This window comes from Streptomyces sp. TBY4 (assembly GCF_024213195.1).
Lineage (GTDB): Bacteria > Actinomycetota > Actinomycetes > Streptomycetales > Streptomycetaceae > Streptomyces.
In genome coordinates this window covers 512,948-570,174 of sequence record NZ_JANAVF010000004.1, presented here as the reverse complement: position 1 = coordinate 570,174, position 57,227 = coordinate 512,948, and the positions used below count along the sequence as shown (strand labels likewise).

At 71.9% G+C, this 57,227-nt stretch carries 50 protein-coding genes (2 of these 50 running past the window's edge); 15 read left to right on the top strand and 35 right to left on the bottom strand.

Features of this window, described 5'->3' with window-relative positions; translation table 11 throughout:
• Both NLX94_RS13360 and NLX94_RS13355 read right to left on the bottom strand, forming a co-directional pair.
• Positions 1-157, bottom strand: partial view of a hypothetical protein gene (locus NLX94_RS13360; protein WP_254382888.1) — the 5' end (the start) only. It extends 461 nt beyond the left edge of the window; only the first 157 of its 618 coding nucleotides appear in the window; it begins with the start codon at positions 155-157; its stop codon lies off the left edge, out of view.
• Between the two features lie 146 nt (positions 158-303).
• Positions 304-471: a DUF3117 domain-containing protein gene (locus tag NLX94_RS13355; RefSeq protein ID WP_003966491.1), complete on the bottom strand. Its 168-nt coding sequence runs from the start codon at positions 469-471 to the stop codon at positions 304-306.
• Between the two features lie 331 nt (positions 472-802).
• On the opposite strand from NLX94_RS13355, the gene NLX94_RS13350 reads away from it, so the two are divergent.
• Complete coding sequence (locus NLX94_RS13350) at positions 803-1,606, top strand: enoyl-CoA hydratase/isomerase family protein (RefSeq protein WP_254382887.1); 804 nt, start codon at positions 803-805, stop codon at positions 1,604-1,606.
• 201 nt (positions 1,607-1,807) lie between these two features.
• Here the strand turns inward: NLX94_RS13350 and NLX94_RS13345 are convergent, their stop codons facing one another.
• The gene (locus tag NLX94_RS13345) at positions 1,808-2,383 is read right to left on the bottom strand and encodes a DNA-3-methyladenine glycosylase I (RefSeq protein WP_308402423.1); all 576 of its coding nucleotides are present in this window, start codon (positions 2,381-2,383) and stop codon (positions 1,808-1,810) included.
• Positions 2,380-2,727 (bottom strand): DivIVA domain-containing protein, encoded by a 348-nt coding sequence (locus NLX94_RS13340; protein WP_254382927.1) that lies wholly within the window; start codon positions 2,725-2,727, stop codon positions 2,380-2,382. Before NLX94_RS13340 ends, NLX94_RS13345 begins: the two co-directional genes overlap by 4 nt.
• A 77-nt stretch (positions 2,728-2,804) precedes the next feature.
• On the opposite strand from NLX94_RS13340, the gene folP reads away from it, so the two are divergent.
• Entirely contained in the window at positions 2,805-3,665 is an 861-nt protein-coding gene (gene folP, locus NLX94_RS13335) for a dihydropteroate synthase (RefSeq protein WP_254382886.1), read from the top strand.
• 13 nt (positions 3,666-3,678) lie between these two features.
• Here the strand turns inward: folP and NLX94_RS13330 are convergent, their stop codons facing one another.
• Positions 3,679-4,437 (bottom strand): TIGR00730 family Rossman fold protein, encoded by a 759-nt coding sequence (locus tag NLX94_RS13330; RefSeq protein ID WP_254382885.1) that lies wholly within the window; start codon positions 4,435-4,437, stop codon positions 3,679-3,681.
• Between the two features lie 64 nt (positions 4,438-4,501).
• A complete protein-coding gene (dapE, locus tag NLX94_RS13325; RefSeq protein ID WP_254382884.1) occupies positions 4,502-5,581 on the bottom strand; it encodes a succinyl-diaminopimelate desuccinylase in 1,080 nt (359 codons plus the stop codon).
• Positions 5,582-5,668: 87 nt separating this feature from the next.
• Between dapE and NLX94_RS13320 the strand changes: the two genes are divergently transcribed.
• Together NLX94_RS13320 and NLX94_RS13315 are read left to right on the top strand one after the other, a co-directional pair.
• Entirely contained in the window at positions 5,669-6,661 is a 993-nt protein-coding gene (locus NLX94_RS13320; RefSeq protein ID WP_254382883.1) for a hypothetical protein, read from the top strand.
• 227 nt (positions 6,662-6,888) lie between these two features.
• Complete coding sequence (locus NLX94_RS13315; RefSeq protein WP_254382882.1) at positions 6,889-7,212, top strand: ATP-binding protein; 324 nt, start codon at positions 6,889-6,891, stop codon at positions 7,210-7,212.
• Positions 7,213-7,301: 89 nt separating this feature from the next.
• Here the strand turns inward: NLX94_RS13315 and dapC are convergent, their stop codons facing one another.
• A complete protein-coding gene (gene dapC / locus NLX94_RS13310; RefSeq protein ID WP_254382881.1) occupies positions 7,302-8,399 on the bottom strand; it encodes a succinyldiaminopimelate transaminase in 1,098 nt (365 codons plus the stop codon).
• A 129-nt stretch (positions 8,400-8,528) separates the two neighbouring features.
• On the bottom strand, positions 8,529-8,858 hold the full coding sequence (gene fdxA / locus NLX94_RS13305; RefSeq protein ID WP_030868357.1) for a ferredoxin: 330 nt from the start codon (positions 8,856-8,858) through the stop codon (positions 8,529-8,531).
• A gap of 117 nt (positions 8,859-8,975) precedes the next feature.
• On the opposite strand from fdxA, the gene NLX94_RS13300 reads away from it, so the two are divergent.
• Together NLX94_RS13300 and NLX94_RS13295 are read left to right on the top strand one after the other, a co-directional pair.
• Complete coding sequence (locus NLX94_RS13300) at positions 8,976-9,968, top strand: GNAT family N-acetyltransferase (RefSeq protein ID WP_254382880.1); 993 nt, start codon at positions 8,976-8,978, stop codon at positions 9,966-9,968.
• Positions 9,965-10,756, top strand: coding sequence for a transglutaminase-like domain-containing protein (locus NLX94_RS13295; RefSeq protein WP_254382879.1), 792 nt, complete (start codon positions 9,965-9,967; stop codon positions 10,754-10,756). Before NLX94_RS13300 ends, NLX94_RS13295 begins: the two co-directional genes overlap by 4 nt.
• A gap of 317 nt (positions 10,757-11,073) precedes the next feature.
• Here NLX94_RS13295 and NLX94_RS13290 read toward each other — a convergent pair whose 3' ends face one another.
• From NLX94_RS13290 to NLX94_RS13210, 17 genes are all read right to left on the bottom strand, one after another.
• Positions 11,074-13,176, bottom strand: a complete 2,103-nt coding sequence (locus NLX94_RS13290; RefSeq protein WP_308402422.1) for a hypothetical protein — start codon at positions 13,174-13,176, stop codon at positions 11,074-11,076.
• A gap of 390 nt (positions 13,177-13,566) precedes the next feature.
• Positions 13,567-13,959 (bottom strand): DUF6113 family protein, encoded by a 393-nt coding sequence (locus NLX94_RS13285; RefSeq protein ID WP_254382877.1) that lies wholly within the window; start codon positions 13,957-13,959, stop codon positions 13,567-13,569.
• A complete protein-coding gene (mshB, locus tag NLX94_RS13280; RefSeq protein WP_254382876.1) occupies positions 13,956-14,864 on the bottom strand; it encodes an N-acetyl-1-D-myo-inositol-2-amino-2-deoxy-alpha-D-glucopyranoside deacetylase in 909 nt (302 codons plus the stop codon). Before mshB ends, NLX94_RS13285 begins: the two co-directional genes overlap by 4 nt.
• A 90-nt stretch (positions 14,865-14,954) precedes the next feature.
• A complete protein-coding gene (locus NLX94_RS13275; protein WP_250741735.1) occupies positions 14,955-15,149 on the bottom strand; it encodes a hypothetical protein in 195 nt (64 codons plus the stop codon).
• A 356-nt stretch (positions 15,150-15,505) separates the two neighbouring features.
• Positions 15,506-16,567, bottom strand: a complete 1,062-nt coding sequence (locus NLX94_RS13270; RefSeq protein ID WP_254382875.1) for a dipeptide ABC transporter ATP-binding protein — start codon at positions 16,565-16,567, stop codon at positions 15,506-15,508.
• Entirely contained in the window at positions 16,560-17,534 is a 975-nt protein-coding gene (locus tag NLX94_RS13265) for an ABC transporter ATP-binding protein (RefSeq protein WP_254382874.1), read from the bottom strand. The genes NLX94_RS13270 and NLX94_RS13265 overlap by 8 nt, the downstream gene beginning before the upstream one ends.
• Before the next feature lie 12 nt (positions 17,535-17,546).
• Positions 17,547-18,554, bottom strand: a complete 1,008-nt coding sequence (locus NLX94_RS13260; protein WP_254382873.1) for an ABC transporter permease — start codon at positions 18,552-18,554, stop codon at positions 17,547-17,549.
• A complete protein-coding gene (locus NLX94_RS13255; RefSeq protein ID WP_254382872.1) occupies positions 18,547-19,470 on the bottom strand; it encodes an ABC transporter permease in 924 nt (307 codons plus the stop codon). Before NLX94_RS13255 ends, NLX94_RS13260 begins: the two co-directional genes overlap by 8 nt.
• A 31-nt stretch (positions 19,471-19,501) precedes the next feature.
• Complete coding sequence (locus NLX94_RS13250; RefSeq protein WP_254382871.1) at positions 19,502-21,130, bottom strand: ABC transporter substrate-binding protein; 1,629 nt, start codon at positions 21,128-21,130, stop codon at positions 19,502-19,504.
• A 149-nt stretch (positions 21,131-21,279) separates the two neighbouring features.
• Positions 21,280-22,194, bottom strand: a complete 915-nt coding sequence (locus tag NLX94_RS13245) for an N-acetyltransferase (protein ID WP_254382870.1) — start codon at positions 22,192-22,194, stop codon at positions 21,280-21,282.
• Between the two features lie 137 nt (positions 22,195-22,331).
• On the bottom strand, positions 22,332-23,381 hold the full coding sequence (locus NLX94_RS13240; RefSeq protein ID WP_254382869.1) for an ABC transporter ATP-binding protein: 1,050 nt from the start codon (positions 23,379-23,381) through the stop codon (positions 22,332-22,334).
• On the bottom strand, positions 23,374-24,420 hold the full coding sequence (locus NLX94_RS13235; protein WP_302169364.1) for an ABC transporter ATP-binding protein: 1,047 nt from the start codon (positions 24,418-24,420) through the stop codon (positions 23,374-23,376). Before NLX94_RS13235 ends, NLX94_RS13240 begins: the two co-directional genes overlap by 8 nt.
• Before the next feature lie 20 nt (positions 24,421-24,440).
• Positions 24,441-25,388, bottom strand: coding sequence for an ABC transporter permease (locus NLX94_RS13230; RefSeq protein WP_254382867.1), 948 nt, complete (start codon positions 25,386-25,388; stop codon positions 24,441-24,443).
• On the bottom strand, positions 25,381-26,313 hold the full coding sequence (locus NLX94_RS13225) for an ABC transporter permease (protein WP_254382926.1): 933 nt from the start codon (positions 26,311-26,313) through the stop codon (positions 25,381-25,383). Before NLX94_RS13225 ends, NLX94_RS13230 begins: the two co-directional genes overlap by 8 nt.
• A 174-nt stretch (positions 26,314-26,487) precedes the next feature.
• Positions 26,488-28,122 (bottom strand): ABC transporter substrate-binding protein, encoded by a 1,635-nt coding sequence (locus NLX94_RS13220; protein WP_254382866.1) that lies wholly within the window; start codon positions 28,120-28,122, stop codon positions 26,488-26,490.
• A 452-nt stretch (positions 28,123-28,574) separates the two neighbouring features.
• Positions 28,575-30,479, bottom strand: coding sequence for a translational GTPase TypA (gene typA / locus NLX94_RS13215; protein WP_254382865.1), 1,905 nt, complete (start codon positions 30,477-30,479; stop codon positions 28,575-28,577).
• 318 nt (positions 30,480-30,797) lie between these two features.
• Positions 30,798-33,161 carry an ABC transporter family substrate-binding protein gene (locus tag NLX94_RS13210; RefSeq protein ID WP_254382864.1) on the bottom strand — a complete coding sequence of 788 codons (2,364 nt, stop codon included), beginning with the start codon at positions 33,159-33,161 and terminating at the stop codon, positions 30,798-30,800.
• 382 nt (positions 33,162-33,543) lie between these two features.
• On the opposite strand from NLX94_RS13210, the gene NLX94_RS13205 reads away from it, so the two are divergent.
• From NLX94_RS13205 to NLX94_RS13175, 7 genes are all read left to right on the top strand, one after another.
• Positions 33,544-33,774 (top strand): hypothetical protein, encoded by a 231-nt coding sequence (locus NLX94_RS13205; RefSeq protein WP_254382863.1) that lies wholly within the window; start codon positions 33,544-33,546, stop codon positions 33,772-33,774.
• A 96-nt stretch (positions 33,775-33,870) separates the two neighbouring features.
• A complete protein-coding gene (locus tag NLX94_RS13200) occupies positions 33,871-34,695 on the top strand; it encodes a hypothetical protein (RefSeq protein WP_254382862.1) in 825 nt (274 codons plus the stop codon).
• On the top strand, positions 34,695-36,608 hold the full coding sequence (locus tag NLX94_RS13195; protein WP_254382861.1) for a fumarate reductase/succinate dehydrogenase flavoprotein subunit: 1,914 nt from the start codon (positions 34,695-34,697) through the stop codon (positions 36,606-36,608). The genes NLX94_RS13200 and NLX94_RS13195 overlap by 1 nt, the downstream gene beginning before the upstream one ends.
• A complete protein-coding gene (locus NLX94_RS13190) occupies positions 36,605-37,378 on the top strand; it encodes a succinate dehydrogenase/fumarate reductase iron-sulfur subunit (protein ID WP_254382860.1) in 774 nt (257 codons plus the stop codon). Before NLX94_RS13195 ends, NLX94_RS13190 begins: the two co-directional genes overlap by 4 nt.
• 79 nt (positions 37,379-37,457) lie before the next feature.
• A complete protein-coding gene (locus tag NLX94_RS13185) occupies positions 37,458-40,718 on the top strand; it encodes a serine/threonine-protein kinase (RefSeq protein WP_254382859.1) in 3,261 nt (1,086 codons plus the stop codon).
• Between the two features lie 189 nt (positions 40,719-40,907).
• Complete coding sequence (locus tag NLX94_RS13180; protein WP_254382925.1) at positions 40,908-42,965, top strand: TPM domain-containing protein; 2,058 nt, start codon at positions 40,908-40,910, stop codon at positions 42,963-42,965.
• Positions 42,966-43,025: 60 nt separating this feature from the next.
• A complete protein-coding gene (locus NLX94_RS13175) occupies positions 43,026-43,745 on the top strand; it encodes a PspA/IM30 family protein (RefSeq protein WP_254382858.1) in 720 nt (239 codons plus the stop codon).
• Positions 43,746-43,797: 52 nt separating this feature from the next.
• On the opposite strand, the gene NLX94_RS13170 is transcribed toward NLX94_RS13175, so the two are convergent.
• The 9 genes from NLX94_RS13170 to NLX94_RS13130 form a co-directional block, all read right to left on the bottom strand.
• Entirely contained in the window at positions 43,798-44,457 is a 660-nt protein-coding gene (locus tag NLX94_RS13170) for a hypothetical protein (protein ID WP_254382857.1), read from the bottom strand.
• Complete coding sequence (locus tag NLX94_RS13165) at positions 44,454-47,051, bottom strand: SpoIIE family protein phosphatase (protein WP_254382924.1); 2,598 nt, start codon at positions 47,049-47,051, stop codon at positions 44,454-44,456. Before NLX94_RS13165 ends, NLX94_RS13170 begins: the two co-directional genes overlap by 4 nt.
• Positions 47,052-47,236: 185 nt before the next feature.
• On the bottom strand, positions 47,237-47,665 hold the full coding sequence (locus tag NLX94_RS13160; RefSeq protein WP_254382856.1) for an ATP-binding protein: 429 nt from the start codon (positions 47,663-47,665) through the stop codon (positions 47,237-47,239).
• A gap of 165 nt (positions 47,666-47,830) precedes the next feature.
• On the bottom strand, positions 47,831-48,229 hold the full coding sequence (locus tag NLX94_RS13155; RefSeq protein WP_254382855.1) for a (deoxy)nucleoside triphosphate pyrophosphohydrolase: 399 nt from the start codon (positions 48,227-48,229) through the stop codon (positions 47,831-47,833).
• A gap of 51 nt (positions 48,230-48,280) precedes the next feature.
• Positions 48,281-48,484, bottom strand: a complete 204-nt coding sequence (locus tag NLX94_RS13150) for an SPOR domain-containing protein (RefSeq protein WP_254382854.1) — start codon at positions 48,482-48,484, stop codon at positions 48,281-48,283.
• Between the two features lie 160 nt (positions 48,485-48,644).
• Positions 48,645-50,330: a cytosine permease gene (locus NLX94_RS13145; RefSeq protein ID WP_254382853.1), complete on the bottom strand. Its 1,686-nt coding sequence runs from the start codon at positions 50,328-50,330 to the stop codon at positions 48,645-48,647.
• A gap of 417 nt (positions 50,331-50,747) precedes the next feature.
• Positions 50,748-51,500: a GntR family transcriptional regulator gene (locus NLX94_RS13140; protein WP_254382852.1), complete on the bottom strand. Its 753-nt coding sequence runs from the start codon at positions 51,498-51,500 to the stop codon at positions 50,748-50,750.
• A 126-nt stretch (positions 51,501-51,626) separates the two neighbouring features.
• Positions 51,627-52,643: a septum formation family protein gene (locus NLX94_RS13135; protein WP_254382851.1), complete on the bottom strand. Its 1,017-nt coding sequence runs from the start codon at positions 52,641-52,643 to the stop codon at positions 51,627-51,629.
• A 113-nt stretch (positions 52,644-52,756) separates the two neighbouring features.
• Positions 52,757-54,331, bottom strand: coding sequence for a S8 family peptidase (locus tag NLX94_RS13130; protein WP_254382850.1), 1,575 nt, complete (start codon positions 54,329-54,331; stop codon positions 52,757-52,759).
• A 220-nt stretch (positions 54,332-54,551) separates the two neighbouring features.
• On the opposite strand from NLX94_RS13130, the gene NLX94_RS13125 reads away from it, so the two are divergent.
• Both NLX94_RS13125 and NLX94_RS13120 read left to right on the top strand, forming a co-directional pair.
• Positions 54,552-55,673, top strand: coding sequence for a threonine synthase (locus NLX94_RS13125; protein WP_254382849.1), 1,122 nt, complete (start codon positions 54,552-54,554; stop codon positions 55,671-55,673).
• A 101-nt stretch (positions 55,674-55,774) separates the two neighbouring features.
• A complete protein-coding gene (locus tag NLX94_RS13120; protein ID WP_254382848.1) occupies positions 55,775-56,665 on the top strand; it encodes an EamA family transporter in 891 nt (296 codons plus the stop codon).
• A 34-nt stretch (positions 56,666-56,699) separates the two neighbouring features.
• Here the strand turns inward: NLX94_RS13120 and NLX94_RS13115 are convergent, their stop codons facing one another.
• On the bottom strand, positions 56,700-57,227 hold the 3' portion of the coding sequence (locus NLX94_RS13115; RefSeq protein WP_254382847.1) for a serine protease. 360 nt of this gene lie beyond the right edge of the window; the window shows 528 of its 888 coding nt (coding positions 361-888); the start codon falls outside the window, past its right edge; it ends in the stop codon at positions 56,700-56,702.

Sequence of the window (57,227 nt, the reverse complement as noted above, 5' to 3'; positions counted from 1 at the left end):
CGAGACCGGACCACGACCCGGTGCTGTGCCAGCCGACCAGCAGGAGCTGGGCCACCACCAGGTTCGCCGGAGCCAGGGCCTCCGTGAGGACCCTGGCCGCCTTCTGGCGGGGCGTGCAGTCGGCGAAGGCCGGTGGAGCGGGCGGGGAGAAGGTCACGGCGGGGCTCCGGCGGTCACGGCCACGGCCACGGTTTCGGCGGGGGCCGCGGCGCCGCCCCCGGGACACAACACTGCCCCGGCCGCTTGGCGCGGCCGGGGCAGTGCAGAGAATGCAGCGAAAGTACGGTCAGCATCCCCGGGGGGTCAGCCGACGACCTTCTTCAGGGCGTCACCCAGGGCGTCCGCCTCGTCCGGAGTCAGCTCGACGACGAGCCGACCGCCGCCCTCGAGCGGTACGCGCATGACGATGCCCCGCCCCTCCTTGGTGACCTCGAGCGGGCCGTCGCCCGTCCGCGGCTTCATGGCCGCCATGCTCGTTCCCCTTCCTGAAACCAGTTCATCGTCAGCCGACGGCCCCATTCAGGCGCCTAGTACCCGGCATCGAACACATTGCTTCCAGGCCATTATCCCGCATGTCAGGACCCGATGACCAACATCGGCCGGGAACGCTTGTGCAACGCGCTTGACCAAAACCACTCATTTCGGGGACTCGCCTGCGATACTTCGCCGCCGCGCCACGAGTCCGCCCTTCCGTTTATTTGACGCACATCACATGTGCGTCCCCGGTCCGGTCCGCCATGCTGACCTTTGCACCGGCCGGTACCGGCCGGTAGCCAGCCCGCGACGAAGGGGGACCCCCGCCATGGCCGACAGCGTGCTCTACGAAGTGACCGACGGACTCGCCACCATCACCATCAACCGTCCCGAGGCCATGAACGCCATGAACACCGAGGCCAAGATCGCCCTGCGCGACGCGGCCCGGGCGGCGGCCGCGGACCCGGCGGTACGGGCGGTCCTGCTCACCGCCGCCGGCAACCGGGCGTTCTGCGTGGGCCAGGACCTCAAGGAGCACGTCGGGTTCCTCGCGGCCGACCGCGAGCACGGCTCCTCGCTGACCATGAACACCGTCGCGGAGCACTACAACCCGATCGTCCGGGCGCTGACGGAGATGCCGAAGCCGGTGGTCGCGGGCGTGAACGGGGTCGCGGCGGGCGCGGGCTTCGGCTTCGCCCTGGCGGCCGACTTCCGCGTGGTCGCGGACACCGCCTCCTTCAACACCTCCTTCGCGGGGGTCGCCCTGACGGCCGACTCCGGCGTTTCCTGGACGCTGCCCCGCCTGATCGGTGGCTCGCGCGCCTCCGACCTGCTGCTCTTCCCCCGGTCCGTGAAGGCCCAGGAGGCGCTGGAACTCGGCATCGCGAACCGTGTGGTCCCCTCGGAGGAGCTGGCGGCGCAGGCCCTGGCCGTGGCCCGGCGGCTGGCGGAGGGCCCGACGGTCGCCTACGCGGCGCTGAAGGAGTCCCTGGCGTACGGGGCCTCCCGCTCCCTCTCCGACGCCCTGGACCGCGAGGACGTCCTCCAGGCCCGCGCCGGAGCCTCCGAGGACCACGGCATCGCCGTCGAAGCCTTCCTCGCGAAGCAGGCTCCGCGGTACCTGGGCCGCTAACGGCTCCGCCGGGGGGGCGGGCACCGCTGCGCGGTCGCGGGCAGCCGCTGCGCGGGGCGGAGTCCCCTACCCGCCCTTCGCCCGTTCCCCGGGCTGCGCCCGGACCCCTCCTGGGGCTCCGCCCCAGACCCCGCGCCTCAAACGCCGGCGGGGCTGGAATTGCCCTGCGGGCCGGGACCGGCCGGACCCGGCCGGGTCAGGTCAGGTCAGGTCGCGGGCCACGCAGTGCGACAGGTGGTCGTTGACCAGGCCGCAGGCTTGCATCAGGGCGTAGGCCGTCGTCGGGCCCACGAAGCGGATCCCCGCCTTCTTCAGGGCCTTGGCCAGGGCCGTGGACTCCGGGGTCACCGCCGGGATCTCGGTGGTGCTCTTCGGGGCCCGCCCCGGCGCCGGCGCGTGGGACCAGATCAGGGCGTCCAGTTCGCCCGGCTCCCACCCGGCCAGGGTCTTCGCGTTGGCGAGGGTCGCCTCGATCTTGGCCCGGTTGCGGATGATCCCCTCGTCGGCGAGGAGCCGTTCCGCGTCCGCCGCCCCGAACTCCGCCACCTCGGCGATCCGGAAACCCGCGAAGGCCGTACGGAACCCCTCCCGCCGGCGCAGGATCGTCAGCCAGGACAGCCCGGACTGGAAGGCCTCCAGGCACAGCCGCTCGTAGAGCGCGTCGTCGCCGTGGACCGGGCGGCCCCACTCCGTGTCGTGGTACGCGATGTAGTCCTCGGTGGCCAGCCCCCAGGGGCACCGCAGCCCCCCGTCGGGGCCGGCGACCACCCCGCTCACTGCTCGGCGGCCTTGGTGAGGTCCACGGCGGCATCGGCGGGCGCGGCCGCACCGGCAGCCGCCGCCGTCAGCTCGGCGATCCGCGCGTCGCGCTCCGCCAGCTCCGCCGCCAGCCGCTCCAGTACGTCGTCCACGTCGGACATCCGGTAGCCGCGCGGGGCCACGGGCAGCCGCAGCTCGTCGATGTCCGCCCGTACGACGGGCCGGTTCTCCGGCAGGGCGTCGGACAGCCGGTCGGGCTCGGCCTCCGGCAGCACGGCCTCGGACCCCCCGCCGGCCACCGCGAGGGTGACTCCCGCGACGACCACGACCAGCGCGATGAGCAAGAACGCGAACACGATCAACTCCCCTGAGAAGACTCCGGCCACCAGGTTAAGGTCGCAGGCGAGGCGCGAGGGTCGCCGAAGGAGGAAAGAGCGGGATGCTGCGACTGGGCGGGCGCGAGTTCGACGACCACGAGCCGGTGATCATGGCCATCGTGAACCGGACCCCTGACTCCTTCTACGACCAGGGAGCGACCTTCCGCGACGAGCCGGCCCTGGACCGGGTCGAGCAGGCGGTGGCCGAGGGCGCCGCGATCATCGACATCGGCGGGGTGAAGGCCGGTCCCGGCGAGCACGTGGACGCGGCGGAGGAGGCCCGGCGCACGGTGGGCTTCGTCGCCGAGGTCCGCCGCCGCCATCCCGACGTGGTGATCAGCGTCGACACCTGGCGGCACGAGGTCGGCGAGGCGGTCTGCGAGGCCGGGGCCGATCTGCTGAACGACGCGTGGGGCGGGGTGGACCCGAAGCTCGCGGAGGTCGCCGCGCGCTACGGCGCGGGCATCGTCTGCACCCACGCCGGCGGGGCCGAGCCGCGGACCCGGCCGCACCGGACGGCGTACGAGGACGTGATGGAGGACATCCTGCGCGTCACGGTCGGCCTGGCCGAGCGCGCGGCGGCGCTGGGCGTCCCCCGCGAGTCGATCATGATCGACCCGGGCCACGATTTCGGGAAGAACACCCGCCACTCCCTGGAGGCCACCCGCCGCCTCGCGGAGATGACGGAGACGGGCTGGCCGGTCCTGGTCTCCCTGTCCAACAAGGACTTCGTCGGCGAGACCCTCGACAAGCCGGTCAAGGAACGCCTCTTGGGCACCCTGGCCACGACGGCCGTCTCGGCCTGGCTCGGCGCCCAGGTCTACCGCGTCCACGAGGTGGCGGAGACCAGGCAGATCCTGGACATGGTCCGCTCCATCCAGGGCCACCGGCCCCCGGCGGTCGCCCGCCGGGGGCTGGCATAGCGGTCAGAGGCTCCTACCTAGCGACTTCCTTCGTCACGAGGGCGATCGCCTCGTCCACGTCGTCGGTGACGTGGAAGAGGTAGAGGTCCTTCTCCGAGGCCTTGCCCTGGGCGATGACCGTGTTCTTCAGCCAGTCGATGAGCCCGCTCCAGTACGCCGTGCCGAACAGCACGATCGGGAAGCGGGTGATCTTCTGCGTCTGGACCAGGGTCAGGGCCTCGAAGAGCTCGTCGAGGGTGCCGAGTCCGCCCGGCAGGACCACGAAGCCCTGGCTGTACTTCACGAACATCGTCTTGCGGACGAAGAAGTAGCGGAAGTTCAGCCCGAGGTCGACGTGCTGGTTGAGCCCCTGCTCGAAGGGGAGCTCGATGCCCAGGCCCACCGAGATGCCGTTGGCCTCCCGCGCGCCCTTGTTGGCCGCCTCCATCGCGCCCGGGCCACCGCCCGTGATCACCGCGAACCCGGCCTCCACGAGCGCGCCGCCGATCCGCACGCCCGCCTCGTACTCCGGCGAGCCCGCCGGAGTCCGGGCGGAGCCGAACACGCTGATCGCCGGCGGCAGCTCCGCCAGCGTGCCGAAGCCCTCGATGAACTCCGACTGGATGCGCAGGACCCGCCACGGATCGGTGTGCACCCACTCGGAGGGCCCGGCCGAATCCAGCAGCCGCTGGTCCGTCGTACTGCCGGCCTGCACCTGGCCCCGCCTCCTCAGCACCGGCCCGAGCTGCTGCTCCTCGGGCCGACGACGAGCGGACCCTTCAGGGTTGCCCATGATGTGCTCCCTCCTGCTGATCGTTGGATCAGGTTAGGCGCACAAAGGTGACGAGAAGGGGAATTCAGGAGGTCAGCCAAGCTCGGAGTCGTTCCTCGCAGTGGAGGATGGCCTTCGTTTCCACGCGTTCGTCGGCCTTGTGGGCCAGGAGGGCGTCGCCCGGGCCGTAGTTGACCGCCGGGACGCCGAGGGCGCTGAAGCGGGAGACGTCCGTCCAGCCGAACTTCGGCATGGCGTGTCCGCCGACGGCCTCCATGAAGGCCGCGGCGGCCGGGTGGGAGAGGCCGGGGAGGGCGCCGGGCGAGAGGTCGTCGATGACGAACTCGTCGATGTCGCAGTCGGCGAAGACCTCGCGGACGTGGGCGATCGCCTCGTCGGTGGTCCGGTCGGGGGCGAAGCGGAAGTTGACCGTGACCGTGCAGGCGTGCGGGATGACGTTGTTGGCGACGCCGCCGTCGATGCGGACCGCGTTGAGGCCCTCGCGGTACTCCAGGCCGTCGATCACGGGCTTGCGGGGCTCGTACGCCGCCAGCTTGGCCAGGATCGGGCTCGCCGCGTGGATGGCGTTGGAGCCCATCCAGCTGCGCGCGGAGTGGGCGCGCTCGCCGGCGGTGCGGAGCAGGACGCGCAGGGTGCCCTGGCAGCCGCCCTCGACCTCGGCGTTGGAGGGTTCGAGGAGGACGGCGAAGTCGCCGGTCAGCCAGTCGGGGTGGGCTTCGGCGACCTTGCCGAGGCCGTTGAGGTCGGCCGCGACCTCTTCCTGGTCGTAGAAGACGAAGGTGAGGTCCCGGTTGGGTTCGGGGACCGTGGCGGCGATGCGCAGCTGTACGGCGACGCCCGACTTCATGTCGGTGGTGCCGCAGCCCCACAGGACGTCGTTCTCGTCGAGGCGGGAGGGCACGTTGTCGGCGATCGGCACGGTGTCGAGGTGCCCGGCGAGTACGACGCGTTCGGCGCGGCCCAGGTGCGTGCGCGCGACCACGTTGTTGCCGAAGCGGTCCACGGTCAGGTGCGGCAGGGCGCGCAAGGCGTGTTCCACGAGGTCGGCGAGTACCTTCTCGTCGCCGCTCACGGAGGGGATGTCGACGAGCCGGGCGGTCAGCTCGGCGGCGTCCAGGGTGAGGTCCAGCTCGGATTCGGACATGGAGCTGACCCTAACGCCCCGGGCTGCGGCGAAGCCTTGTCCGTCCGGCCGATGGACGCGTCATGTGGCTCAAGTACGGTGGGCGGCGTGCCGCAGACCGATCCCCCCCGCCCCCGCCGCCGCCGTCGCCCGCTCCGCTGGGCCGCGGGCTTCCTGGTGCTGGTGGCGGTCGCCGGGTACTTCGTCGTGCAGCGCGCGTCGAACGACAACGGCGGCGTGCCCTACTGCACGGCTTCGGCCGACGGGAAGAGCGGCCCGAAGGGCTCCGGCCAGTTCGACGAGATCTCCCCCGAGCAGGCCTCGAACGCGGCGACGATAGCCGCCGTGGGGGTCGCCAAGGGGATGCCCGACCGGGCCGTGACCATCGCGCTGGCGACCGCCATGCAGGAGTCGGCCCTGCGCAACCTCGACCACGGCGACCGCGATTCGCTGGGCCTGTTCCAGCAGCGGCCCTCGCAGGGCTGGGGCACCCCGGAGCAGATCATGGACCCGGTGTACTCGGCCGGGATCTTCTACGACCGGCTGGCCGAGATCAAGGGGTACTCGCGGCTCCCGCTGACGGTGGCGGCGCAGAAGGTGCAGCTGAGCGGTTTCCCCCAGGCCTACGCGAAGCACGAGCCGGAGGCCACCGTGCTGACCGGGGCCTTCACCGGCACCGGCCACCTGACCTGCACCGGGCCGGCGCCCGCCCGGGCCGGCGATCCGGCGAAGGTCCGGGCGGAGCTGACCCGGCTGCTCGGCAAGAACCCCCTCTACACGCTGCCCGCCGCCGCGGGCGCCCCGGCCTCCGGGAAGGGCTCCGGGAGCGCCCCCGAGTCCGAGGTGACCCTGGTGGCGAAGCCCGGCGGCGGGGATCCGGCGGCGCGGACCGGCCAGGTGCTCGCGCAGTGGGCGGTGGCCGGCTCCCGTGAGCTGGGGATCACGCGGGTCTCGTACGACGGCCGGTCCTGGGTCGCGGGCAAGGACGGCGACCGGTGGCAGGAGCGGGGCGCGGCGGGTGCGGGTGCCGGTGCCGGGAACTCCGCGGGGGATCCCGGGGCCGCCGGTCCGGGCCAGGTACGGATCTTCGTGCGCGGCTGAGTCCCGCTGGACGGGCGTGCGAGGCGTCCCCCGTCCGGGGGTGACCCGTACGGCGGACACGGGGCTCCGGGCGGGCGTACAACCGCAGGTGGGGGCGGGTTCCGGGCGCTCTTCCCGGAAGCCGATTAAACGATCCGTTACTGATCCTTTACCCACCGGCTCCGCAACTCGCGCCCCCCTCCGGGCGGTTGTCACGGCGTACTCAGCCGCTACCGCTTAGGAGCAACATGTCCCTCCCCCTGACCCGCCGGATCGCCCGTGCCGCGCTGCTCCTGGCAGCCGGGGCAGCGCCCGTGGTCGGTGCGGCCGGCGCGGCCAGCGCCGCGGGCCTGGAGTCCGTGCCGAAGCTGGACGCGGTCACCGCGCCGGACGCGACGGTCGACGCCGCGGGTGACACCGTGACCGGTGCCGTCCCCGCCTCCACCCTGCCGGCGCCTGCCCCCACCGACGAGGTGACCGGCGCGGCCGGCAGCCTGCTGGCGGGGCTCCCGCTCGCGGGTGGCGGCCTGCCCGGCGGTGGCCTGCCCGGCGGGCTGCCCGGCCTCGGCTAGGCGCTGCCGCGCACAGAAGACGCCGAGGGGCCCGGGAGCACGAACTCCCGGGCCCCTCGGGCCGTCTGCACGTTCACGTGGAGGCTGGATTACCCCAGCCGCTTGACCGCCGCCGCGACGCGTTCGTCCGTGGCCGTGAAGGCGACGCGGACGAAGTGCGCGCCCGCCACTCCGTAGAAGTCGCCCGGTGCGACCAGGATGCCCAGGTCGGCCAGGTGGGCGACCGTGTCCCAGCAGGGCTCGTCCCGGGTCACCCACAGGTACAGGCTGGCCTCGCTGTGCTCGACGCGGAAGCCGTGCGCCTCCAGGGCCGTGCGCAGCGCCGCGCGGCGGGCCGCGTAGCGCACCCGCTGCTCCTCGACGTGCGCGTCGTCGCCCAGGGCCGCGACGGTGGCCGCCTGCACCGGGGCCGGGGTCATCATGCCGCCGTGCTTGCGGATCTGGAGCAGCTCGCCCAGGACCTCGGCGTCACCGGCGACGAAGGCCGCCCGGTAGCCGGCCAGGTTGGACCGCTTGGAGAGCGAGTGGACGGCGACGATGCCCTCGTACGAGCCGCCGCAGACCTCGTCGTGCAGGACGGAGACGGGCTCGGCCTCCCAGCCCAGTTCCAGGTAGCACTCGTCGCTGAAGAGCAGGATCCCGTGCTCGCGCGCCCAGGCCACGATCCGTACGAGCTCCTCCTTGGGGAGGACCTTGCCGGTGGGGTTGGACGGGGAGTTGAGCCACAGCAGCTTCACGCGGGCCGGGTCGAGATCGGTGGTGGGGTCGTCGTAGACCACCGGCTCGGCGCCGCACAGCCGCGCGCCGACCTCGTACGTCGGGTAGGCCAGCCGGGGGTACGCCACCTGGTCGCCGGCGCCCAGGCCCAGCTGGGTGGGCAGCCAGGCCACCAGTTCCTTGGAGCCGACGACCGGCAGGACGTTGCCGTGCCCGGCGGCGCTCGCGCCGAGGCGGCCGCGCACCCAGCCGGTGATCGCGTCGCGCAGGGCGGGGGTGCCCCACACGGTGGGGTAGCCCGGGGAGTCCGCGGCCTCGATCAGGGCCCGCTGGATCAGCTCCGGCACCGGGTCGACGGGGGTGCCGACGGAGAGGTCGACGATCCCGTCCGGGTGGGCCGCCGCCGTCGCCTTGTAGGGCTCCAGCTTGTCCCAGGGGAAGACGGGGAGACGGGCTGAGACTGCGGCCACGTTGCGCGCTCGCTTTCCGGTGTCGCGTGTTGCGTGTTGCGTTGTTCAGGGTCCAGTCGAAACACCTCGGTCCCGTGCGGCTGCGAGCCGTACGGGACCGAGGGACGCGCGTGGGGCGGTACCCGACCGTCAGTGGCTCGGGTTGATGTCCGCCGGAAGCGCTGCGATGAAGGGGTGGTCGCGCTCGATCAGGCCGAGCTTGGAAGCACCACCGGGCGAACCGAGCTCGTCGAAGAACTCGACGTTCGCCTTGTAGTAGTCCTTCCACTCCTCCGGGGTGTCGTCCTCGTAGAAGATGGCCTCGACCGGGCAGACCGGCTCACACGCACCACAGTCGACGCACTCGTCCGGGTGGATGTACAAGGACCGCTGGCCCTCGTAGATGCAGTCGACGGGGCACTCTTCGATGCATGCCTTGTCCTTGACGTCGACACAAGGCTCCGCGATGACGTAGGTCACGCTCTCGTTCCTCCTCATAAGGGCTTTCCATATCGCGCGGGAGCGCGGCGTCGTCGATGCCCGCCTCTAGTATCTCCGTTCCCGGGCACGATCCGAACAGGAGGGGCGTAGAGAGCTGTGGAAATCACTGCCGGTGGACGGCTGGAGATCCGGATCACACCGGCTGACGTGGGTAAACGTGTCTCTGTGCGACGGGTGGAGCACGGCTCTGCCGGGACCCCCTCGTTCACGGACACCGTAGGGGTTCTCACATCCTGGAACGCGGGTGTGGTGACGATCACACGAAAGACCGGCGAGTCCGTCCGCATCGCGGAATCCTCGCTGGTCGCGGGCAAGGTGGTACCGGCCGCGCCGGCCCGCCGCAGGGGGCCCGCGGCCTCCTTCGAGGAGCTCGCGCGGGTCTGCGCACGGGCCTGGGTGCCGCTGGAGAGCGAGCCGCTGGGCGAGTGGACGCTGCGCGCGGCCGGCGGATTCACCCGCCGGGCCAACTCCGTCCTGCCGCTCGGCGATCCCGGGGCTCCGCTGGACGATGCACTCGCGCGGGTGACCTCCTGGTACGCGGACAGGGGCCTTCCGGCCTACGTCCAGACCGCCACGGGCGCCGCGGGCACGCAGGAGCTGCTGTGCGCGGAGCTGGAGGACCGGGGCTGGGTCCGCGAGGTGTCGGCGGAGATCCAGGTCGGCGGGCTGGCGGCGGTGGCGGACCTGGACGTGGACGATGCCGTGGTCGCGGGCGTACGGCTGACCCGTACCCCGGACGAGGACTGGCTCTCCCGCTACGGGCGGGTCAAGGACCCGGAGACCGCCCGCCGGGTGCTGACGGCGGGGCCCTCGGTGTGGTTCGCGGCGGTGCCCGGCCAGGCGATCGGGCGGCTCGTGGTGGACGGCCGGTGGGCCGGGTTCGCGGCCGTCGAGGTGGACCCCGCGCACCGGCGCCGCGGCCTCGCCACGGCGGTGATGGCGGCGCTGGCGCGGCGCGCGCTGGAGGAGGGCGCCTCGGCGGCCTGGCTCCAGGTGGAGAGCGAGAACACCGGGGCGCGGGCGCTGTACGCGGGGATGGGCTTCGGGATCCACCACGCCTACCACCACTACCGCCGGGCGGACCGGTGACCTCGCCCTGGCGGGAGCAGTTCGCCGCCGAGGCGCGGGCGGAGCGGCCCGACCTGGCCGTGCTGTGCCTGCTGCTGGCGGCGGAGGGGGACCCGGAGCTCGACGAACGGGCCATGGACTGGGCGCAGATCGAGCTGGACCGGCTGGCGGGGATGCTGCCGTACGGGCTGCGGGGCGCCCGCGCGTGGGCTTCGGCGGTGTCCGAACTGCTGGGCGGGCGGCTGGGGTTCCACGGCACCCCGGCCGACTACGAACGGCTCTCGTCCTCGCTGCTGCACGAGGTGCTGCGGCGGCGCCGGGGGCTGCCGATCCTGCTGTCCGTGGTCTGGCTGGAGGTGGCCCGGCGGGCCGGGGCGCCGGTGTACGGGCTGGCCTTGCCGGGGCACTTCGTGGTGGGCTTCGGGGATCCGGAGGAGGGCGTGGTCGTCGACCCCTTCGCGGGGGGCGCCTCGCTCGGCGCGGGTCCTGCGGAGCTGGCGGAGGGGCCCCGGGTCGCCGCGCGGACGCTGGACATCGTGCTGCGGATCCTGAACAACATCCGGGTGTGGGCCTCGTCGCGGCCCGAGCACTCGGGGGTGGCGCTGTGGGCGCTGGACCTGGCGCTGCTGCTGCCCTCGCATCCGGCGGCGCTGCGGTACGAGCGGGCGAAGCTGATGGTGGAGCGGGGGGACTTCGTGGCCGGGGCGGCGGAGATGGACGCCTACGCGGTGGTCGTGGACGTGATCGATCCGCCTGCGGCGGGGCGGATCCGGGCGGAGGCGATGGCGGCGCGGGCCTTGCTGAACTAGCCCGCCTGCTTCTTTTCGCTGCGCGGGGCGAAGTCCCCGCGGGACCCTTTGCCGCTGCGCGGGGCGAAGTCCCTGCGGGACCCTTGCCGCTGCGCGGGGCTGTCCCCTACCCGCCCTTCGCCCGTTCCCCGGGCGCTGCCCGGACCCCGGTCCTCAAACGCCGGACGGGCTGGGGGTACCGGGCTGCGCCCGGACCCCTTTCGGGGCTCCGCCCCGGCCCCCGGTCCTCAAACGCCGGACGGCTGGAGAGGCGTCGGCCGGGCTGAAAATGCCGAAGCCCCTGCCCCGTTCGGGGAGGGGCTTCGGGGTGGGTGGGGTCAGCTCGGGTTGGTGTCGATGACCGCGGTGCGTTCGGCGGCGTTCTTGCCGCGGAGGGCCTTGCCGAGGACTCCGGCGACGTCCTGCGGGGTGACCGCGGTCTTCTCGCCGGTGCCGCGCATGATCAGGACACCGTCGAAGGTGTTCCCGTAGGCCGTCTTGAGGGCCTCCAGGTCGTACTTCTCGACCAGGTGGCCGTCCACGGCCTGCATGCTCAGGATCTTCGGCAGGGACTTGGGGCCCAGCGGGATGGACTTGGTGCCCGCCTTGACGAGGACCGGGGCCGACATCGCGGGCTCGGCGAACTCCTTCATCGCCCGGTCCAGTTCGTCCTGGCCGACGACCGGGTCCTTGGTGGCGACCGGCAGTTCGGGGGGCGCGGCCTGGCCCTTGGCGACCATCTCGCGGAAGGCCTTGTTCACCAGCTCGACGGATCCGTCCACATCGAGTGTGGAACCGGCCTTGCCGGGGACGGCGACGGCCTTGCCGGTGTCGAAGGTGATGGTGCCCTCGGTGGCGGAGCCGGCGGTTCCGGCCAGCTCCTGGAGGGCGACCCGCAGCTTCTCCTCGTCGGTGGGCATGACCGCCTCGGCCTCGCGCACGCTGCCGAACAGGGAGCCGATGACCGTGACCGGGTTGTAGTCGCTGCCCGCCGCGTTGCGGACGGTGGTCTGGCTGTCCAGGCTCAGGCCGGCCTTCTCGGGCTTCAGCTCGACCGGCTTGCCGCCGACCAGGAGCTGGAGCGGGGCGACGGCACGGTTGCCGAAGGAGGTCTGGAGCTTGGCGACGGCCTCGTCGCGGCTGCCGCTGATGTCGACGCCGAGCACGGTGGTGCCCTTGGGGACGTCGGAGTGGTTGAGGAGCAGGCCGGCTCCGTAGGCCACGCCGACCAGCCCGAAGAGGGCTCCCCCGACGAGGACCAGCTTGTTGCGGCCCTTCTTGGCGGGGCGCGCCGGGGCCGGCGCGGGAGCCTGCGCCCTGGCCTTGCCGGCGGGCGCCGGGGTGGGCACGGGCGCGGGCTGCGGGTGTCCGGCGGAGTTCAGCTCGGGGCCGGGCCAGCTCGGCTCCTGCGCCCTTCCCACCGGTACGGAGCCCAGCGCGGGCCCGCCGGTCGGCCCGTCCGGGGCGGCACCGGGGCCGAACCAGGCGGGGGCGCGCAGGGCCTGGGTGGCGGGATCGTCACCGGGCCCGGAGCCGTACGCGGCTCCGGCGCCGGCCGGCGGGGGCACGGGCGGGCCGGCCGGTCCGGGTCCCTGCGCGGGGCCCGCGGGGGCGCCCGTACGGGGAGCGCCGGGGCCGGCGGGCGCCGCGGGGTACCCGGTGCCCACACCGGGGCCTCCGGGGACACCGGGGCCCATCGGCGCGCCCGGGCGCGGCCCTGCCGAGCCCGGGGCGAAGCCCTGCTGCGCGGCGGGCCCGTCGAAGCGCGGGCCACCGGCCTGAGCCGGGGCGGAACCGCCACCGGGGGCACCGGGGCCACCGGGGCCACCGGGGCGGGAGCCGATCGGCACACCGGAGCCGGGACCCATCGGCGCACCCGGGCCGGAGCCCATCGGCGCACCGGGACCGGAACCCATGGGCGCACCGGAGCCGGGACCCATCGGCGCACCGGGACCGGGACCCATCGGCGCACCGGGACCGGGACCCATCGGCGCACCGGAGCCCGAGCCCATCGGCGCACCCGGGCCGGGGCCCATGGGTGCGCCCGGGCGCGGGCCCGCCGGGCCCTGGGCGAAGTCCTGCCGCGGGGGGCCGTCGACGCGCGGGCCGCCGGCCTGGGTCGGGGCCGGGCCGCGTGCCGGGGCCGGGGTCTGGGCCGGGGCCGGTGTCTGAGCCTGCGCGGGGGCGGCTGCGGAAGGCGCCTTGCGCGGTGCGAACCAGTTGCTGGCGGTGCCCTCGCCCTGACCGGGCTCGGGTGCGGCCGCCGGGGCGGCGGGCTCCGGCTCGGGCGCCGCTTCGGCTTCGGGCATGGTCTGGCGTACGACCACGGGCGGAATCGGCCGCGAACCCGGGATGTTGATCCGGATCCGGGTCGTCAGCTGGGTCTCCGTCTTCGGCCCGTCGGAATCGGGTGTGGACGGCTTCGCGGGCGGTGCGGTCACTGAACTCTCCTCCGGGATGGTCGCCGCGCCCGGACCGGGGGGCACCGTCTTGGACGGGTACTGGCCTGATCCGTACGGCGCCGCACCCGAGGGGTAGGCGGCTGTGCCGCGCCCGTTGGGCCCGGCGGACGGACTGTCAGTTTCTCGGCTCAAGGCAGGTTCTCCCGATCGGCTCCGCCGCCCGTCATAGCGTGCGCGGGCAGCTCGGCGGCCGGTCCACCATACTGGCCACCGCCCGCGCGCACCCGGCCGCCGGGAACGAAGGATTCCCCTTGACCTCCCGTACGCCCCCTCCGCGCACCCGCCGAGCGCCTGCCGCCCGGCCGCGGCCGGTCCGCGAACGCACCGGCCGGGCCGCTCGTCAAGGCGTCGGGCGCGGCCGACGCCGCGTCACCCGGCCTTGCCGGCGGCCGAAAGCGGCCTGTCCCCCGGAATGCTCATCGTGGCGCACATCACAGCGAGCACCACTCCGCCCAAAAGGTAGACGTACATGCTGATTCCGGACGAACCGAGGAGGAAGTCCCCCTCGGGCCGGGGCACGCTGAGCATCACGTAGGCGAGGAACCAGCCGCCCGTGGCCGCTCCCACCCCGATGCCGGTGCCCAGGGCGATCCTGGCCCCGAGGAACAGGCCGAGGAGGGCGAGGAGGGCGAGCACCAGACCGCCCGGGAACCACAGGTCGACGACGAGCCAGCCGGCCGCGCCGGTGAGCAGCCCGGCCACCAACAGGCCCAGCAGGGCGGCGATCCGCCCCCCGTTCCACATTCCGACCGCTCCGGTCATGCCCGGACCCCCGCGAAGAGGTCGCGCTCGCGCTCGCCCGCGGGGACGCCCGCCACGCCCTCGGCCAACTCGTAGTACTCGTGGGTGAACAGCGGCTGCGCCAGGTCGTTGGAGAGCGCGAAGAAGGGGCCGTCCACCGCGATCTGGGTGGCGTGGGCGCGCATCGCCGCGGTCTTGGCGGCCACGAACGCCTGCTCGGCGGCCTCGTCCCCGCCGATCTCGGCGGTGATCCGCTCGTCGGCGACCACGCCGGGCACGTCGTCCGGGGCGGCCGGCGCCGGGAAGGGCACCTCGCTCCCGGCCTCGCGCAGCCGGGCGAAGCCCTCCTCGACGACCGTGCGCGGGACGCGGTTCCAGTAGAGCTTCTGGATGGCGTGCGCCGACCCGAGGTCCCTGCGGTACGTGGGCTCCGCGGCCAGTTCGGCGGCGCGGGTGGCGACGCGGTGGGCCTGGATGTGGTCGGGGTGGCCGTAGCCGCCGTTCGGGTCGTAGGTGACGAGGACCTGGGGGCGCAGTTCGCGGATCACCTCTACGAGGTACCCCGCCGCCTCGTCCACGTCCGCGGACCAGAAGGCGCCGGGCCGGCGGTTCTGTTCGGCGCCCATCATCCCGGAGTCCCGGAAGCGGCCGGGGCCGCCGAGGAACCGGTGGTCGAAGACGCCCAGTTCCTTCATGGCCTCGGCGAGCTCGCCGATGCGGTGGGTGCCGAGGGTGTCGTCGCGGTCGGACGTCAGGTGGGCGAGGCCGGGCGGGATGACCTCACCCTCCTCGCCGAGGGTGCAGGTCACCAACGCGACATGGACGCCCTCGGCCGCGTACTTGGCCATGGTGACGCCGTTGTTGATCGACTCGTCGTCCGGGTGCGCGTGCACGAGGAGGAGCCGACGGGCGGGAAGACCGTTCATGGGGTCACCCTACGAGGAAAGCGGTGAACGGACGCTTCTGCCGCCCTGAACCCCACGCGGCGTCCCCGTAGCCCGGAAACGCGGCGCGGCCTAGAACTTGAGGCCGCTGATCATGCTCGCCACGTTGTTGGTCAGCTGGGAGAGCGTCGGAGCCACGGTCGAGCTCGCCAGGTAGAAGCCGAGCAGTACACAGACCACTGCGTGACCCGCCTTCAGGCCCGAACGGCGGACCAGCAGGAAGACGACGACTGCCAGCAGCACCACGGCCGAGATCGATAGTGCCACGGCGTTTCACCTCCACGTCGAGCGGACATCGGGTTCGCGTACTCGCAACTCGGTGCTCGGCAGAGTCATACCCACCGTGCGCTACGGATCATAACTATCCGTACCGCCACATCGATCGATTCCGGCAGCACGAGGGGCGCACGCCGCGCACGTCCGGGGTCACAGGAGTGCCGGCCGGGGAAGCTGTACGCCTCCCCGGCCGGCTGTCGGCACCCGCACGGCCGCACGGATCCAGGCTGCCCGGCCCAGATCTCGGGACAGAAACGGTCAAGTTGCCTCCACGTAAACCGAGTTGTGGGGAAACCGGTGCCGTTCACAGCTGTGGCGAGAAATGAGCGGTCCCGGGGACCTCCGGCTCACTCCTTGGTCGGCGATCCCGAAGGCGGACCAGGCTGCGGTCCGGGCGGAGGGGCGGCCCGCTCGGATGCGAAGTGGCAGGCCGAGGGGTGGGCCGTCGGGCCGCCCGGGAGGAAGGCGGGGATCTCCAGGAGCGGGACCTCCGACGCGCAGCGGGCCTGGGCCTTCCAGCAGCGGGTGCGGAAGCGGCAGCCCGAGGGCGGGTTGGCCGGGGAGGGGACGTCGCCGGAGAGGATGATCCGCTCGCGGCCCGCGCGGGCCTCCGGATCGGGGACCGGGACGGCGGAGAGCAGCGCCTGCGTGTACGGGTGGGTGGGGTGGTCGTAGATCTGCTCGTCGGTGCCGATCTCGACGATCCGCCCCAGGTACATGACGCCGACCCGGTCGGAGATGTGCCGGACGATCGAGAGGTCGTGGGCGATGAACACGTAGGAGAGGTTGAACTCGTCCTGGAGGCGCTCCAGGAGGTTGACCACCTGGGCCTGGACGGAGACGTCGAGCGCGGAGACCGGCTCGTCGGCGACGATGATCTCGGGCTGGAGGGCGAGGCCGCGGGCGATGCCGATGCGCTGTCGCTGGCCGCCGGAGAACTGGTGCGGGTACCGGTTGATGTACTCCGGGTTGAGGCCGACCACGTCCAGGAGCTCCTGGACCTTGCGGCGCCGGTCCCCCTTGGGGGCGACCTCGGGGTGGATCTCGTAGGGCTCGCCGATGATGTCGCCGACGGTCATGCGCGGGTTCAGGGAGGTGTACGGGTCCTGGAACACCATCTGGATGTTGCGGCGCACGGACTTGAGGGCCTTGGCGGAGAGCTTGGCGAGGTCCTCGCCCTTGTACGTGATCGCGCCCGAGGTCGGGCGTTCGAGGTTGACCAGCATCTTGGCGACGGTGGACTTGCCGCAGCCCGACTCCCCGACGATGCCGAGGGTTTCGCCGGCCCGCAGGTCGAAGGAGACCCCGTCGACGGCCTTCACGGCGCCGACCTGCTTCTTGAAGAGGATGCCCTGGGTCAGCGGGTAGTGCTTGACCAGGTCCTCCACCACGAGGATCGACTCAGCCACCGAGGCACTCCTTCCAGAAGAAGCACGCGCTGGCGCGGTCCGGTCCGACCTCGGCCAGCGGCGGTACCTCGGTGCGGCAGACCGCCTGGGCCATCGGGCAGCGCGGGTTGAAGGCGCAGCCGGGCGGGATGGCGAGCAGGTTGGGCGGCAGGCCCTTGATGGCGTAGAGCTCCTGGCCCTTCTGGTCCAGGCGCGGGATGGAGTCCAGCAGGCCGCGGGTGTACGGGTGCGCGGGGCTGCGGTAGATCTCGTGGACGGGGGCCGCCTCGACGATCCGGCCGGCGTACATGACGGCGATCTTGTCGGCCACGTCGGCGACGACGCCGAGGTCGTGGGTGATCAGGATCAGGCCCATGTTGAGCTCGCGCTGGAGCTCCGCGAGCAGGTCCATGACCTGGGCCTGGACGGTGACGTCCAGGGCCGTGGTCGGCTCGTCGGCGATGATGAGCGAGGGTTCGAGCGCCATCGCCATGGCGATCATGATGCGCTGGCGCATGCCGCCGGAGAACTGGTGCGGGTAGTCCCCCACCCGCTCGCGGGCCGCCGGGATCTTCACCCGGTCCATCAGTTCGACGGCCTTGGCCCGGGCGTCCTTGCGGGACATGCCGCGGTGGACCTCGTACATCTCGCCGAGCTGCGCGCCGACGCTCAGGACCGGGTTGAGGGAGGACAGGGCGTCCTGGAAGATCATGGCCATCTCGGCGCCGCGGACCTTCCTGCGCTCCTCCTCCTTCATCTTCAGCAGGTCCTTGCCCTTGAAGAGGATCTCGCCGCCCGCGATGCGGCCCGGGGGCATGTCGAGGATGCCCATGACGGCCTGGGCGGTGACCGACTTGCCGGAGCCGGACTCGCCGAGGACGGCGAGGGTCTCGCCCTCGGCCACGGAGTAGTTGACCCCGTTGACGGCTTTGGCGACTCCGTCCCGCGTCTTGAATTCCACGTGCAGATCGCGCACTTCGAGCAGCATGTGCGGGGCTCCTCAGCGCAGCTTGGGGTCGAGGGCGTCGCGCACCGCGTCGCCGAGCATGATGAACGCGAGCACGGTGATGCTGAGCGCGCCCGCCGGGTAGAGCAGCATGTGCGGGGCGTTGCGGATCTGGGAGGCGGCGTTGGAGATGTCGATGCCCCAGGAGACGGTCGGCGGGCGCAGGCCCACGCCGAGGAAGGACAGGGTGGCTTCCAGGGCGATGTAGGTGCCGAGCGCGATGGTGGCGACGACGATGACCGGGGCGATGGCGTTGGGTGCCACGTGCCTCAGCAGCATCCGGCCGTTGCCGGCGCCGAGCGCCCGCGCGGCCTGGACGTAGTCGTTCTGTTTGGCGGTGATGACCGAGCCGCGGGCGATGCGGGCCAGCTGGGGCCAGCCCAGCAGCACGATGAAGCCGACCACGGGCCAGACGGTGGTGCTGGTGACCACGGACAGGAAGACCAGGCCGCCGAGGACGACCGGGATGCCGAAGAAGATGTCGGCGACCCGGGAGAGCAGCGCGTCGCCCCAGCCACCGAAGAACCCGGCGAGCCCGCCGAGCGCGGAGCCGAGGAGGGCCGCGCCGAGGGTGGCGCAGATGCCCACGGTGATGGAGGCGCGGGCCCCGTAGACGGTGCGGGTGTACACGTCGCAGCCCTGGGTGTCGTAGCCGAAGGGGTGGCCCGGGGCGGAGCCCTGCTGCGATTTGGACAGGTCGCACTGGAGCGGGTCGCCGCTGGCGATGAGCTGGGGCCAGATGGAGATGACCACGAGGAAGAGGATGAGGAGGGTGGAGACGAGGAAGACGGGGTTGCGGCGCAGCTGGTGCCAGGCGTCGGACCAGAGGGAGCGGGCCTTCTCCTGGGGGCCGGCGGGGGCTCCCCCGAGCTCCTTCTCCAGACTCTCGCCCTCCTCCAGGGCGAGGTCCATGGCCCCGCCCTGGCCGGTGGGGGCGATGGATTCGTGGGGGCCCGGGCTCAGCGGATCGTAGGCGGGGCGCTCGGGATCGGGCTCAGGCATAACGGATCCTCGGGTCCAGGACCGCGTAGAGCAGGTCGACGAGCAGGTTCGCCAGCAGGAAGACGATGACGAGGATGGTCACGAAGCCGACCACCGTCGGGGAGTTGTTGCGCAGGATGCCCTGGTAGAGCTGGTAGCCGACCCCGTGGATGTTGAAGATCCGCTCGGTGACGATGGCTCCGCCCATCAGGGCGCCGATGTCGGTGCCGATGAAGGTGACCACGGGGATCAGCGAGTTGCGCAGCAGGTGGCGGGTGATGACCCGGCGCCGGGGCAGGCCCTTGGCGACGGCGGTGCGGACGTAGTCGGCCTTGACGTTCTCGGCGATGGAGGTCCGGGTCAGCCGGGTGACGTAGGCGAGGGAGACCAGGGCGAGCACGATGCCGGGCAGGATCAGCTCGTTGAAGGGGGCGTCCGGGGAGACGGTGGGCCGGACCCAGCCCCATTTGACGCCGAAGAGGTACTGGAGCAGGTAGCCCGTCACGAAGGTGGGCACCGAGATCACCACGAGGGTGAGGACCAGCAGGCCGGTGTCGATGGACTTGCCGCGCTTGAGGCCGCTGATCACGCCGAGGGTGATGCCGACGACGATCTCGATGGCGATCGCGACGATGGTCAGGCGCAGGGTCACCGGGAAGGCCGAGGCCATGAGCTCGGTGACCTTCTGGCCGTTGAAGGCGGTGCCGAAGTCGCCCTGGAAGATCTGGCCCATGTAGTGGAGGTACTGCTTCCACAGGGGCTGGTCGAGGTAGAGGTCCTTGCGGATGCGCGCGGCGGTGGCGGGGTCGGGGGCCTTGTCGCCGAAGAGGGCGGCGACCGGGTCCCCGAGCGCGTACACCATGAAGAAGATCAGGAACGTGCTGCCGATGAACACGGGGATCATCTGGAGCAGTCGCCGGATCACATAACGTCCCATGGACTGCTCCAGGTTCGATCCGCGAGAGGGGTCAGCTGACCTTGATCTGGTCGTACACCGGGACGCTGAACTGGTTGAGCGTCACGTCCGAGATGCGCTCCGAGTGGCCGGCGCTGCCGTTCTGGTACCAGAGCGGGATCGAGGGCATCTGGGCGGCGAGGATCTTCTCCGACTCCTGGAACTTGGCCGTCGCCTTGGCGGCGTCGCTCTCCCGGTTGGCCTCGTCGACGAGCTTGTCGAACTCCGGGTTGCTGAACTTGCCGTAGTTGGAGGAGGCGCCGGTGTAGTACAGGGGCTCCAGGAAGTTCTGGATCAGCGGGTAGTCGGCCTGCCAGCCGGAGCGGAAGGGGCCGGTCAGCTTGAAGGCGCTCTGCTGGTTCCGGAAGTCGGCGAAGGTGCCGACGGGGTTGACGGTGCAGACCGGTCCCTCGCCCAGCGTGTTGTTGACGCTGTTGCAGACGGCGTCCATCCAGTCGCGGTGCGAGCCGGTGTCCACGTTGGACGTCAGGGTGACCTTGCCGCCGGGGAGGCCGCCGGCCTCCTGGATGAGCTTCTTGGCCTCGGTGGGGTTGAAGGAGCAGGCGTCGCCGCAGGCGGTGGCGGAGAAGCCGCCCTTGTCGCCGAGGGCCGGTGAGGTCCAGTCCTTGGCCGGGGTGCGGGTCTCGTGGAAGATCTGCTTGGTGATCTCGTCGCGGTTGATCGCCATGGAGATGCCGCGGCGGACCTTCTCCATGCCCTCCTTGCTCCACTGCGGGTCGTACAGCGGGAAGGTGAGGGTCTGGATGATCAGCGCCGGCTGGTTGATGTAGCGGTCGCCGAGGTCGTTGGCGACGTTCTTCAGCTGCTGCGCCGGGATGTCGTCGACCAGGTCGAGGTTGCCGGAGATCAGGTCGGTGTAGGCGGTGTTGTTGTCGGTGTAGACCTTCAGGTCCACTCCGCCGTTGACCGCCTTGTCCTCGCCCGGGTAGCCGTCCCACTTGCGCAGCTTCATGCCGGTGCCCTTGGTGTACGAGTCCACCGTGTACGGGCCGTTGCCGACGGGCTTCTTCAGCCAGGCCTCGTGGTCGGTGAAGAAGGCCTTGGGCAGGGGGGAGAACGCCTGGTAGCCGAGGGTTTCGGGCCAGGTGGAGAACTTCTCCTTGAGGGCGACCGTGAAGGTCTTGGGGTCCTTGACGACCAGGCCGGACATGGTCTTGGACTTGGGATCGCCCTTCTCGGGGTGGACGTCCGCGTAGCCGACGATGTCGGAGAAGAACGGCGAGTTGTTCTGCTTCTTGGTGACGTCCGCGCCGTAGTTCCAGGCGTCCACGAAGGACTGGGCGGTGACGGGCTCGTCGTTGCTGAACTTCCAGCCGTCCTTCAGCGTGATCGTGAAGTTCTGGCTGTCGGTGGTCTCGATCTTCTCGGCGAGGAAGTTCTTCGCCTCGCCGGTCTTGGGGTCGTACCGCTTGAGCCCCCGGAAGATCATGTCGAGGACCTTGCCGCCCTGGACCTCATTGGTGTTGGCGGGCTCCAGCGGGTTCTGCGGGTCTCCCCACGAGGAGCTGACGATTCCCGCTTCGCCGCCTCCGCCGCTGTCGCTTCCGCCGCCGCAGGCGGTCGCCGCGAGGGCGACGGCCGCCGCACATGCGGCCCACTTGGCGTGGGTGGCTCCGCGCATGGAGTGCCTCCTACTGGATCCCAAGACTCACTTAGGGCCCAATGTCACCCTATGTGGGGTCCCGCACACTCCTCGTTGGACCGATTGCACCCTCGCGCCCCCCGCCTGTCACCCCTGCGAGTGCACCGCGGGGGCGTGCGGGCGCGGGGTCAGAGCGCCAGCTCCCAGGTGTGCACCGTGTGGTACGCGGTCATGCCGTGCGCCTCGTACAGCGCGAGCGCCCCGGTGGTGTTGCCCGTGTCCACGCCGAGGCCGACCACGGCCCGGCCGCGGGCCGCGTAGGCGGCGAAGCCGTGGCGCAGGAGGAAGGCTCCGACGCCCCGGCCGCGGGCCTCCGCGCGGACGCCGAGGTGGCTGAACCAGCCCATGCTGGTGCGGTCGTCCCGGGTGAGCAGGACCCCTACGTCGCCCAGTGCGGGCAGGGCTGCGATCCACACCAGCGACCAGTCCAGGGCGCGGCCGTCGATGTGGTCGAGCCACGGCTCGTACGGGCGCTCCACGTGCCCGAAGTGGTCCGCGAAGGTCTCCTCGATCAGGGCGTGGGCGCGCCGGCGCTCGCTCTCGCCGCCGTCGCAGGGGCGCAGGGTGAGCCCGGCGGGCGGTACCGGGGCCGCGTCGGCCGGGCCCAGGGGGCGGGTCATCACCTGGTAGCGGCGCACCGTGCGGTAGCCGCGGCCGGGCAGCAGGCCGGGGTCGAGGGTGCGTCCGCCGCTCGGCGCGAGCCACAGGAAGGGGCGGGGGGCTCCGGCGGCGAGTTCGCGGGCCCTGGCCTCCACCAGGTCCAGCAGCCGGGCCGCGGCCGCGGCGCGCCCCGGCAGGACCCGGAAGTGGCAGTCGGTGCGGCCGGGGCCGGAGTCGGCCCACACCAGGGCGTAGCCGAGGAGCCGGCCGTTCTCGAAGGCGAGGAAGGAGTCGGCCTCCAAGTCCACGTCGGGGTGGTGCAGATCGGCCTCGACGGCGCCGAGGTCGGTCTCCGGGCGGCCGGTCTCGATCCGGTCGATGGCGTTGAGGAGTCCGCAGATGTCCCCGGCGTCGGAGGGCCCGGCGGGCCGGATGGTCAGCATGCGGGCCATCAGATCACGGCGGCGGTCGGGGCGGCGTCAGACGGGGGGCAGCGGGCAGCAGGTGGCCCGGGGAACGACGGAGCGCCCGCCGCCGGAGAGGATCCGGTGACGGGCGCCCTGTGGTGTCGCGTCGGGGGTCAGACGGCCAGGACGGCCTTCTCCTCCGCGAAGTGGCAGGCCGACTCGTGCGCGGCCAGCGACTTGACGCCCTTGAACCGCTCCGGAATGGCGAGCAGCGGCTCCTCCGTGGAGCACTTCTCCTCGACCTTCCAGCAGCGGGTGCGGAAGCGGCAGCCCGACGGCGGGTTGGCCGGCGAGGGGACGTCACCGGTGAGGATGATCCGCTCGCGGCCCTCGCGGGCGGCCGGGTCCGGCACCGGCACCGCGGAGAGCAGCGCCTGGGTGTACGGGTGGGTCGGGTGCTCGTAGATCTGCTCGTCGGTGCCGATCTCGGCCATCTTGCCGAGGTACATGACGCCGACGCGGTCCGAGATGTGCCGGACGATCGACAGGTCGTGCGCGATGAAGATGTAGGAGAGGTTGAACTCCTCCTGCAGCTTCTCCATCAGGTTGATGACCTGGGCCTGCACCGACACGTCGAGCGCGGAGACCGGCTCGTCGCAGATGATGATCTCCGGGTTGAGCGCGAGGCCGCGGGCGATGCCGATGCGCTGGCGCTGGCCGCCGGAGAACTGGTGCGGGTACCGGTTGATGTACTCCGGGTTGAGGCCGACGACGTCGAGGAGTTCCTGCACCTTGCGGCGCCGGTCGCCCTTGGGGGCCACCTCGGGGTGGATGTCGTAGGTCTCGCCGATGATGTCGCCGACCGTCATGCGCGGGTTCAGCGAGGTGTACGGGTCCTGGAACACCATCTGGATGTTGCGGCGGACGGCCTTCAGGGCGCGGCCGGACAGCTTGGTGATGTCCTGGCCCTTGTAGAAGACCTCGCCGGCGGTGGCGCGCTCCAGGTTCATCAGCAGCTTGGCGACGGTGGACTTGCCACAGCCGGACTCGCCGACGATGCCCAGGGTCTCGCCCTGGTACAGGTCGAAGGAGATCCCGTCGACGGCCTTGACGGCGCCGACCTGCTTCTTGAAGAGGATGCCCTGGGTCAGCGGGAAGTGCTTGACCAGGTTGCGGACCTGGAGGATCGGCTCGCGCGCGGGGGCGTTGGTGAGCTCAGCCATGGAGCTGCTCCTTCCAGAAGTGGCAGGCGCTGTGACGGCCGGCCAGTTCGGTGCCGTCCTGCTCGGTGACGGGCTGCAGGGCGGGGATCTCGGACCGGCAGATGTCCTGCGCGGCGACGCAGCGCGGGCTGAACGAGCAGCCCGACGGCAGGCGCAGCAGGTTCGGCGGCAGGCCCTTGATCGCGAAGAGCTCCTGGCCCTTCTGGTCCAGGCGCGGGATCGAGTCCAGCAGACCGCGGGTGTACGGGTGCGCCGGGCGCTTGTAGATCTCGTGGACCGGGGCGGTCTCGACGATCCGGCCGGCGTACATGACGGCGATCTTGTCCGCGACGTCGGCGACCACGCCGAGGTCGTGGGTGATCAGGATCAGGCCCATGTTGAGCTCGCGCTGCAGCTCCGCGAGCAGGTCCATCACCTGGGCCTGGACGGTGACGTCCAGGGCCGTGGTCGGCTCGTCCGCGATGATCAGGTCGGGCTCCAGCGCGATCGCCATGGCGATCATGATGCGCTGGCGCATACCGCCGGAGAAGTGGTGCGGGTAGTCGTCGACCCGCTCCTTCGCCGCCGGGATCTTGACCTTGTCCATCAGCTCGATGGCCTTGAGCCGCGCGTCCTTCTTCGACATGCCCTCGTGGACGCGGAACATCTCGCCCAGCTGGTAGCCGACGCTCAGGACCGGGTTCAGGGAGGACAGGGCGTCCTGGAAGATCATGGCGATCTTCCGGCCGCGCAGCTTGCGCCGCTCCTCGAAGGACATCTTGAGCATGTCCTGGCCGCGGAAGAGGATCTCGCCCTGCGGGATCTTGCCGGGGGGCATGTCGAGGATGCCCATGATGGCCTGCGCCGTCACGGACTTGCCGGAGCCGGACTCGCCGAGGACGGCGAGGGTCTCGCCGGCGCTCACCGAGTAGTTGACGCCGTTGACTGCCTTGGCCACACCGTCGCGGGTGTGGAACTCGACGTGCAGGTCGCGCACTTCGAGGAGCGGCGTCTGCGGGTCCCCGTCACGCGGGGAGGGAACGCTGGAGGTGTTGTCCATGGTGATCACTTACGCCCTCCTCAGCGCAGCTTCGGGTCGAGGGCGTTGCGGACCGCTTCGCCGAGCATGATGAAGGCGAGGACGGTGATGCTGAGCATGATCGAGGGGTACAGCAGGATGTGCTGGGCCACTCGGATCTGCGCCGCGCCCGCGGAGATGTCCACGCCCCACGAGATGGTCGGGGCCGCGAGGCCCAGACCCAGGTAGGACAGGGTGGCCTCCGCCGCGATGTAGCCGCCGAGCGCGATCGTGGCGACCACGATCACCGGGGCCATGGCGTTCGGCAGGATGTGCCGGAACAGGATCCGGCCGGTGCCGGCGCCCAGTGCCTTGGCGGCGTGCACGTAGTCGGCCTGCTTCACGGTGATCACCGCGCCGCGCATGACGCGGTTGATCTGCGTCCAGCCGAGGAAGGCCAGGGCGAAGACGACCGTCCACACCGTGCGGTCGGTGAAGGCCTGGAGGACGACCATCGCGCCGAGCAGGAACGGGATGCCGAAGAAGATGTCGGTGATGCGCGACATGACCGCGTCCACGACGCCGCCGAAGTAGCCGGCGATCATGCCGGTGATGCCACCGAGGACGGTGACGATGGCGGTCACGCAGACGGCCACGATGACCGAGGCGCGGGTGCCGTAGATGAGGCGCGCGTAGACGCTGCGTCCCTGGCCGTCCCAGCCGAGCCACTCGGGCGAACCGACCTTGGCCAGCTCCGGCTTGCCGAGGAAGTGGTTGACCAGGTCGCCCTTGGTGGGGTCGATGCTGGTGAACCAGCTCGGGAAGGCGGCGATCACGAGGAGTATGAAGATCAGCGCCGAGGAGACGATGAAGTACGGGTTGCGGCGCAGGTCGGCCCAGGCGTCGCCCCAGAGGCTGCGGGCCTTCTCGGCCTTCGCCGGCTCCACGGGGGCGCCGGGCGTCGCCGAGGTCTCGGCCGCCACGATGTCGGTCTTGGTCAGATCAGGCATACCGGATCCTCGGGTCCATGACCGCGTAGAGGAGGTCGACGAGCAGGCTGGCTATGAGGTAGACGACGACCAGGACGGTGACGACACCGACCACGGTCAGGCCCTCGCGGCGGACGACCGATTCGTAGATCAGACCACCGACGCCCTTGACGTTGAAGATGCCCTCGGTGACGACGGCGCCGCCCATCAGGGCGCCGATGTCGGTGCCGAGGAAGGTGACGACGGGGATCATCGAGTTGCGCATGAGGTGCACACCGATGACGCGCTTCTTGGGCAGGCCCTTGGCGACGGCGGTGCGGACGTAGTCGGCGCGCAGGTTCTCGGCCATCGAGGTGCGGGTCAGGCGCGCCACGTAGGCGAGGGAGAGCGAACCCAGCACGATGGCCGGGGCGATCAGCTCGCTCCACGTCTCCTGGGTGCTGACGTTCGGCGCGATCCAGCCGAGCTGGAAGGCGAACACCGACTTGACGATGAAGCCGAGGACGAACACCGGCATCGAGATGATCAGCAGGGTGAGGATCAGGATCAGGTTGTCCACCAGCTTGCCGGCCTTGAGGCCGGCGAGGATCCCGAGGGTCAGGCCCAGGACGATCTCGATCGCGAACGCCAGGAAGGCGAGTCGCAGCGTGACCGGGAAGGCGGAACCGATGACTTCGGTGATCTCACGTCCGCTGCGGATCTGGGACCCGAAGTCGAAGTGGAACAGGATGCCGGTGATGTAGTTCCAGTACTGCTGCCAGATCGGCAGGTCCAGACCGTGCTCGTGGCGCAGGGCGGCGAGCGTTGCCGGGTCGGCACCCTTGTCCCCGAACAGTCCGGCCACGGGGTCGCCGGGCAAGCTGTAGACCATAAAGAAGATGAGCAGGGTCGTCCCGAAGAAGACCGGGATCATCTGGAGCAGTCGTCGTGCGACATAGCGCCCCATCATGCCTCCGTAGAAGATGCGGCAGGCGCAGCCGGACGGGCCCTTTCGCCACGCACGCGCGTGACGGGATCGTCACTGCGTCGCGAAAGGGCCCCCCGGGCGCTGCATGTAGTCCCGGATGCGGGCCGGCTCCCCGCCGGCCCGCATCCGTCGAAAGGAATTACGCGGTAGGACTTACTTCTTGACCTCGACCAGCTCGAGGATCGGGTCGCCGTCCTGGGCGTACTTCACGTTCTGGACCTTCTCCGAGTAGCCCGCGTTGACCTTGTAGTACCAGAGCGGGATCGACGGCATGTAGTTGATGAGTTCCTTCTCGATGGCCTGGTAGGCCTTCACGGACTCATCGAGGCTCGGGGCGGTGTCCGCCGCGGCGATCTTCGCGTCGAGCTCGGGGCTGCTGAAGCCACCCTGGTTGCCACTCGCGCCCGTACGGAACAGGTCGCTGATGAAGTTGGCGTTCACCGGGTAGTCGAGGACCCAGCCGGAGCGGTAGATCGACTTGACCTGCTTGGACTTGCGGGCCTGGAGGTCGGCCTGGAAGTCCGGCTTGGCGTCACCGGTGCACTTGACGCCCGTGGCCTGGGTGATGCTGCCGCAGACGGCCTCGACCCATTCCTTGTGACCGCCATCCGAGTTGAACTGGATGAAGATCTCGTTGTTCGGGACGCCGCCGCCCTCGGCGATGAGGGCCTTGGCCTTCGCCGGGTCGAACTTGGTGACGTCACCGGAGCCGGTCGGCGTGTAGCCGAGGACGCCCTTGGCGACCCAGCCGGTCGCCGGCTCACGGGTGCCCTGGAGCACGGTCTTGGTGATGGTGTCGCGGTCGATCGCCATCGACAGGCCCTGGATGACCTTCGGGTTGACCTTCGCCGGGGTCTTCCACTGGTCGGCGTAGTACGCGATGGCCAGCGTCTGGATGGCGGAGTAGGCCTGGTCCACGGCGCGGTCGCCGAGGTCGGCGCGGTACACCGGGAGGTCCTTCGGACCGACCTGGCGCAGGACGTCGACGTTGCCCGACTTCAGGTCCTCGTAGGCGGTCTCGACGGTGGTGTAGTTCTTGAGGATCACACCGCCGTTCTTCGCCTTGTTGTCGCCCTTGTAGTCGTCGTAGCGGGCCAGCTCGATCTGCTTCTTGTGCTCCCACGACTTGAACTTGTACGGGCCGTTGCCGACCGGCTTCTCACCGGCGGCCGCGGGGTCCGCGTAGAACGAGGCGGGCAGCGGGGAGAAGACCTCGTAGCCGAGCTTGTACGCGAAGTACGGCACCGCGTTGGCGAGCTCGATGGTGAAGGTGTTCTCGTCGACGATCTTCAGACCCTCGAGCGCGTCGGCAGTGGGCTTGGCGCCCTCTTCCTCGGGGTGAAGAGCCGCAAAGCCCTTGATGTCACCGAACCAGGACGCGTTGCCCTGCTTGTTGGTGATGTTCGCGGCCCAGTTCCACGCCTTGACGTAGGACTCGGCGGTCACCTTGGTGCCGTCGTGGAAGGTCCAGCCCGGCTTGAGCTTGACGGTCCAGAGCTTGCTGTCCGTGCTGGTGACCGACTCGGCGTTGACGTTGACGATCTTGCCGTCGGCGTCGTAGTCGACGAGCTGGGAGAACAGACCCGACATCGCGATCGAGCCGTTGGACTCCATCGTGTCGGCCGGGTGCAGGAGCTTCTCGGGCTCGCCCACCTCGATCGAGTAGATGCCGTTCGGGTCAACCTCACCCTTGGCGCCGGCCTTCTCGCCACCGCCGCCACAGGCAGTCGCTGCCAGGGCGACGACAATCGCGCCCGCTACCCACTTGGCGCTCTTGGCACCGCGCATGGGTTTCCTCCTCATGAGTCCACTGTCTGATGTGAAGGACACAGGTGCGTTTCGCCGACACCCCTGACGGCGATAGGACCGGTGTCCCGAGTGTGCTCGTGAGTCGACGCTCCCCACAGCGTGTGACCCATTGACCCGAGCTCAATGGAGCCATCCTCAGGGACGCCCTGACCGTAAACCACACTTAAGTGGTCTCGTTTTCACAACATCGCACTACGGCTAAAACCCGAAATCCGGACAAACGGATAGGAGACAGACATGAACGAAACGGACGGTTAGCTCTTCTTCCGGAGTGTCACGGTCGGTATGCGGACACCGGACCGAAATAATCCGCTTGACAAAAGCGAACAGCCCCTGTCGTCACGGAGACCGTGACGGCAGGGGCTGTTCACATGAGCCGCCGACGGCGAGGACCCAAGTGTGATCTGGGTCCTACCCGGCGACGTGCCCGACTACTTGCCGGACTTGGCGCGCGACGCGGTGCGCGAGCGCTCCTTCTGGTCCAGGACGACCTTGCGGATGCGGACGGCCTCCGGGGTCACCTCGACGCATTCGTCGTCGCGGCAGAACTCCAGGGACTGCTCCAGGGAGAGCTTGCGCGGGGGCACCACGTTCTCGGTGTTGTCCGCGGAAGCCGCACGCATGTTGGTGAGCTTCTTCTCCTTGGTGATGTTCACGTCCATGTCGTCGGAGCGCGAGTTCTCGCCGACGATCATGCCCTCGTACACCTCGGTGCCGGGCTCGGTGAACAGGACGCCGCGCTCCTGCAGGTTGATCATCGCGAACGGCGTGACCGCACCGGAGCGGTCGGCGACCAGCGAACCGTTGTTACGGGTCACCAGCGGGCCGAACCACGGCTCGTGGCCCTCGTGGATCGAGTGGGCGATGCCCGTACCGCGGGTGTTCGTCAGGAACTCCGTACGGAAGCCGATGAGACCGCGCGAGGGAACGACGAACTCCATGCGGACCCAGCCGGAGCCGTGGTTCGACATGTTGTCCATGCGGCCCTTGCGGACGCCCATGAGCTGCGTGACCGCGCCCATGTGCTCCTCGGGGACGTCGACCGTCATGCGCTCGACCGGCTCGTGCACCTTGCCGTCGACGAGCTGCGTGACCACCTGCGGCTTGCCGATGGTCAGTTCGAAGCCCTCGCGGCGCATCTGCTCGACCAGGATGGCGAGCGCGAGCTCACCACGGCCCTGGACCTCCCAGGCGTCGGGACGCTCGGTGTCGAGGACGCGGAGCGAGACGTTACCGATCAGCTCGCGGTCCAGACGGTCCTTGACCTGGCGGGCGGTGACCTTGCGGTCCTTGACCGCGGACTTGGCGTCCGCGCCCTTGCCGCTGCCGCCGCGGCCGACCATCGGGGAGGTGTTCGTACCGATGGTCATGGAGATCGCCGGCTCGTCGACCGAGATCAGCGGGAGCGCGATCGGGTTCTCCGGGTCGGCCAGGGTCTCGCCGATCATGATCTCCGGGAAACCGGCGACCGCGCAGATGTCACCCGGGCCGGCCACCTCGGCCGGCTTGCGGGTGAGGGCCTCGGTCATCATCAGCTCGGTGATGCGGACGTTGGAGATGGTGCCGTCACGCTTGATCCACGCGACGGTCTGGCCCTTGCGGAGCTCGCCCTGCTCGACGCGCACCAGCGCGATGCGGCCGAGGAAGTTGTCGGCGTCCAGGTTGGTGACGTGGGCCTGGAGCGGCGCCTCATCGTCGTACACCGGGGCCGGCACGTGGGCCAGGATGGTGGAGAAGAAGGGCTCCAGGCTGTCGCTGTCCGCGGGGACGGTGCCGTCCTCCGGCTTGGTCAGCGAGGCCACGCCGTCACGGCCGCAGGCGTAGACGATCGGGAACTCGATCTGCTCCTCGGTCGCGTCCAGGTCCAGGAACAGGTCGTACGTGTCGTTGACGACCTCGTCGATCCGGGAGTCCGGGCGGTCCGTCTTGTTGATGCAGAGGATGACCGGCATGTTCGCCTGCAGGGCCTTGCGCAGGACGAAGCGGGTCTGGGGCAGGGGACCCTCAGAGGCGTCCACCAGCAGGACGACGGCGTCCACCATCGACAGACCGCGCTCGACCTCACCACCGAAGTCGGCGTGGCCGGGGGTGTCGATGATGTTGATCGTGATCGGGGCCGACCCGTCCTTCGGGTGGTACTTCACCGCCGTGTTCTTGGCGAGGATCGTGATGCCCTTCTCACGCTCCAGGTCGTTCGAGTCCATCATGCGGTCGTCGAGGTGCTGGTGGGCGGCGAAGGCACCGGCCTGCTTGAGCATGGCATCGACGATGGTCGTCTTGCCATGGTCGACGTGGGCGACGATGGCGACGTTACGGATGTCGTGGCGCGTGGGCACTTCGGCGCTTCTCCCGGGATCGTGGATGGCGACGCGTACGGTCCGGCACGCGCGCCTCGACCGGGCGGAAAACCTGCCACGGCCTTACCCCATCGTACGTCGGCTGGCGGGAACCGCCTGCCGGGGGGTCTGTCAAGAGGCCGGACGACTGAGCGCGGCCGGGTCCTGGGTGGGGGAACACAGCCGTAGGTAAAGCCTGAAAACACGCGGGTCAACGGGTATCCACGACCTTGCCCGCCGGGGATCCGGCGGGCAAGGGACTTGAGTCACATCTGAGCTTGAGACCTTCGAATCAACCCCCGATGCACCTGTTCGTCATCACTTCTTCGCGTTCTTCTCCTTGGCCGCGGCCGGCTTCTTCCAGCCGATGTCCTGGTAGCGCGGGGCGCCGAGGCCGAAGGCGCCCGCATTGGTGAGGCCCGGCTTCACGGCCACCAGCTCGGGGCGCTGGTACAGCGGGATGGACCCGGCCGTCGCCCAGATCCGGGCGTCGGCCTTGCGCATCAGGTCGCGGGAGGCCGCCTCGTCCAGCTCTCCGAGCGCCTGGTCGAAGAGCTGGTCGATGTGGTCGGTGCCGACCCGGGTGTAGTTCTGTTCGACCATGAGCGAGCCGTCGGCGGCCGGCTCCGGCTTGGCGAAGATGGGCCGGGCGTCGGTGGCCGGGTAGGCGGTCGCGGGCCAGGAGTAGAGGGCCAGGTCGTACTGGCCCGAGGCGATGTGGTCCCTGAAGAAGCTCTCGTCGGCCACCTTGGTCAGCTCGGTCTGCACGCCGACCTTCTGCAGCATCTGCGCGATCCGCTCGCCGACCGTGCGCAGCGCCTCCGAACCGGGACCGGCCGGCAGGACGAAGCGCAGGGTGAGCGGCTTGCCGTCCTTGGCGAGCATGCTGCCGGAGGTGCGTACGGCCTGCTTGGCCGGGGCCGGGGCGGTGCTCGCCTGCGCCGCGTCCGCCGGTTCGGCGGCGGCTTCGGCGTCCAGGGCCGGGCTGCGCTTGCCGTCGTCCACGGCTTCGGCCTGGGCGTCGGCCTGGGCGTCGGCCTGGGCGAGCAGGTGCTGCTCCTGGAGGGCCGTGAACGGGGCCGGGGCGAGCACCGGGGAGGGGCGGCGGCCTTGGTCCGGCCCGTTCTCCGCGAAGGCGTCGGCGTCGACGATCTCCCCGTCGGGGGCGGGGTGGCCGTACCGGCCGTCGCCGTTGCGCTGGTCGTCCTGGCCGACGATGTAGAGGCCGTCGTTCCCGGTGCCCGGGCCCGCGGCCGGGGCGGCGGCCGGGACGGCGGGCGTCTTGGAGTCGTCCGTCTCCTTGGCCGCCTCCCCGCCCGCCTTCGCACCCGCCGGCTCGGTGAGCTTGCCGCCGCGGCGCCAGCCGGCGTCCGCGAGCAGGGCCTGCGAGGCCTGGGTGTCCTGGCCGCCGAGGGCGTCGCTGTTGTCGGCGTACGCCTGCTGCCCGGCCAGCGCGAGGTGGCTGCCCACCGGCTTCGCGGGCAGGCCCAGCGGCTTCAGGACCAGGTCGGCGAGGGCCTGGCGGTCCAGGGCGCGGGCCACGGCGCGGCGTACCCGTTCGTCGGCGAGCGGGCCGCTCGCGCCGTTCATGGCGAGCTGGGTGTAGGCGGGCTCCAGGGACTTGCGGACGGTGAAGCCGCGCAGGGCGCTCTGCTCCTCGGCGTACCGCTTCACCGCTTCCGCGTGCTTCTTGCGGGTCTCCTGGGCCTCGACGGCCTTGTCCTCGTCCAGTCCGAAGGCGAGCGCCCAGGAGAGGGTGGCCTGCGCGGGCGTCACCGAGGCGGCCGGGCCGTGGGCCCCGTCGGCCTTGGCGGCCGCGCGGCGGGCCAGGGCGATCCGGTCGGCCCCGGTGCGGTCGATCTCCGCCAGGTCGAGCTTGCCGGCGGCGAGCGCGGCGGGGCGCTGGGAGCGGGGCACCGCGGTGAGGACCAGGGTGTCGAGCTTGGCGGGGCTGCCCCACCAGCGCGGGTTGCGGGTCAGGGAGGCCGTACCGGTCTTCTTGTCGATGGCGCCCAGTCCGAAGGGGCCCGCGGTGACCTTCAGGGCGCCCCGGGCTCCCTCGTTGAAGCTCTCCGGGGTGCCGGTGACCTGCTTGGGGTAAAGGGGGCTGAAGAGGGAGCGCCAGTCGGCGTACGGCCTGACGAAGGTGACCTTGACCTCCAGGTCCGTCTTGCCGCGCTCGATCTTCTCGATCCGGTCGTAGCCGGCATTGCGCGCCGTCCAGTACGCGGAGTCCTTGCCGTTCAGGGCCCGCCACTGGGCGACGAAGTCGGCGGCGCCGATCTCCCGGCCGTCGCTCCAGACCGCCTGCTGGTTGAGCTTGTACAGGACGACCTGCTTGGGCTCGCGCTCGACGACCTCGGCCTTCTCCAGGTAATCGGGGTTGGCCACCGGCCGTCCCTTGCCGTCCAGCACGAACAGCTGGGGCAGGACCGCCCCGGCGATCCGGTTGGTGGTGGCGTCCGCATCGGCCTGGAAGGCGTTGAGGGTGGCCGGCATGGTGTCCACGGCCCACCGCAGCACCCCGCCGTCGCGGACCTTGTCGCGGGTGGTGGCCGCGATGTCCTGCCCGGCGGCGGCCGGGCCGCCCTCGTCCTCACCCGCGCCGCAGCCCGCGAGCAGCGGCAGTGCAAGAACTCCCGAGGTCAGGAGCGCCAAGGACCTGCGCCTTCTCTGGGACATGGGTGGTACCTCCGGGGCGGGGCGTGGGGGGAGCCGTGAAAGGGGGTGCTGATCAGGTTCTGATCACGTTCGGCGGTATATGGAGCTGATCACACTGGGTGCCGAAACCCACTGAAATCGACACCCCGCCGCACCCACCGCAGCCGACCCCCGCCACGCCGCGAACCCCACCCGTGCGGACCAATCCGGCTTGCCTTCCGGGCGGGCGTTCCCCCGTAGGAGGGATGAAAATGGGGGCAGGGAGGGGCGCACAGTTCGCGCCTGCGCGCCCGCAATCGCTGCACGTCCCTTCACAACCGGGGACGGAAGGCGCGACACTCGCAGGCGCACATGAGCGCTGCCACCGCACCACCACCGCACTCAGCGGAAGTGAGGGCAAATCATGTCCCTGCAAGACGACTTGACGGCCGTACGGCGCAACCTGAACGAGCTGGTCCGCTCAGTGGAGCAGCTGGAGCGGGACGTCCGGAACACGGCCCGCCAGGCGCCGGCCGCCTCCCGGGCTCCCGGCGAGGGCCCGATGGTCGGCGTCCCGGACACCCCGTACGACAGCGCGCTGTGGACGGACGCCGACGACGAGGGCCTCGGCGCCCGCGACCGCCGCGCCCCCTGACCTACGCTCCGCGCACACCCCACCGGATCCGGTCACCCGCAGCGACGGGGGCCGGATCCGGGGGGCCACCCCTCATCACTCCACCCGGAGTCCCTCTTGGCCACAGGCACCCAACCATCCCCACAGCGGCCCGGCGGCGTCCACGACGCCTCGCGGGCCGCGATCGCGGCCCGGCACCTGCGGACCGACCGGTGGTGGCTCTCCCCCGCCGGCACCGCGGCCGGGCTGCTCGCCTTCATCGTCTACTCGACGTGGCGGGCCTTCGCCAACGCCGACTACTACGCCGCGCCGTACGTGTCCCCCTTCTACTCCCCGTGCCTCGCGGAGAACTGCGTCCCGATGAAGGACGGGCCGAACCTCGACCTCTTCGGCAGCTGGTGGGGCCTGTCCCCCGCGCTGCTGATCCTGGTCTTCCCGCTCGGCTTCCGGCTGACCTGCTACTACTACCGCAAGGCCTACTACCGGGGCTTCTGGGCCTCGCCGCCCGCCTGCGCGGTCGCCGAGCCGCACGCCTCGTACAGCGGTGAGACCCGCTTCCCGCTGATCTTCCAGAACATGCACCGGTACTTCTTCTACGCGGCGCTGCCGGTGGCGGCCATCCTCACGTACGACACCGTGCTGACCTTCCGCGACGAGCACTACGCATGGGGCCACATGGGCCTCGGGACGCTGCTGTTCGTCGTGAACATCGGGCTGATCTGGGCGTACACGCTGTCCTGCCACTCCTGCCGGCACATCATGGGCGGCCGCCTCAAGCACTTCTCCAAGCACCCGGTGCGCTACCGCCTGTGGGGCTGGATCAGCCGCCTCAACACCCGTCACATGCAGCTGGCGTGGGCCTCGCTGATCAGCGTGGCCCTGTGCGACTTCTACGTGTACCTGCTGGCCAGCGGCGCCTTCACCGACCCGAGGATCTTCTAGTGACCCAAGTGGAACGGCAGCAGTGGGACGTGGTCGTGGTCGGCGCGGGCGGCGCCGGGCTGCGGGCCGCGATCGAGGCGCGCGAGCGGGGCGCCCGTACGGCCGTGATCTGCAAATCCCTCTTCGGCAAGGCCCACACCGTGATGGCGGAGGGCGGCATTGCCGCCTCCATGGGCAACGTCAACGAGGGCGACAACTGGCAGGTGCACTTCCGCGACACGATGCGCGGCGGCAAGTTCCTGAACCAGTGGCGGATGGCGGAGCTGCACGCCAAGGAGGCCCCGGACCGGGTCTGGGAGCTGGAGACCTGGGGCGCGCTCTTCGACCGCACGCCCGACGGGAAGATCTCGCAGCGCAACTTCGGCGGGCACGAGTACCCGCGGCTCGCACACGTGGGCGACCGGACCGGGCTGGAGCTGATCCGCACCCTCCAGCAGAAGATCGTCCAGCTCCAGCAGGAGGACTTCAAGGAGTACGGGGACTACGAGGCCCGGCTCAAGGTCTTCCAGGAGTGCACGGTGACCCGGGTGCTCAAGGACGGCGAGCGGGTCTCCGGGACCTTCTGCTACGAGCGGGAGACCGGGCGGTTCTTCGTCCTGGAGGCCCCCGCGGTGGTGCTGGCCACGGGCGGGATCGGGAAGTCCTTCAAGACCACGTCCAACTCGTGGGAGTACACCGGCGACGGGCACGCGCTGGCGCTGCTCGCGGGGGCCCCGCTGCTGAACATGGAGTTCGTGCAGTTCCACCCGACCGGCATGGTCTGGCCGCCCTCGGTGAAGGGGATCCTCGTCACCGAGTCGGTGCGCGGCGACGGCGGGGTGCTGCGCAACAGCGAGGGCAAGCGGTTCATGTTCGACTACATCCCGGACGTGTTCAAGGAGAAGTACGCGCAGTCCGAGGAGGAGGGCGACCGCTGGTACGAGGACCCGGACCACAACCGGCGCCCGCCCGAGCTGCTCCCCCGCGACGAGGTGGCCCGCGCCATCAACTCCGAGGTCAAGGCCGGGCGCGGATCCCCGCACGGCGGGGTCTTCCTCGACGTGTCCACCCGGATGCCCGCCGAGAAGATCAAGCGGCGGCTCCCGTCGATGTACCACCAGTTCAAGGAGCTGGCGGACGTGGACATCACCGCCGAGGCGATGGAGGTCGGCCCGACCTGCCACTACGTGATGGGCGGCATCGCGGTCGAGTCCGACACGGCCGCCACCCTCGGGGTGCCGGGGCTGTTCGCCTCCGGTGAGGTCGCGGGCGGGATGCACGGCTCGAACCGGCTCGGCGGGAACTCCCTCTCCGACCTGCTGGTCTTCGGCCGCCGGGCCGGGCTGCACGCCGCCGAGTACGCGGCGCGGGACGCCCCGGCGGTCGGCGGGCGGCCCGAGGTGTCCCAGGCGCAGATCGACGCGGCGGCCGCGGAGGCGCTGGCCCCGTTCCACGCCGCCGAGGGCGCGGAGAACCCGTACACCCTGCACCAGGAGCTGCAGACGGCCATGAACGACCTCGTGGGGATCATCCGCCGCGAGGGCGAGATGGCCGAGGCCCTGGAGAAGCTCGCGGGCCTGCGCGTACGGGCCGCACGGGCCGGGGTCGAGGGGCACCGGCAGTTCAACCCGGGCTGGCACCTGGCCCTGGACCTGCGCAACATGCTGCTGGTCAGCGAATGCGTGGCCCGCGCGGCCCTGGAGCGCACCGAGAGCCGGGGCGGGCACACCCGCGAGGACTGCCCGGCGATGGAGCGGTCCTGGCGGCCGGTGAACCTGCTGTGCCGGCCCGTCGACCCTGCCCCTTCGGACCCCGCCGCGGACCGGATCGAGCTGACCCGGGTGCGCACCGATCCCATCCGGCCCGACCTGCTCGCGCTCTTCGAGAAGGAAGAGCTGGTCAAGTACCTCGCCGAGGAGGAGCTGTACGGATGAGTACCTACGATGCCTCGTTCCGGATCTGGCGGGGCGACGCGGAGGGCGGTGAGCTGCGCGACTTCACCGTGGAGGTGCACGACGGCGAGGTCGTCCTGGACATCGTCCACCGGCTGCAGGCCACCCAGGCGTCCGACCTGGCGGTGCGGTGGAACTGCAAGGCGGGCAAGTGCGGTTCGTGCAGCGCGGAGGTCAACGGGCGGCCGCGGCTGATGTGCATGACGCGCATGTCGACCTTCTCCCGCGAGGAGACCATCACCGTGACCCCGCTGCGGGCCTTCCCGGTCGTCCGCGACCTGGTGACGGACGTGTCCTTCAACTACCAGAAGGCGCGCGAGGTGCCCGCCTTCGTGCCGCCCGCCGGAGTGGCTCCGGGCGAGTACCGGATGCAGCAGATCGACGTGGAGCGCTCGCAGGAGTTCCGCAAGTGCATCGAGTGCTTCCTGTGCCAGGACACCTGCCACGTGGTGCGTGACCACGAGGAGAACAAGGGGGCCTTCGCCGGCCCGCGCTTCCTGATGCGGGTGGCGGAGCTGGACATGCACCCGCTGGACGCGGCGGCGGAGGCCGGGCTGGACCGCAAGCGCACGGCGCAGGAGGAGCACGGGCTCGGCTACTGCAACATCACCAAGTGCTGCACGGAGGTCTGCCCCGAGGGGATCAAGATCACCGACAACGCCCTGATCCCGCTGAAGGAGCGGGCCGTGGACCGCAAGTACGACCCGCTGGTGTGGCTGGGGAGCAAGATCCGTCGCCGTTCCGGGCAGTAGCCGCCCCCAGTTGTTCACTTGGCAGTACAGAATGCCCCCTGTATCAACGTCATTGACGTGATGTCAGGGGGCTTTCGCGGTGCGGGTGGGGGATCAGCTGGCGGGGCGGTACCGCCTCGAACAGCGGCTCGGCAAGGGCGGCTTCGGCGAGGTGTGGCGGGCGCACGACACGGCCCTGGACCGGTCCGTCGCCGTGAAGGTGCTCCTGGAGACGGCCATGGCCGAGGAAGCGGTCGCCCGCTTCCGGCGCGAGGCCACCATCGGGGCGCGGCTGCAGCATCCCGGGATCACCGTCGTGCACGACGTGGGCCAGGAGGAGGGGCAGCTCTTCATCGTGATGGAGCTGCTGGCGGGCGAGGACCTGCGCACCACCCTGTCCCGGGTGCCGGGCGGGCTGCCGGTGCCGCAGGCGCTGGAGCTGGCCGCCCAGGCCGCGGAGGCGCTGGCCGCGGCGCACGAACGCTCGGTGATCCACCGGGACTTGAAGCCGGCCAACCTCTTCCTGCTGCCCGCCGGGCGGCTCAAGATCTGCGACTTCGGCATCGCGCACTCCTCGGACGCCACCGCCGGCTGGACGGTCACCGGCCGGATCTTCGGCAGCCCGCCGTACATGGCCCCCGAGCAGTGGCGGGGCGAGCGGGTGGACGCCCGGTGCGATCTGTACGCGCTGGGGTGCGTGCTGTACGCGCTGCTGAGCGGGGAGCCGCCCTTCGGGGAGGCGGAGGTCCCCTACGTGCTGATGCGCCGGCACATCGAGGATCCGCCGATCCCGCTCCGGGAGGCGGGCGCGCCGGTTCCTCCGGAGGTGGAGCGGTTGGTGCGGCAGCTCCTGGAGAAGACCCCGGCGGACCGGCCGGAGTCGGCGGAGGCGGTGGCCGCGCAGCTGCGGGCGCTGCTGGCGGTGCCCCTGGCCGGGGGTGGGACGCGGGAGGGTGCTGCCGGCCGCGGCGGGACGGGCGGGGCCGGCACGGGAGCCGCCGGCATACCGGCTGCCGGAGACGGGGACGGGAGCGGGGTCGGGAGCGGGGCTGCCGGTGGGTACGCGCCTGGCGGTGGGTACGAGCCCGGTGGCGTGTTCGGGCCCGCCTCCGGGGACGGGGCGGGGACGGTTCCCGGGGGCGGGCCGGGCGGCGGGGCGGGATCCGGGGGCGTGCCCGGTGGGGTGCGGGACTTCGTGCGGGACTTGCTGCTGGAGGCCGAGGACGAGCTCCACGCCCTGCCCCCCGGGCACGAGGCCCGGATCGAGGTGCTGGCCGGGGCCGCCGGCGCCGCCGCCCGGTTCGACGCGGGGCTGGCGGGGCGGTTGCTCCGCGACGCCGAGGTCGCGGCGTGGCACGGCGGAGGAGGCGACGGGGCACGGACCGCCCGGCTGCTGACCGGGCTGGCCAGGGACACCTCCGCGCACGCCCCGGCGCGGGCCCGGCGGCTGCTGACCGACGCGCAGCAGGCGCTGTTCACGGTGTTCGGATCCAACCGGGCGGGCCCGCTGCGCGCGGTGGCGGAGGAGCTCGCGAAGGTGGCCCCCGAGCAGGCCGCCGGCATCGCCGCGCACCACTTCGCGGACAGCCCGGCGGACAACCGGCTCCGCGCCCGCATCGAGACGGCCGCCCGGGCGGCCGATCCCGCCGAGGCGGAGCTGCAGTTGGCGCTGATCCAGGACGCCGGGCTGCGCGGGGCCGCCACCTACGACATGGTGCTGGCCGTCGCCCCGCACGATCTCCCGGCGGCCATGCGGCTCAGCGAGCGCATCGGCTCCGCCGGGGGCCGGCTGCTGGCCCTGTGCCAGGTCGCGCGGGACCTGGCCGGGGCCGGGGACGCGGCCGGCGGGGCCCGGGCGCTGGAGCAGGCGGAGGAGGAACTGCCCCGGTTCCTGGAGGAGCGGGCGGCCTGGCTGCGCGAGGAGTCCGGGCACCAGGCCGAGCAGGGCCGGTTCGCAGCGGCGGAGCGGCTGCGGAACCAGGCCGCCGGGCTGCTGCGCGGCCGGCCGCAGGAGGCCGCCGACGAGAAGGCCGACCACGCCCTGTCCTCGCTGTCCTCGGCGCGGTCCCTCGTCGAGCGGGGGGCGCTGCCGCCGCTGGCCCCGGCGGCGGCGCGGGAGCGCGCGGGCCGGGCACGCGACCTGTCCGATCCGGTGGAGCGTGCTCGCGAGCTGGCCCGCATCGCGCGGGAGTGCGTTGCGGCGGACCGGACGCCCTGGACGGCGGAGGCCGCGGCCGATGCCGGGAGCCCGCCGCCGCCCGGGACGGCGGTGCTGGGCGGCCCGGAGCCCGCTGTCCGCACGGGCACCGGGGTGCCGGCCGGGGGCCGCGCCTGGTACACGGGCGCCCGCCCGGACGCCCTGTACGCGGCCGGTGCCCACGTGGTGTGGCGGTCGGGGCCCGAGGTGGGCTGCGTACGGGCCGACACGGGCACGACCCGCTGGACGGCCTGCGCCGACGAGGGTGCGGCCGCGCCGCCGCTGCCGGGGGCCGGGCGGGTGCTGGTGTCCTGCGCGGCGGACGCCGCCACGGTCTACGTCGAGGTGCGGCGCGACGGCGAACCGGGGGCGCGGCTGCTGGCGCGGGAGCCTCGGGACGGGCGGGTGCGCTGGTGGCAGGACGTGCCCGAGTCCGGGCCGATGCGCAGCGCCGGGCCGTTGCTGGTGCACGGCGCGCCGGGGGACCTCACCGTGCTGCGTGCGTCGACGGGCGAGGTCCTGTGGCGGCACGCCCTTCCCGTCCCCGGGATGCGCGTGGCCTCCGCGGTGGGCGACTGCCTGCTCCTCGCGGACGGCATGCGGCTCCAGGCCCTGGACCTGCCGACCGGCCGGGAGCTGTGGAGGGAGGACTCCGACGCCACGTACGCGGTCCACATCCCGCGGCCGACCGGCCGCGGGAGCATCGTCCACCTCCACCTCGGGACCCACCTGCTGGCCCTGGAGCAGGAATCGGGCCGGATGATGTGGCAGGTCCCGGTGGGCCTCGCGACGGAGCGGCTGCTGATCGAAGGCGGCACGGTGTACGTGGCGGCGCACCACGAGGGCTGGGACCAGGTCCTCGCGTTCGACGAGCGGACGGGTGCGGCGCGCTGGCGGCGGGAGGTGGCGCGGTGCGGCGAGGAGGGGTGCGGGCTCGAACTGCTGGGGCTGCGCCCCGGCGGCCTGTACGTCCAGGTCCCGCACGGCAACCGCCGGGGGCTGCTGGCCCGCTCGGCGGAGCCCTTCGTGGCGGTCCTGGACCCGTCCTCGGGCAAGCCCCGCCGCCGCTGGAACCACCCGCCCCTGGCGGCCGCCGACACCGTTCTGGTCGGCGACCACCTGGTCCTCTCCCGCCCGGACCTCACGGCGTACGCCCTGCCGTGAGGTCCGGGCCGGCTTCGGGATCCGGGCCGGGTCCCGGGGGAACGGACGCAGGGCGGGTTCCAGGTGCGGGGCCACGGAACCGCCCATACCCTCCCAAATGTGACTCCGCCGAGAAGCAGGACGAAGAGACGTCAGGGACGCACCACCGCCGGGATACCCGTCCGGACCGGCCTCGCCCTCGCCGCCGCGCTGCTCGCGCTGACCGGCTGGGGCACCGCCGACGCCCCGTCGGCCCGGGCCGACGAGCCCGTCACCCTGTCGCAGCAGGGGCAGATCACCGACCGGGTGGGCGCCCTCGGCGACCGCAGGCCCGAGGTCACGGCCGCGCTGGACAAGCTGTACGCCGACCGGAAGGTCCAGCTGTTCGTCGCGTACGTGCGCGACTTCTCCGACCGCTCCGCGCAGAGCTGGGCCGACGCCACCGCCCAGAAGAACGGCCTCGGCCAGAACGACGTCCTGCTGGCCATTGCCACCGGAGCCCGGCAGTACGCCTATTCGGCCGATGCCGACTCCGGATTCACCAAGGAGCAGCTCGCGGCGGTCGCGCAGACCGCCATCGAGCCGGCCCTCCGGCAGAACGACTGGGCCGGCGCCGCGATCGGCGCGGCCAACGGCTACGACGCGGTCCTGGGCGGACAGCCCGTGCCGGTACCGGCCGTCGTCCCCGGTGAGGCCGACCCGGGTGGCGCCACGGCCGGCGGCGAGAGCGGCGCCGGGGACTTCGTCCTCCCGGTGGTCGCGGTCGGCGCGGCCGGCGCCCTCGGGGCGTACGCGTACACCCGCCGCAAGCGCAGGCAGGCGGGCGGCGGCAGCGGATCGAAGACCACCGGCTGGTCCGGGCCGGGCCCCGCCCCGCTCGCCCTGCCCGAGCTGGACGCCAAGGCCAAGGCCCTGCTCGTGGAGACCGACGACGCGATCCGCACCAGCACCGAGGAACTCGGCTTCGCCACCGCCCAGTTCGGCGAGGAGGCGGTGGCGTCCTTCACGCAGGCGGTGGAGTTCGGGAAGGGCGAGCTGACGGCCGCCTTCCGGCTGCGCCAGCAGCTCGACGACGCGTACCCGGAGGACGACGCCACCCGCCGCCGGATGCTCGACGAGATCGTAGCCCGCTGTACGGAGGCGAGCCGGCGGCTGGACGCCGAGTCGGAGGACTTCGACCGGCTGCGGGACCTGGAGAAGAACGCCCCGCAGGCGCTCGCGACCGTGGAGGCCCACTTCCGCGCCCTGACGGGCCGGACCACCACGGCGGAGGCGACCCTCACGGCGCTCGGCCGCCAGTACGCGGACTCGGCGGCGGCGCCGGTGGCCTCCAACGCCGAACAGGCCAAGGACCGGCTGCTGTTCGCGACGACCAGCCTCGGCGAGGCGCGGGCCGCGATCGACTCCGGTGACAACGGCAAGGCCGCCGTGCACGTCCGGGCCGCCGAGGGCGCCGTGGACCAGGCGGCCACCCTCGTCGACGCGGTGGAGCGGCGCGCGCAGGAGCTGGCGGAGGCCGCCGGGAAACTACCCGGCGCGCTGAACGAGACGGACACCGACCTCGCCGACGCGCGCGGGCTGCTGACCGGCACCGCCGAGGGCACCTCGACCGCCGATCTGCGCGGCCGGATCAGCCGGGCGGAGGCCGTACTGGCCGACGTACGCCAGGAGCAGGAGGCCGGCCGGTACGACCCGCTGGACGCGCTGCGCCGGGTGGAGGAGGCGGACACGGCCCTCGACGAGGCGCTGGCCGGGGCCCGCGAGCGGGAGTCGGGGCGGCAGCGGGCCGCGGCCCTGCTCGACCAGGCCCTGCTCACGGCCCGGAGCGCGATCGGCGCGGCCACCGACTACATCACCACCAGCCGGGGCGCGATCGGCAGCCAGGCCCGCACCCGGCTGGCGGAGGCCCAGCGCCACCTGGAGCGGTCCACGTCCCTGGCGGGCTCGGACCCGGCGGGCGCGCTCGCCGAGGCGCAGCAGGCGGACTCGCTGGCGCGCCAGGCGCAGCAGCTGGCCGAACAGGACGTACGGGGCTACCAGAACCCGTACGGCGGTGGCGGCCGGCAGCAGGGCGGCGGCATGGGCGGCGCGGTGCTCGGCGGGATCATCCTCGGCGAGATCCTGGGCGGCGGCCGCGGCGGGGGCGGCTTCGGAGGCGGCTTCGGCGGAGGCGGCGGGGGCGGCTTCGGGGGCGGCGGCGGACGCGGTCCCGGCTCCTTCGGCGGCGGCGGCACGCGCGGCCGCATGGGCGGCGGCGGCCGCTTCTGAACCACGGCACCCCTCCTCACTCCACGTCACACACCCCACCTCCCCAAGGAGACACCGCACATGAGCAAGCAGAGCATCCTCGGCCGCGTCACCCAGCTCGCCAAGGCCAACATCAACTCCCTGCTGGACCAGGCGGAGGACCCGCAGAAGATGCTGGACCAGCTCATCCGCGACTACACGAACAACATCTCCGAGGCGGAGCAGGCCGTCGCCACCACCATCGGCAATCTGCGGATGCTGGAGGCGGACCACAAGGAGGACGTGGACGCGGCCGAGGAGTGGGGCGGCAAGGCCCTCGCGGCGAGCAAGAAGGCCGACGAGCTGCGCGCGGCCGGATCGGCCGCCGACGCCGACAAGTTCGACAACCTCGCGAAGGTCGCGCTCGGCCGCCAGATGCAGTCGGAGAAGGAGGCGAAGACGGCCGCGCCGACGATCGCCGCCCAGACCGAGGTGGTCGACAAGCTGAAGGCCGGCCTGGACTCGATGAAGACCAAGCTGACGGAGCTGATGGCGAAGCGCGACGAGCTGGTCTCGCGGGCCAAGACCGCGCAGGCCCAGAACACGATGATGGACGCGGTCAAGAACATCGACGTGCTGGACCCGACCAGCGACATCAACCGCTTCGAGGAGAAGGTCCGCCGCGAGGAGGCCATGGCCCTCGGCAAGCAGGAGCTGGCCGCCTCCTCGCTGGACGCGCAGTTCGAGTCCCTGGACGACCTCGGCAAGACCTCGGAGATCGAGGCCCGGCTGGCCGCCCTGAAGGCCGGCCAGGCGGCCTGACGGTCCGGCACGGCATCGCGGGCCGCCCTCCGGGGCGGCCCGCGCCCGGTTCTCACCAGGGGCTGCGGACCCTGACCCCGAGGGCCCGGACCTGCGCGCGGCCCTGTTCGGGAAGCCTCAGCACCAGGTCCTCGCCGACGACCCCGTCCCGCCGCCAGATCCCGTAGAGGCTCTCCAGCGCGGCCTCGGCGACCTCCGGGTCCCGGTCCACGGCGGCGCCCATCAAGGATTCGACGACGGGCCTGGTGCGGAGCGTGCCGACCGCCCGCGCGATCCCGGCCCGTTGCTCCGCCGGGACCTCCGGGTCGGCGAGCGAGCGCAGGACGGCCTCCGTGGCGCGGGCGTCCTCGCAGGGCAGCACACAGGTCGCGTAGACGAGCTGGGTGGCCAGCAGGATCAGGAACAGGTGCGGGGCGATCAGGAGCAGCGGCAGCGCCGGGACCAGCGCAAGCACCACCATCCAGCCGCCCCGGATGCGCAGGGGGCCGCCGCTCGGCGGCTCGTGCCGGCGGCCGGCCAGCGGGAGGACCGCGGCCATGGTCGCGACCGTCAGCAGCGGCACCGCGACCAGCACCACCCGCATGCCCAGCGAGAACACCCCGTCGGTGAGCCCTTCCGTGGCGCCCAGCACCGCCGCCAGGGCACCCACGCCGGCGACAGCGGTCACGACGTACCGCCACAGCGCGGTCCAGAGCCACTTGCCCGTGCTCATCCGTACATGCTCAGCAGTTGCTCCGCCGACAGTTCCGTCACCGATTCCGCCACCGCGCCCGGGAGCGGGAGTTCGAACCAGACCGTCTTGCCCCGGTGGGTGCGGCGGGTGCCCCAGCCCGCGGAGAGCAGGCCGACCAGCTGGAGCCCGCGGCCGCCCTCGTCGGTGTCCCGCGCCCGGCGCCGGCGGGGCTGGACCAGGTTGGCGTCCCAGACCTCGCAGACGAGGGTCCGGTCCAGCAGGAGGCGCAGCCTGATCTCGCCCTCGCCGTACCGCAGGGCGTTCGTGACGAGCTCGCTCACCAGGAGTTCCGTGGTGTCGAGCAGTCCCTCCAGGCCCCACGCGGGCAGCTTCGCCCGGGCCAGTTCGCGGGCCCGGCCCACCGAGCGGGCCTCGCGCGGGAGCTGCCAGTCGCCGACCGCGTCCACCGGGAGGCCCTGGACCCGGGCCATCAGCAGCGCGATGTCGTCCTCGCCGTGCCGGGTGTCCAGCGTGTTCAGGACGTGGTCGCAGACCTCCTCCAGGGGGCGCGCCGGGTCGGCCAGCGCGTCCCGCAGGCCCCGTAGGCCCTCCTCCAGCGGGTGGGTCCGGGATTCGACCAGCCCGTCGGTGTAGAGCGCGAGGAGCGCGCCTTCGGGGAGCTCGACCTCGACCTCCTCGAAGGGTTCGCCGCCCACGCCCAGCGGCATCCCCGTGGGGATCTCCAGCAGCAGTCCGGGGCGCGGCTCGGCGCCCTCCTCCACCGGCTCCACCAGGACCGGCGGCATGTGGCCGGCGTTGGCGATGGTGCAGCGCCGGGTGACCGGGTCGTAGACGGCGTAGACGCAGGTCGCGAGGTAGACCTCGGAGCGGTCGGCGTCCCGCGAGAGCGCGGCCCGGGAGGCCTGCTGGGAGCCGCCGGGGGCGCCGAGGCCCCGGGCGATCTCGTCCAGCGCGGTCAGCACCTCGGCCGGTTCCAGGTCGAGCAGCGCGAGGGTCCGTACGGCGGTGCGCAGTTCACCCATGGCCACGGCGGCCCGCAGTCCGCGGCCCATGACGTCGCCGACGACCAGGGCCGTACGGTGCCCCGGCAGCTCGATGACGTCGAACCAGTCGCCGCCGACCTCGGTGGCGGCGTTGCCCGGCAGGTAGCGGCAGGCGATGTCGAGTCCGGCGGCCTCCGGGTCGCCGGGGGGCAGCAGGCTGCGCTGGAGGATCAGCGCGCGCTCGTGCTCGCGCCGGTAGAGCCGGGCGTTGTCGATGCAGACCGCGGCGCGCGCGGCGAGCTCCACCGCGACGGCCCGGTCGCGTTCGCCGAAGGGCTCGCTGCCCTTGGTGCGGGAGAACTGCGCGAGCCCGACCACGGTGTCGTGGGCGACCAGCGGGACGACGAGCGTGGACTGTACGAGCTCCCCCGACTCGGAGCCGCCGCCCTCCACCAGCCGGGGCCGCGCCGTGCGCAGGGCGAAGGCCCCCGGCGAGCCGGCCGGGTACCGGTGCACCTCCCCTACGGAGACCAGCGCGCCCGGACCCGACAGCGGCGCGTCGGACACGGCCGAGGAGAAGGCGACGCGCCGCAGCGGCGCCGAGGGCGCGCGGCCCGGCCCGTGGCCGGGGAGGCTGGGCACGCCCGGGCCCTGCGGGCGGGCCGGGCGGTCGTCGTCGCCGAGCAGCAGCCCCTGGTAGAGGTCCACGGCGGCCAGGTCGCAGAAGCCGGGGACGGTGACGTCGAGGAGCTCGCGGGCGGTGGTCTCCAGGTCGAGGGAGTTGCCGATGCGGTGTCCGGCCTCGTTGAGCAGGGCCAGGTTGCGCCGGACCCCGGCGGCCTCGCGGGCGGCGAGGTGGCGGCGGGTCACGTCGATGCCGATGCCGGCGACCCCGATGGGGCGGCCGGTGCCGCCGTGGACCCGGTAGAGGTTGATGGACCAGTGGCGGTTGTCCCGGCTGCCGGGGGCGGCGCCGGTGATCTGGAGGTCGTTGACGGAGTCGCCGGTTTCCAGACACCTGCGCAGTGCGTCGGCCATCCGGTCGGCCTCGTGCGCGGGCAGGTAGTCGTGGACGGTGCGGCCGCGGTGCTCCTCGGCGGCGCCGCCGAAGACGGTCGCGAAGCGGCGGTTGGCTCGCTGCACGGTGAGGTCGGTGCCGAAGAGCAGGAAGCCGAAGGGAGATTGGCCGAATATCGCCTGCGAGGCGGCCAGATCGGATTCGATCCGGCGCAGGGCGCGTACGTCGACCACGACGCAGAGCGCAGCCCGCTCGGCGGTTTCGGTCTGGGTCGGCATCACATAGATCTCAGCCACCCCGTGCGCACCATCGCCGCCGGGGATCCGGAAGGGGATCAGGCCGGTCCATTCCTTGCCGTCGAGAATCTCGGCGACCCGGCGGTGCGCGCCGGCGCGCAGCTCCGGGGGCATGAAGGCGTCGACGGGGTCACGGCCGACGGCCTCGGCCGCGGTCAGCCCGAAGAGTTCCTCGGCGCGCAGACTCCACTGGTCGATCAGCCCGTCGGGTCCGATCGAGAAGGAAGCGACCTTTATGTAGTCATATATCGAGCCAGGCGGGCTGCTGTGCCACAGGGAGTCGCGCCAGGTCTCCCCCGACGCTCCCCCGGGCACACGGGCCTGATGTGCCTGTACAGGTATCTCGCTCACGCGACCGTCCCCTCCAGCTCACCGCAACCGGACCGGCCATGACCGAAGTATTCAGCACCACGGCGCTCTACGACACGGCCTTCGCGATCACAAAAAGATCCCGTTGTTTTCCAGCCAAGCCCTGTGATCGTCGACTGCCCCTCACCTTGTTACTCACCAGGAAGAGCCAATTCGAACCACACGGTCTTGCCCGACTTCCCGTGCCGGGTCCCCCAGCGCTGTGCCGAGACGGCCACCAGGTGGAGTCCGCGACCCCCCTCGTCGTCGGGCTGGGCGACCCGTTCGCGGGGTGGATCCGGAAGCGGATCCGAAACCTCCACGAGAAGCGCCGGACCCGACGGGGCGTCGGCGGCGGCTGGATTGCGCCGTACGAGACGGACCCCGATGGGACCGGAGGCGTACCGCAGGGAATTGGTGACCAGCTCGCTGACCAGCAGCACGGTGACGTCGCCGACGGCGTCGAGACCCCATTCGCGGAGGGTGCCGCGCACCGCGTGGCGGGCGGTGCGGACGGCACCCGGTTCGGCGGGAAAGGCCCATTCGGCGCATTCACCGTCTGTGTCGATCACGCCGATCACTTCCCGGGCCGGCTGGCGACCCCAGTCCGGTTCGACAGGGACAGAACCACGGGGGACAAGTACGAGATAGGGATTAATAGCGACATACCCGATATTCGCGGCGTCGTACCACTCGGTCCCCCACGGACCGGCGCACTGTGGCGCAGACGGCCTAGCGCGTGCGCGTCACGCGCCCCCGCTGAGCCGGCGGCCCGCCTCGGCGACGGCCGGGCGGTCCTGGTCGAGCCAGTCCACCGAGTCCAGCTCCCCGGGACCCAGCCAGCGCAGCTCGTCGTGGTCCTCCAGCGGGAGCGGATCACCCGAGAGCAGCCGGGCCGTCCACACGTGCAGCACCAGGCCGGGCTTCAGCGGCCACTCCCCCGGGATCCGCTCCAGCGCCTCGGTCTCCACCCCGAGCTCCTCGCGCAGCTCGCGCACGAGCGCCTCGGGCACGGACTCGCCGGGCTCGGCCTTCCCGCCCGGCAGCTCCCAGCGCCCGGCCAGCTCCGGGGGCGCGCTCCGGCGGGCGGCCAGCAGGCGCCCCTCATGACAAAGGGCTCCGCCCACGACCACTCGTACAGTCATGGGCGGAGCCTATGGCAGCGGCGGTGGCGGGTGCGTCGCCGCCCCCGCTGCTCAGTTCCTCGTTCCGGTCCGGCCGGCGGTGCTGTCCTGGCCGAGCCGCTCGATCCAGTAGAGCTGTTTGTGCCCTCTGCTCTCGAGGCTGTCGGCGACCTTCTGGGCCTCGGCCCGGGTGGAGTACCGGCCCACCCGGTAGCGGTTGCCGTTGTCGTCCTCACGTATGACCAGCCACGGGAGCAGGGCACCGCTGTCGTTCATCGCGTTTCACCCTCCGCCGACGTACCTGCCCGGGAAACCGCATTGCGCATATGCCCGAGCCTACGCCCGACCTTTACTCAGCGGATACGGTTTTTCACGAAGAGGTACCTCGCAGGCGTACGCATCCGGCCATGCGTACGAGCGGGCCGTGCGCGCCGGTTCAGAGCCCGCGCACGGTCGGCAGCGGCAGGATCACCGGGCCCCCGGGGCCCGTCGTGCGGCAGACGTCCCCGCAGGTCGCGTCGAGGGAACAACAGAGCGAGCAGATCGCGCCGGAGACGACGGGGCAGTCGGCGATGTCCGGGAGCTCGTACGCGGACTCGCAGACGGAGCAGAGGTGGGTGGCGGTGACGTCCGAGACGGCCACGTCCGGGCCGTTGACCGTGTTCGGCCTGGCCAGGTAGTACTTCCCCTTCGTCGCCCAGGCGATCAACGGGCAGAGGACGAGCGCGAGTCCGGCCGCGATGAAGGTGGAGAAGGCCTCGGCGTATGTCCCGAAAAGGCCGAAGAAGGCGAGGATCGAAACGGTGGAGGCGATCACCATCGCACCGAAACCGGCCGGGTTGACCGAGTAGAGGTAGGCCCGCTTGAACTCGATGTACGGCGGGCTGAGCCCGAGCCGCTTGTTGATCACGAGATCGGCGGCGACGGCGACGATCCAGGCGATGCCGACGTTGGAGTAGAAGCCCAGCAGCTTGCCGAGCATCGCGAACATGTTGAGCTCCATCAGCGTCAGCGCGATGCCGAGGTTGAGGAAGATGTACCAGACGCGGCCGGGGTGGCGGTGGGTGACCCGGGAGAAGAAGTTCGACCAGGACAGCGAGCCGCTGTAGGCGTTGGTGACGTTGATCTTGATCTGGGACACGATGACGAACACGGCGGCCACGGGCAGCGCGAGGCCGCCGAGCCAGGGGCGCAGCGCCTCCAGCTGCGGGGCGATCGGCTCCAGCGCGTGGGTCTTGCCGACGGCCTCCAGGGCGACGAAGGCGAGGAAGGCCCCGCCGAGCTGCTTGGCGGCGCCGATGATCACCCAGCCGGGGCCTGCGGCGAGCACGGCGAGGTTCCAGCGGCGGCGGTTGGCCGGAGTCTTGGCCGGCATGAACCGCAGGTAGTCGGCCTGCTCCCCGATCTGCGCGATGAGCGAGAGCGCGATGCCGGTGCCGAAGCCGAAGCCGATCCAGGAGAAGCCGGAGCCGGCCCCCTCCGTCCCGCCGAAGTGCGCGAAGGCACCCCAGGCGTCGGGGGCCTCGAAGGCGAGCACGAGGAAGGGCAGGACCAGCCCGATCAGCCAGATCGGCTGGGTCCAGGCCTGCACCTTGGCCAGGGCGCCCATCCCCTTGAAGACGATCGGGATGACGATGAGCGTGGTGACCAGGTACCCGATCTCCAGCGGCAGTCCGACGGCCTGGTGCATGGCCTGGGCCATGATCGAGCCTTCGAGCGCGAAGAAGATGAAGGTGAAGGAGGCGTAGATGAGGGAGGTCAGGGTGGAGCCGAAGTACCCGAAGCCCGCGCCCCGGGTGACCAGGTCCATGTCCAGGCCGTACGTGGCACACGCGCGGGCGATCGGGATGCCGGTCACGAAGATGACGGCGGCGGCCGCCAGGATCGCGGCTGCCCCGCTGGTGAAGCCGTAGGCGAAGACGATGGAGGCGCCGATGGCGAAGTCGGCGAGGTAGGCGATGCCGCCGAGGGCGGTGCCGGCGACGGTGCCGGGGCTCCAGCGGCGGAAGGAGTGGGGCGCGTACCTGAGCGAGTAGTCCTCGCGGCTCTCGTCGGCTGCGAGCTTGGCGTACTCCCTGCGGGGTGGCTGCGCCGCGGGGGCGGGGGCGACGGTGTCGGTCATACCGCCGGACGGTAGGCCCGCCACGTGACGGCCCGTCACCCATGGGCATTGCCCGGGGGTTACACCCCCGGGCCCCCCGTCACAGGGGGGTTACACCCCCCGCGACCCCCTGTCCGCGTTCCGGTGCGGCACCGTTGCCGGGGGCCGGCCCCCGGACCCCCGCTCCTCAAACGCCGGAGGGGCTGAGGTCGGCCGGCCAACGCCGGAGGGGCTGGGGTTGGGCGGGGCGGCCCGTACCTGGACGCCGGCAGGCAGCGCGCCCGCACGTGGGGCGGGACGCCGGCCAAAATCCAGCCCCTCCGGCGTTTGAGGAGCGGGGGGTCGGGGGCTGGCCCCCGCAACGGCGCGGCACGCGGGTACGGGCCCGGACCCGGCCGGGAGCGCGGCACCGCGCAGGGAGCTGCGGGAGGTTCGGGGTCACCTCACCGGTAGGTGGTAGGCGAGGCGGTAGCGGTCGGCCGGGATGACCACGTCTGCCGTTTCCACTGCGCGGCCGGACGCGAAGTAGGTGCGGCCGATCACCAGGACCACATGGCCCGGCACACCGCCGAGCTGCATGTTCTCCTCCGCCAGGCCCGGCCGCGCGCCGACCTCCTCGACCACGTTGTCCACGACCACGTCGATCGCGGCCATCCGGTCGACCACCCCGGAACCGCCCAGCGGGCCTTCCTCCGGCAGCATCACCGGGCTCCGGCCGGTCACCGAGAGCGGCTCCCAGGAGGTCGACAGCATCATCGCCTCGCCCGCGTCGCGGAAGACGTACCGCGTCCGCATCACCCGCTCGCCCGGCTCGATGCCGAGCCGTTTCGCGATGTCCGCCGGGGCGGCGGCCTGTTCGCTGCTGGAGTCCCAGGTGCCGCGGGCGCCCGCCTCCGCCTGCTCCTGCCGGAAGGGGGTCGAGGCCCCGCCGGTGCGGTAGCCGGAGCGGGCGACGCGCCGCGGGACGGGTTGTTCGCGTACGTACGTGCCGGATCCGGACCGGCCCTCGACCAGGCCCTCCGCCATGAGGACCTTGCGCGCCTCCAGGGCCACCGTGTCGGAGACCCCGTACTCCTCACGGATCCGGGCCTGCGAAGGGAGCCGGGCGTGCGGAGGCAGGGACCCATCGACGATCTTCCGTCGCAGATCCCCGGCGACGCGCAGATAGGCCGGCTGCTCGCCGAAAGTCACAGGCCACTCCCATCAGGTTGACAGACAGCTACACCCTGGCAACCGACGGTTGTACATCGCAAGCAAGGGCCAGAGTTTCACCCGAAGTGATGAAGGCAGGTCACTCAAACCCACGCGTCCCACGCGTTACGCGGACTCCCGGGAAGGACGCCGCGAGGGGGCGGTCGAGCCGCCGCCCCCGGCCCCTTCGCGCCACTCGGGCACCCGCGCCGACAGCCCGTACGCCCCGCGCAGTGCCTTCTCGACCTCGACCGGCAGCGCGGCGTCCGCCCGGCCCCACGCGTCCAGGAACTCCTTCGCGCTCTTCGCCCGCCCGGCCCGCCGCCACTCGCTCCGCGCGACGTCCAGCCGCTCCCGCTGCACCCCGGCCGGGCCGGCCAGTTCCGGCCGCCCCATCGCCGTGTCGAGCAGCTGCGACTCGGCGCCCAGCGCCCGGTCCATCTCCGAGGCCCAGGACATGTACCAGGGCAGCCGGTCCTCCACCTCCCCGTCGGGCACCTCGCCCAGGACCGTGTCCACCCTGTTCATCACGCGCAGGAAGGCGACCTGTTCGGCCGTCAGCGTGCCGGCGTCCTTGCGCAGGCTGCCGCGGTGCTCCCGGTCCGCGGTGCCGATCACGCACACGATCCGCCGGTCCCCGTCGCTCCAGCTGCCGCGCGAGGGGGCGAAGTAGTAGAGCTCCGCGTACGCCGGCACGGCCCAGGTGTCCATCGCGTAGGCGTGCTGCGCGGTCCAGCAGTCCTTCTCGGCCGTGCTCCTCATCTGCTCCGCCCCGGGGAACTCCGGCTCGCTCACGGAGGCCGCGGAGGTGACCTCCGCGTCGTGGACCTCGGTGCAGTCGACCCGGTACACGAGGGGCGCCTCGGCGAGCAGGTCTCCGCCGGCCACGTTGAAGCAGTGCCCGAGGCGCAGTTCGGAGGGGTCGACGGGGGTGCCCGCCACGTCCTCGCGGAGCTGCGCCGCCCGTCGGGAACCGCTCCGCTCCTCGAACACGTCCGCGACCCGTCCGAGCACGGGAACCACGAGGGCGGCGACGAGGACCATCACGAGCGAGACCGCCAGCCCCCAGACGACGAGCAGCTTGGCGGTCGGGGGCGGCGGCGGAGTCGGCGGCGGGCTCGGCGGCGGGGGCTGTGTGCTCACGGGGCTCCAGGAAGCGGGCGAACGTATGCGCGAAGGGTACGCAGCGGGGGCGGCCGTCGAAACGGCCGCCCCCGCCGGGTTCATCGCGTCATCGCGTCATCGTCGCGCCTGGGTCAGAACTGGAGTGCCCAGGAGTCGATCTTGCCGGTGTCGATGTTCGCGTTGTCGTTGACCCGGAGCTTCCACACTCCGTTGGCCACCTCGGAGGAGGCGTTGACCGTGACGGTCTTGATGATGTTGTCCGCGCTGCCGCCGGTGCGGTTGTGCAGGTTGTACAGGGTGCCGTCGGGGGCGACGAGGTCGACCTTCAGGTCACCGATGTAGGTGTGCTTGATGTCGACCGAGACGCTCAGCGCGGCCGGGGCGTTGCCGGAGATCCCGCTGACGGTGAGCGGCGAGTCGACGGTGGAGTTGTCGGCGATCGCGTAGTCGGCGGTGTTCTCGAAGCGGGTGCCCGGGTTCGGCGGGGTGGTGCCGGTGCCGACGCGCAGGAGGCGGTTCGGGGAGCCGGTGCCGGGGCTGGTCACCACGTTCGGGGTGGCGGCGGCGACGAGGCCCGCGGAGATCTGGGCCGGGGTGCTGCCCGGGTTGTCCGCGAGGTAGAGGGCGGCTGCGCCCGCGACGTGCGGGGAGGCCATCGAGGTGCCGGAGATGGTGTTGGTGGCGGTGTCGCCCGTGCCCCACGTGGAGGTGATCGAGGAGCCCGGGGCGAAGAGGTCGAGGACGGTGCCGAAGTTGGAGTAGCTGGCCTTGGCGTCCGTGTTGGTGGTGGCGCCGACCGTGATCGCCTCGGTGACGCGCGCCGGGGACTTGGTGGAGGCGTTGGCCGTCTCGTTGCCCGCCGCGACGGCGTAGGTGATGCCGCTGGCTATGGAGTTGCGCACGGCGGTGTCGAGCGCGGAGTCCGCGCCGCCGCCGAGCGACATGTTCGCCACGGCCGGCTTGACGGCGTTCTGGGTGACCCAGTCGATGCCCGCGACGACCTGGGCGGTCGTGCCCGAGCCCTGGTTGTTGAGGACGCGGACGCCGACGATCTTCGCCTTCTTGGCCACGCCGTACGCGCCGCCCGCGACGGTGCCGGCGACGTGGGTGCCGTGGCCGTGGCCGTCCTGGGCGGTGTTGTCGTTGTCGATGGCGTCGTAGCCGTCGGAGGCGCGGCCGCCGAAGTCCTGGTGGGTCTTACGGACACCCGTGTCGATGATGTACGCCGTGACGCCCTCACCGGCCTTGTCCGGGTACGTGTAGCTCTGGTTCAGCGGGAGGGCCGCCTGGTCGATCCGGTCCAGGCCCCAGGAGGGCGGGTTGGGCTGGGTGGCGTCGACGGTGAACACCCGGTTCTGCACGACCGACTTGACCGCGGGGTCGGCGGCGAGCTTCCTGGCCTGCGCCTCGGAGACCTCGATGGAGTAGCCGTTGAGGGCGGCGCTGTAGGTCCGGTCGATCCTCGCGCCGTAGCGCTTGGCGACGGCCTTTCCGCTGTCCGCGGTGGAGCGGGCGGCGGAGTCGTTCAGGGTCACGATGTAGCTGCCGGAGATGGTGCCCTCCGCGCCGGCGTTCTCGATGACGCCCTGCGGGGCGAGCGGGGCCGCCGAGGCGGGTAAGGCGAGGGCGGCACCGAGGGCGAGGGCCAGGGTGGCGGTCGCTCCGATGCCGGTGATCTTCCGGCGGGTGTGACGCGTCGCGGACATGTGAGGGGTCCTCCTCATAGGTGGTGCGCTGCGGGGGGTGCGCGGCCGTCGGACCGGTCGTCAGGGCATGGCTTTTAGCCATGAACATGACAAGCAATTCGGCCCAACGATGCGCCGCTGACGAAAGGTTGGCCCACGGAGTCGCTCCACCACAAGAGGACAACGAACGCGTAACATCCGTGCCATACCTCAGCCATGAACGAGCAAAGGCTCACCGCACATGACGCACGCACTACCCGGCTACGTCTGCGCCGACGACGGCACCCGCGCCGACGCCCGGACGGCTCCCTGGTGCTGCCCCGTCTGCAGCGGCCCCTGGGACCTCGACTTCGCCCCCGACCCGGCCGCCGCGCTGGATCCCGCGGCCGGCCCCGACTCGCTCTGGCGCTACGGCTCCGCACTGCCGCTCACCGGGGCCTTCTCCGTGACGCTGGCCGAGGGGAACACCCCGCTGGTGCCGCTGGGCGAACGGGTGCACGCCAAGCTCGACTTCCTGATGCCCACCCTGTCGTTCAAGGACCGCGGCGCGGTGATGCTCACGGAGCTCGCGCGCCGGCTGGGGCCCCGGCGGGTGGTGGCGGACAGCAGCGGCAACGCCGGTACGGCCTTCGCGGCCTACTGCGCCCGGGCCGGGCTGCCGTGCGAGGTGTTCGTCCCGGAGGGCACCTCGCCGAAGAAGACGGAGCAGATGCGCGCGCACGGCGCGACCGTGACGGTGGTGCCGGGCGGACGCGAGGCGACGGCGGTGGCGGCGCGCGAAGCGGCCGACCTGCCGGGGGTGTTCTACGCCAGCCACGTCTTCAACCCGTACTTCCTGCACGGCACCAAGACCTACGTCTACGAGATCTGGGAGGCCATGGGCGGCCACCTGCCCGAGGTGGTCGTCGTCCCGGTCGGCAACGGCACGCTGCTGCTCGGGGCCGCGCTGGCGGTGGAGGAGCTGGCCCGCCGCGGGGTCCGCCCGCCGACGCTGATCGCCGTCCAGTCGGCGGCCGTCGCCCCGCTGGCCTCCGCCTTCCACGCGGGCGCCGAGGACGCCGAAGCCGTCCCGCAGCTCCCCACCCTGGCCGAGGGGATCGCGATCCCGGCTCCGCCGCGGGCCCGCCAGATCCTGGCCGCCGTCCGCAAGTCCGGCGGGACCTTCCTGACCGTCACCGACGAGCAGATCCGCGCGGCCCAGCTCGACCTGGCCCGGCGCGGGCTCTTCGTGGAACCCACGGCCGCCGCCTGCTGGGCCGCGGTCGGGCCCGCCGCACCCGACGCCCCGCTCCAGGGCCGCACCGCGGTCGTCCCGCTCTGCGGCGCGGGCGCCAAGACGGGTCTGGCGGCGCCGGCGGGCTGACCGGGGGCTTCCCCGGGCGGCCCGCCCGGGGCCCGACCGGAGTGTCCCGGTCCGTGGGACCCCCCGATGGGTGTGGGGGCCAACGACATAGGCTCCGCGTCATGCCCACCTCAACGGCCCGAGTCTGGTTCGCCCTCGCCCTCGTGTACGTCGTCTGGGGTTCGACCTACCTCGGCATCCGGATCGTCGTCGAGACCATGCCCCCGTTCCTCTCCGCCGGGGCCCGCTTCCTCACCGCCGGACTGCTCCTGGCCGGGCTCGTCGCCTGGCGGGACGGCCCGGCCGCCCTCAGGGCCACCCGCGCCCAGGTGCGCTCCGCCGTCGTGGTCGGGCTGCTGCTGGTCCTCGGCGGCAACGGCTTCGTCGTCCTCGGGGAGACCTCGGTGCCCTCCGGGCTCGCCGCCCTCCTGGTGGCCGCCGTACCCATGTGGCTGGTCCTGCTGCGCGCCGGCTCCGGCGACCGCCCCTCCCCCCGCACCCTGGCCGGGGTGCTGCTGGGGCTCGGCGGGCTCGCCGTCCTGGCCGGCCCGGGGTTCGGCGGCGAGATCGCGCTCGGCGGGGTGCTCCTGGTGCTGGCCGGCTCGGTGTGCTGGTCGCTCGGCTCCTTCTCGGCGGCGAAGCTGACCCTGCCCCCGAACCCCTTCACCGGCAGCGCGTACCAGATGCTCGTGGGCGGGGCCGGCGGGATCGTGGTCGGGCTGTGCCGCGGCGAGCAGCACGGGCTGGACCCCGGCTCGTACTCCACCGCGTCCTGGGTGGCGCTGGGCTACCTCGTGCTGTTCGGCTCGCTCGTCGGTTTCACCGCGTACGTCTGGCTGCTGCGGGCGGCCCCGCTCTCGCTGGTGGCCACCTACGCCTACGTGAATCCGGTCGTGGCCGTCGCCCTCGGGTGGCTCATCCTCGACGAGGCCCTGACCTGGCCGATCCTGCTCGGCGGCGCGATCGTCGTGGCGGCGGTGTGCGTGATCGTGAGCACCGAGCGCCCCGGCTGACGCGTCCCGGACCGGGAGCCCCGGACCGCGGGCTTCAGCCCGCCTGCTTCGCCGCCCGCTCGTAGAGGGCCTTCGCCCGGTCGTCGAACAGGGCGGCCGTGGAGTCCACGTCCGTGTCCCCGCCGCTCAGCACCCCGATGAGCTGCCCCGGCCGTCCCGGCCCGCCGCGGTCGGCGATCCACGGGCTGCCGCTCGTCCCGGTCCAGAAGCCCGAGCACTGGATGTAGAGCATGGCGGGGTCGTCCTCGTCGTGCCGGCTCTGCGTCGTACAGGCGACGGGCTTGTTCTCGGGGTTGTGCTCGGATTCCGGGTAGCCGACGACGGTCACCTCCCGCTCGTAGCCGGAGGTCCAGACGGGCTTCGGGGCCTCCCCGCTTCCGACGACCTCCTGCAGGCTGCGCCCGTCCGCGTCCGGCTCGACGCTGAGGAAGGCGAAGTCGGCGGTGTCCTCGCCCCACTTCGTCCAGCGCTCGTCGACCTGGACGGAGCTCACCTTCCACACCCCGAGCGGCTGCTTTCCGGCGCCCTCCCCGGAGAAGGCGGGGGCGAAGGCGAGCTCGCC

What these genes read in the sequence shown, in the direction of transcription:
- NLX94_RS13355 (WP_003966491.1), bottom strand. Translation starts at nt 471, where the DNA reads ATGGCGGCCATGAAGCCGCGGACGGGCGACGGCCCGCTCGAGGTCACC.
- NLX94_RS13350 (WP_254382887.1), top strand. Translation starts at nt 803, where the DNA reads ATGGCCGACAGCGTGCTCTACGAAGTGACCGACGGACTCGCCACCATC.
- folP (WP_254382886.1), top strand. Translation starts at nt 2,805, where the DNA reads ATGCTGCGACTGGGCGGGCGCGAGTTCGACGACCACGAGCCGGTGATC.
- NLX94_RS13330 (WP_254382885.1), bottom strand. Translation starts at nt 4,437, where the DNA reads ATGGGCAACCCTGAAGGGTCCGCTCGTCGTCGGCCCGAGGAGCAGCAG.
- dapE (WP_254382884.1), bottom strand. Translation starts at nt 5,581, where the DNA reads ATGTCCGAATCCGAGCTGGACCTCACCCTGGACGCCGCCGAGCTGACC.
- NLX94_RS13315 (WP_254382882.1), top strand. Translation starts at nt 6,889, where the DNA reads ATGTCCCTCCCCCTGACCCGCCGGATCGCCCGTGCCGCGCTGCTCCTG.
- NLX94_RS13285 (WP_254382877.1), bottom strand. Translation starts at nt 13,959, where the DNA reads ATGACCGGAGCGGTCGGAATGTGGAACGGGGGGCGGATCGCCGCCCTG.
- mshB (WP_254382876.1), bottom strand. Translation starts at nt 14,864, where the DNA reads ATGAACGGTCTTCCCGCCCGTCGGCTCCTCCTCGTGCACGCGCACCCG.
- NLX94_RS13265 (WP_254382874.1), bottom strand. Translation starts at nt 17,534, where the DNA reads ATGCTGCTCGAAGTGCGCGATCTGCACGTGGAATTCAAGACGCGGGAC.
- NLX94_RS13260 (WP_254382873.1), bottom strand. Translation starts at nt 18,554, where the DNA reads ATGCCTGAGCCCGATCCCGAGCGCCCCGCCTACGATCCGCTGAGCCCG.
- NLX94_RS13255 (WP_254382872.1), bottom strand. Translation starts at nt 19,470, where the DNA reads ATGGGACGTTATGTGATCCGGCGACTGCTCCAGATGATCCCCGTGTTC.
- NLX94_RS13250 (WP_254382871.1), bottom strand. Translation starts at nt 21,130, where the DNA reads ATGCGCGGAGCCACCCACGCCAAGTGGGCCGCATGTGCGGCGGCCGTC.
- NLX94_RS13245 (WP_254382870.1), bottom strand. Translation starts at nt 22,194, where the DNA reads ATGCTGACCATCCGGCCCGCCGGGCCCTCCGACGCCGGGGACATCTGC.
- NLX94_RS13240 (WP_254382869.1), bottom strand. Translation starts at nt 23,381, where the DNA reads ATGGCTGAGCTCACCAACGCCCCCGCGCGCGAGCCGATCCTCCAGGTC.
- NLX94_RS13235 (WP_302169364.1), bottom strand. Translation starts at nt 24,420, where the DNA reads ATGGACAACACCTCCAGCGTTCCCTCCCCGCGTGACGGGGACCCGCAG.
- NLX94_RS13230 (WP_254382867.1), bottom strand. Translation starts at nt 25,388, where the DNA reads ATGCCTGATCTGACCAAGACCGACATCGTGGCGGCCGAGACCTCGGCG.
- NLX94_RS13225 (WP_254382926.1), bottom strand. Translation starts at nt 26,313, where the DNA reads ATGGGGCGCTATGTCGCACGACGACTGCTCCAGATGATCCCGGTCTTC.
- NLX94_RS13220 (WP_254382866.1), bottom strand. Translation starts at nt 28,122, where the DNA reads ATGCGCGGTGCCAAGAGCGCCAAGTGGGTAGCGGGCGCGATTGTCGTC.
- NLX94_RS13210 (WP_254382864.1), bottom strand. Translation starts at nt 33,161, where the DNA reads ATGTCCCAGAGAAGGCGCAGGTCCTTGGCGCTCCTGACCTCGGGAGTT.
- NLX94_RS13205 (WP_254382863.1), top strand. Translation starts at nt 33,544, where the DNA reads ATGTCCCTGCAAGACGACTTGACGGCCGTACGGCGCAACCTGAACGAG.
- NLX94_RS13190 (WP_254382860.1), top strand. Translation starts at nt 36,605, where the DNA reads ATGAGTACCTACGATGCCTCGTTCCGGATCTGGCGGGGCGACGCGGAG.
- NLX94_RS13175 (WP_254382858.1), top strand. Translation starts at nt 43,026, where the DNA reads ATGAGCAAGCAGAGCATCCTCGGCCGCGTCACCCAGCTCGCCAAGGCC.
- NLX94_RS13170 (WP_254382857.1), bottom strand. Translation starts at nt 44,457, where the DNA reads ATGAGCACGGGCAAGTGGCTCTGGACCGCGCTGTGGCGGTACGTCGTG.
- NLX94_RS13155 (WP_254382855.1), bottom strand. Translation starts at nt 48,229, where the DNA reads ATGACTGTACGAGTGGTCGTGGGCGGAGCCCTTTGTCATGAGGGGCGC.
- NLX94_RS13150 (WP_254382854.1), bottom strand. Translation starts at nt 48,484, where the DNA reads ATGAACGACAGCGGTGCCCTGCTCCCGTGGCTGGTCATACGTGAGGAC.
- NLX94_RS13145 (WP_254382853.1), bottom strand. Translation starts at nt 50,330, where the DNA reads ATGACCGACACCGTCGCCCCCGCCCCCGCGGCGCAGCCACCCCGCAGG.
- NLX94_RS13130 (WP_254382850.1), bottom strand. Translation starts at nt 54,331, where the DNA reads ATGTCCGCGACGCGTCACACCCGCCGGAAGATCACCGGCATCGGAGCG.
- NLX94_RS13125 (WP_254382849.1), top strand. Translation starts at nt 54,552, where the DNA reads ATGACGCACGCACTACCCGGCTACGTCTGCGCCGACGACGGCACCCGC.
- NLX94_RS13120 (WP_254382848.1), top strand. Translation starts at nt 55,775, where the DNA reads ATGCCCACCTCAACGGCCCGAGTCTGGTTCGCCCTCGCCCTCGTGTAC.